Origin of the sequence: Sorangium sp. So ce124 (genome assembly GCF_051525235.1) — a bacterium.
In the GTDB taxonomy this organism is placed as follows: Bacteria; Myxococcota_A; Polyangia; order Polyangiales; family Polyangiaceae; genus Sorangium; species Sorangium atrum.
In genome coordinates this window covers 6,375,857-6,433,527 of sequence record NZ_CP150312.1, presented here as the reverse complement: position 1 = coordinate 6,433,527, position 57,671 = coordinate 6,375,857, and the positions used below count along the sequence as shown (strand labels likewise).

Genomic DNA, 57,671 nt, shown 5'->3' with positions numbered 1-57,671 from the left:
CGCGCTCGAAGAACCGATCCAGCTCGGCCGACAGCCCCGGGACGAGGCTCGACGCCGGACGGAAGGGCTCCGTGCAGATGCCCACGACCAGCCCGCCGAGCGTCTGCGCGGTGAACGGCAGCTCGCCGGTGAGCGCGCAGTAGGCGAGGACGCCCAGCGACCAGAGGTCGCTCCGGTGGTCCACGACGGCGCCGCGCATCTGCTCCGGGCTCATGTACGTCGGCGTGCCGATGAGGCCGCCGCCGCCGGTGAGGCGCAGATCGTCGCTCTTCGACCGCATGGTGACCACGCCGAAGTCGAGGAGCTTCACGACCTCGGCGGCCTCGGTCCGGGCGAGGAAGACGTTCCCGGGCTTCAGATCGCGGTGCACGATGCCCGCGGCGTGCGCGGCCGCGAGGCCCCGCGCCGCCTGCGTCACGATCGACGCGACCGCCGGGAGCGGGAGCCGCCTCACGCGATCGAGGTGGCGCTGGAGATCCTCGCCCTCGAGCAGCTCCATCGCGATGTAGGGCCGCTCCTCGTCGACCCCGTGGTCGACCCCGTAATCGTAGATGTGCACGACGTGCGGATTGCGGAGCTGCGCTATCGACTTGGCCTCGCGATCGAAACGGGCGCACGACTCCGGTGACTCCACGTGTTCGGCGCTCATCAGCTTGAGCGCGACACGGCGTTGAAGGCGCAAATCCTCCGACTCCCAGATCTGCCCCATGCCGCCACCGCCGATATGCCGTATCAGCATGTACTTCTCGGCGATGATGGGTTCTGCCATAGCGAGCCGCATGTTACAGCGGTGGAGTAGGGGAGTCAATGACAGCGTGCGCTGCTCCGCGCGCTCCGTCTACATCCGTTACATCTGTCGTCCGCGCGCTGCAGGATGGATGTAGGGGCCTCGCGGCGGCCTGACCAGGGCGCCTACGCGGCGCCGAGCTCCTGGCCGGGCACGTGCTTCGGGAGCGTCACGATGAACTCGGTAAACTCCCCTTCTTCCGTCTCGAAGGTCAGGGAGCCCCCGTTGCCCTCGACGACGATGTTATGACAGATCGAGAGCCCGAGCCCCGTGCCCTCGCCAGGCGGCTTGGTCGTGAAGAAGGGGTTCATGATCTTGTCCCGGATCCCCGCCGGGATGCCAGGGCCGTTGTCATGGACACGGAGCTCGACACGATCGCCGAGATCGCGTGTCGTGACCCGGAGTCGAGGGGAGGGCCCCTGTCCGCGCGCCGGGTCTCTCCGCCGCACGGCGTAGCAGGCGTTGTCGACGAGGTTGATCACGACGCGGCTGATCTCCTGCGGGACGAGGCTCATCTGGCCGATGGAAGGGGAGAGGTCGAGCTCGATCGCGATCTCGGCCGATGAGGCGCGCGCGCGGGCGCCGTGATAACCGATGTTGACGTAGGTCGTCACGAGCGTGTTGAAGTCGACCGCCTGGCGCTCTCCGCGCTCGCCCCGCGAGTGGTCGAGCATCGAGCGGATGATGCCTTCCATGCGCCGGCCGTGCTCGCCGATCTTCTTGACGTTGGTCGTCAGGTCGCCGAGCGCCTCGATGAGGTACTCTTCGCGGCCGTCGTCGAGCCCCCGGGCGAGGGTCGAGATGTCACCGCCGATGTCGTCGATGAGGCGGACCGAGAGCTCGGCGAAGTTGTTGACGAAGTTGAGCGGGTTCCGGAGCTCGTGGGCGATGCCGGCCGTGAGCGAGCCGAGCGAGGCGAGCCGGTCTTGCACGATCATGCGGTCCTGGGCCTCGCGCAGGCGCTTCAAGGTGGCCGCGAGCTCCTCGTTCTTTGCCTGCAGTTCCCGGGTGCGCGCCTGGACCCGCTGCTCCAGGGTGTTGTAGAGCGCGGCGTTCTCGAGCGAGATGACCGCCTGCGTCGAGAGCATCTGCAGGATGCGCATGCGAGCCGGCGTGAAGGCGCCTTTGACCAGGCTGTTCTCGAGGTAGACGATGCCGCGCCGGCCTCCCGGGCGGCCGAGCGGGAAGCAGAGCACCGAGCCGACCGCGTTCCCGGTGATGTGGGGGTCGCGCCCGAAGCGAGGGTTCGCGGCGGCGTCGTCGAGCACGACGCTCTCCTGCGTGCGCGCGACGTAATAGACGATCGAGGTGGGCAGCCCCCGGCGCCCCCGGGGCGCGAGATCGGCTATCGGGATCGACTGGAGGACCTTGGCGTCCTCATCGACGGACTTCTCGCCCTCGATCACCCACTGGCCGCCTTGCTCGAGGAGGAGGTACCCGACCTCGGCGCCGCTCGTCTCCAGCAGGATCTGCATCAGCCGGGAGAGGAGGCGGTCGAGCTCGATCTCGCGCGAGAGGTCCTGCGACGCGTTGAGGACGCTGATCAGGTCGAGGATGCTGAAGTCGAGCTCGCGGCCGGCCGTCTCCGAGAACTTCGACGTCGCGAGGATGCCGGAGGCGACGTGCGGCACGAGCCCCGGGTGCTGCTTCTCCAGCGCCTTGGCCTTGGCGACCGCGCCCCACCGCAGGTAGCCCTCGTGCGCGTCGCGCAGGTGCTGCCGCGCGAGCTTCTGGTCGCCCCGCGCGAGGTAGAAGCGCCCGGCGAGCTCGTGGGCGATGGCGGCCTCGTGCTGGTAGCCGCTCTTCCCCGCGAGCTCCACGCCGCGCTCGAAGGCGTCGCGGGCCACGTCGTCCTGGTCGAGCACGCGCGCGCGCTCGGCGCGGATGAGGAGCAGCTTGTGCTCGTAGGTGGCCGGGCAGTGCTCGCGCCACTTCTCGAGCTTGGCGATGTTGCGCTCCACGAGCGCGCCGATCCGCTCGCGCGCGGCCGCGTCCGCGTGGTCGTACACCGCGAGGTGCGCGAGCGACTCGACCAGCATCCACGGCGAGGCCGACGTCGACCGCTCGACGATGGCGGCGTAGGGCGCGGCGGCCTCCGCGATCGCCGCGGCCTGCTCGTGCTCGCCGAACACGTAGCAGAGGAGCGTCTTGCAGAAATGGTAGTTGAACATCGCCCCCATGTCGCCGGCCGCGCGCTGCTGCGGGACCCGCTCGGCCTCGACGTACGCGGGGCCGGCGAGCACGACCTGATCGGAGGTCTTGCCGCGCAGGTTGTGCACGGTCTGCTGGTAGATCTGCATCCAGCCGAGGACCATGGTTTGGTGGAGCTTCGCGATCCCGTGCGCGTACTGCTCCATGTCGGCGGCGAGCGTCCCGAGGTCGACGCCGGCGAGCAGCCGGGTCATGCAGACCGTCACCCCCGCGTTGGCGGCCTGGAATGGCGTGCCGGCCTCCAGCGCGAAGCGATAGGCGTCCGAGAACAGCGGCGAGAGCTCGTGGAGCGGCGTCTTCACGTGAATGACCATGAAGCCGCTGTAGAGATAGGTGTGCGCGCGCGACCCCTTGTCGCTCAACCGATCTGCGAGGCGCAGCGCCAGCCGGCCGAAGCGGTAGGCCCGATCGAGCTCGTCCCGGGAGAGGAGGAGGAAGCCGTAGTAGGCATACCCGAAGGGGGATTGCGGCGCGCCCCCGCAGCGCAGCGACATCTGGACGAGCCGGCAGACCGCGATCGAGAACAGCCTCGCCCCTGTGATCACGGCGATGTTGATCACGTGGCTCAGGAGGGCCATCCTCGCCCGGTCCGCCGGATCGCCGCACTCCGGCAGGTCGGCGAGCTCCTCGACCGGCCGGTCGCCGAGCGCCTCCGCCGTGAGCGCGAGCTCCCGCTCGACGTCCTCGGCAGCCGCGCTCTCCGGCATCTCGACGCCGAGCCGCCGGAGCGCCTCAAGGTATACCCGCATCGCATCGGCGAGCCGCTGCTGCGAATAGAGGGCGTGCCCCTCCAAGTCGAGCAGCTTCACCTCATCGAGCGCGCTGGTGGCCCTCGGCCGGACGACCTCGCACAGGGTCTGCGTCGCCTCGAAGTCGCCCTGGGAGAACGCGGCCTCGGCCGCGGCGAGGTGGATGTCGCGGGCGAGCTCGTAGTGCGCGCTCCAGTCCTCGGCGCCGAGGAGCGCGATGCCCGCCTGACCGTAGACCTGCGCCTGCTGCCCCGCGCCGGCTTGGAGCGCCCTCCGCGCCGCCTGTAGATTGAGACGGGCGAGATCGATGATCTCCTCGCGCTGCTCGATCGCCGCCCGCCCCTGGTTGAGCAGCCCCACGATGTCGAACAGCCGGCCGGCCGACTCCTCCGCGCTCGAGCGCCCGAGGAGCCTCCTGCCGACATCCCGGCGAAGGCGCGGCTCCTCCTTCTCGTCCAGCATCGAGACGACGGCCTGCTGGATGCGATCGTGCGCGAATCTACAGCGGAGGCCGGGCCCCGCCGCCGCCATCTGCACGGCGGAGCTGACCCGATCCATCGGGATCAAGAGCCCCTCTGTGGCCGCGCTCCACAGGTCGCCTCCGACCTCCTCCACCGGCCGATCCGCCGCGATCGCGAGCGTGCCGAGGTCGAACATGCCGCCGAGGCAGCCCGCCACCTTGAGCAGGTCCTGCGCAGCCGGCGAGAGCTTCCGCACCCGGGCCACCATCAGCTCGACGACGTTGTCGGTGATCCCGCGCTGCCGGATGCGGTCCAGGTCCCACCGGAAGCCGTCGGCGCTGCGCTCGATCAGCCCGTCGGCATACAGCGAGGTCAGGAATGCGCATACGAAGAACGGATTGCCCGCGGTGCGCGAGAGCAAGAGATCGGCGAGCGGAGCGGCTTCCTCGGGCGAGGTGCCGAGCGCGTCGCCGGCCATCTCTTTCATGTGCTCGAGCCCGAGCGGTGCGAGCGAGAGCCGCTCGACGCGCGCGCCGCGCGCCGCGATCTCCCGGACCGTCAGCGACAGGGGATGGACGTCGGTGACCTCGTTGTCCCTGTAGGAGCCGATCAAAAAGAGCGGCAGATCCTGCGCGGCGTTGAACAGCTCCCCCAGCAGCTTCAAGGCATCGAGGTTGGCCCACTGGAGGTCGTCGAAGAAGATGCAGAGCGGGTGCTCCGGCGTGGCGATGGCCGCGACCAGGTCGCGCACGGTCTGGTTGAAGCGCTGGCGCGCCTCGGTGGGCGGCAGCACCGGCACGTCGGGCTGCGGCCCGAGCACGAGCTCGAGGCTCGGGCACGCGTCGATGAGGACACGCGCTCTTGCTCCCAGCGCCTCGCGCACCCGCGCGCGGAACGCCGCGAGGCGCTCCTCGCTCTCGGTGAGGAGCTGCTCGACCAGCGCGTGGAGGGCCTGCGCCAGCGCGGCGTGCGGGGCGTCGTCGCGATACTGGTCGAACTTGCCCGCGATGAAGATGCCGCGCCGCGCGGTGAGCGGGCGATACACCTCGTGGATGAGCGCTGATTTTCCGACGCCGGAGTACCCGGACACGAGCATGAGCACCGCGCCCTGATCGACCCGCTCGAACGCCGCCATGAGAGCCTGGACCTCGGCGTCACGGCCGTACAGCTTCCGCGGCAGGTGGAACCGCTCGGAGCGGTCGTGTCGCCCCAGCGGGAACGGATCGACGGCGCCGTGCTGGCGGAGCTTCTCGAGGCAGCCCGCGAGGTCGGCGCGGATGCCGCGCGCGGACTGGTAGCGATCGTCGGCGCTCTTCGCCATCAGCTTGAGCACGATCTGCGCGAGGACCTCGGGGATCGTCGGGTTCGACGCCCGCGGCGAGGGCGGCTGCCGCGCGATGTGCGCGTGCACCAGCTCGAGCACGTCGTCCGCCGTGAAGGGGAGACGCCCGGTGAGCAGCTCGTAAAGGCTCACCCCGAGCGAGTAGTAGTCTGTCCGGTAGTCGACCGACCGGTTCATCCGGCCGGTCTGCTCCGGGGACATGTACGCCAGCGTGCCTTTGAGGCCGCCGGGGCTCGTGAACGAGGTCGACTCCTGCGGGAGCACCGAGGCGAGGCCGAAATCGATCACCTTCACCCGCCCGTCGGCCGGGTTCATCACGATGTTGGAGAGGTTGAGATCGCGGTGGACGACGCGGCGCTGGTGGATCGCCTCGAGGACACTCACCACGTCGATGGCCAGCGCGAGGGTCCGCTCGAGCGAGAGCGTCCCGGCGGCGTTCATGGCCTTGAGCGAGGTGCCGCCGAAGTCCTCGATCAAGAGAGCATATCGCCCGCCGTCCTCCTCGACGCCGTGGCTGCGCACGACGCCGTCCACGTCCTTGAGCTCGCTCAGGATCGCGTGCTCGTGGCGGAGCGACGCGATCTGCGCCTGCGACGGATGCTGCTCCTTCAGGGCCTTGAGCACCAGAGGGAGACCGTCCGAACGCCGCCTCGCACGGTAGGCGGTGGAGCGGGCACCCTCCCGGAGCCGCTCGATGATCTCACAGCCGCAGATGTCCATCGTCCTTCTCCGCCACGACAGGTTAGGTGACGCTCGTCCTGCTCAGATCCACGCGCGAGCGCCGCCGGGGAGGCGAGATCCGGCCCGCGGCTCCTGCGCCTCTCGGCCCGGCGGGTCGGGATCCTCATCGGGGTCGGGGCCCGGGTCGGCGATCCAGGCGCATCGGCTCCACGCACCGCCCGCGATCTCGGCCTGCGCTTCGGGCGAGCGCGATCGCACGAGCGCGGTGCGCTCCTCGTCCGTGAGCGCAGCGTCCTGCCCGCCGGTCGTGAACGCGGCGTGCTCGAAGGGGTCGACGCTCAGCTCGGTGAGCAGCTTGAAAAGACGATCCATGAGTCTTCCTCTCTCTCTCTCACTCTTTGGTGGGCTTGACGGGGTCTGTCGTGCTGCCGTTGGCCTGCGCGGACAGCGCGCGGACAGCGCTCCACGTGGGGTCGAAGGCGACGAGCCCGATGGCCTCGACGGACAGGCGCTCGTGCGATAGCGTCTCGACCGCCCTGACTTCGCTGGCGGGCTGGTCGAGCAGATCCAGCCCGAGGAGCATCACCTGGATCTCGGACCTGGCAAACTCGAGCAGCCTTCGAGTCTGCTGGATGACCGCCGGCGCGAGCGGGTCGCCCAGCCGCTTGAGTCCGACGGTGACGAGGTAGCGTGAAACGATATCCTCCGGATCCTTCTGAAGACCGGACGTCCCGACAGCGACCGACCCCGCGAAATCTCCTGCGCGATGCAGGAGCGTCGCGAGCGGGCGATCGAGCACGAGCCGCTGGTTGACGTCGAACAGGAGCGCCTCGAGCAAGGTTTGGCGCGCCTCGTCGAGATCCTCCGCCGTCCCCTGCTTCTCGCCGGCGACGAGGCCGAGGAGGATCGCCTTAAAGGCGTGCGCCCAGGCGTAACGCCGGTTGAGCTGGCACGCCTTATCAAAGCTCTCCCTCGCCCGCTCCGCGGCGCTCTCGCCGGGGCTCGCCGTGCGCCGCGCCGCGTGCGTGGCGTCCAGGCCGAGCTTCGGCGCGAGCTTCGGCATCATGTCGAGCCAGTATTTGAACGTGTACGCTGCGCCGCGGTGGGCGAAGGTCCAGGCGCTCCCCGGCGAGAGCGTGATCGCCGTATCGAAGAGCTCGATCGACCTGTCCACGAGGTTGTGCAGCTCTTCCCAGCTCTGCCCGGACATGTTGTAGATGGCGTGGGCCCTGAACGCCTCCGCCCAGTGCGCGACGGCCCAACCGTATTCTGGTTGCAGCTTCATCGCGGTCTCGAAATCCTCGCAGCAGCGCTTCCAGTCGTCGATGGCTGCGTAGGCGGCGCCCCGGTGAGCGTAGGCCCACGCGTACTTGCCGTCGATCGCGAGCGCGTCGGTGAAGCACTGGACCGCCGCGGTGGAGTTGCCGTTCGTGCGGTGAACCTCGCCTTGCTGGGCCAGGCTAATGAGCTTCGTGCGTTTCTTGTTGGTCATGAGCTCCCTCTTCATAGATCTGCCGCCGCGGCCCTGCTCCGCCCGTAAGGCAGCGACTCGGCCGCCGGGTTCAGGCTGCGCACCCAGCGCGCGGCATGGGCACGCGGAGCAGCCCATCTCGCCTGGCTCACCTCCGCGCGCGTGGGCCGAGCTCGCGCTCGGCCGGATCACCGCGCCGCGTGGTGCCGGTCGTTCTGGAAGGCGTGGGGGCTCCGGTCCCGGAGGTCGGCGGGGTCGGGATCCTCGTCCTCGTTCGGGTCGGGGCCGGGATCGAAGAGACCGGCGCATCGGGTCCACGCGCCGTCCGCGATCGCGGCCTGCACCTCGGGCGAACCCCGCTGCTCCAGCGCGGCCCGCTCCTCGTCGGTGAGCAGCTCATTCTGCTTGAAGGGGTCGATGCTCAGCTCCGTGAGCAGGTCGAAGAGATGATCCATGAATTCTCCTATGGTTCAGTCGTCCTTGGCTTGGAGCTCTCGAATTTCGAGCGGCGAGAGCGGCTTCATGTGGAGTTCGCTCCACGTGGGATCGAAGGCCACGAGCGCGATTGCCTCGACGGACAGGTTGTTTCGCTTGCTCACGATGGACCTGCCGTCTACCCGGCCTTCGAGCACGTCCAGGCCGTGGAGCATCGTGTCGATTTCGCTCTTGGTCGACTCGAGCACCTTCCGGGTGTGCTCGATGACCACCGGCGCCAGGGGGTCATTGAGGTGTTTTAGCCCGACGGCGACGAAGTAGCGCGAGAAGACATCCGACGGATCCTTCGCCACGCCGTTGAGCCCTGCGGCGACGGACTCACGGAAAGTCCCCGCGCAGCTCAGGAGCTTTGCGGCGGCGCGGTCGACTGGCAGCCGCTTGTCGACGTCGAGCGCGAGCGAGTTGAGCAGGCAGTCGCGCGCCTCGAGAAGCCCGGGCTTCATCTCGAGCTGCTCCCGCGCGAGGAGGGCCAGAACGCATGCCTTGAACGCGAAGACCCACGCGTACCGCGGATCGAGCTCGCACGCTTTGTCGAGGTCCTGCAGCGCTCGCGACGCGGCGTCGCTGCCCCTGGAGCGCTGCGCCTCCGGCGCCGGCGTGGGGCGGTTGTCCAGCTCCAGGGCCGGCACCAGCCTGGGCATCACCTCGAGCCAGTACTTGTACGTGTACGCCGCGCCCCGGTGGGCGAAGGTCCAGGCGCTCCCCGGCGACAGCTCGGCAGCTCGTTCGAGGAGCTCGATCCCGCGGTCGATGGCCGCGTGCTGCTCGCGCCAGTCCGGGGGCGTGTCGGCCCTGCCCAGCCTGTAGCTCGCATGCATCCGATGAGCTTCCCCCCAGCGCGCGTACGCCCATCCGTAATCGGGCTTCAGCTTCAACGCCGTCTCGAAATCGTCGCAGCAGGCCTTCCAGTTGTCGAGCGCAGCGTGGGCGGCGCCCCGGTGAGCGTAGGCCCACGCGTACCCGCTGTCGAGCTCGAGCGCCTCGGTGAAGAGCTGGATCGCCTCGGTGTACTGGCCCTCCTTGCGCCGCCCCTCGGCCTTCTGGGCGAGGCTCTTGATCTTCGTGCGTTCATTCGCTGTCATGAGGTCACCTCGTCAGTGCACAAGTGGTGGATCCACCCCGGCTCCGGCGTCGCCGTCCCAGCCGATGCGCTCCAGCGCCTCCGGGTCGACGGGCGCCCGCGCGACCGGCGGCACGTACAGCGTCGAGATGTCGTCCACGGCCGCCGCCGAGAGCGCCGAGAGCGCCACCCGGTCGAGGCGAGGCGAGGCCAGCGGGTGCGCGGCCGCCTCGTAGATCACCGCCTCATGGGCGGCCGGATAGGTCTGGCACAGGCGCTCGCCCAGGCTCTCGAGCCCGCGGCGGATGCGCGCGGCGTCCGACGGGTCGAAGACGCCCGCGCAGCCGACCCCGCCGATCTGGCACAGCACGAGCGGCGTCCGGGCGTCGATCTCCCGCCCCCGGATGAGGAAATCGGTCGCCTCGAAGAGCTGGAGCCCGTCCCGGCCAGGATCCAGCCCGAGATCGGCGAAGAGACAGTCGATGGATGAGATGCCGGGCAGCATCCGGGCCGGGAACCCCTCGTCGCGTGCCTGCCGGACCGCCTCGTGCGCCGCGCTCGCGAGCACGCCCGGGTGCCCGTAGAACACCGCGCACACCTTGAGCCCTTGGCGCAGCTCTCCCAGGATGCGCTTGACCATCTCCGCGTAGATCGACCGCCGCGGCGTCTTGCCCTGCCCGTAGGGCAGCGACTCGGCCGCCGGGTTCAGGCTGCGCACCCAGCGCGCGGCCCACGCGTCGGCCACCGCGAAGAGCACCCGATCCGCGCGCTGGATGGCGCGCTGGGCTGCGAGGGTCGTCTGGCCGCCCCACTGGATGCCGATTCCGACGACGACGAGAGATCCATTGGTTGACATGCGCTCTGCCCTGTGCCGGCGTCCACGCGTCGGCCGCAGGGGCGATCCATCGTCGTTTCCCCCGGACCCGATGGCTTGTTTCGTTCCTTAACGTGACGTCGAGCCGGGATCAATCGAACGTGCGCGGGCGCGCGCGGCCCGGCCCTGCGCGCGGCGCTGGCCTCGGGCGCGCTCGCGCCGAGCTTGCCCGCTCCGCGATCAGCATCGTCCATGCGGTACAGCCGCGACGGCGATCGGCGTCACGCAGGCGCATCACCGGGGCGGCCGGCGCACCCTATGCACCGGGGCGCGCCGGCTGCGCGCGGCCGCGCTGGGGCGGCCGTGCTCAGGAAGAATCAGTGCAGCATTGCGGCCGCATTTCGGCCAGAATTGACGTCGAGGGCGGGCAGGGCCTGCGCTTTGCAGAGCGCGTTCGACCCAGAGAGCCAGGAGGGTACGCAAGTGTCCGTAGCAGCCAGCCAAAACAGCCAGAGCTCGTTCCACTCGGAGCCGCCGCCGCCGGTGTCGATCCCCGGCCTGCGGGCGAAGATCGCGAACGAGAAGCTCAGGCAATGGATCGCCGAGGTCGTCGCGCTGTGCCAGCCGGACAACGTGCACGTGTGCGACGGCTCGAAGGAGGAGTACGACGCGCTGTGCGACCAGATGGTCAAGGCGGGTACGCTCATCCGTTTGAACCCGGAGAAGCGCCCGGACAGCTACCTCGCGCGCTCGGACCCGAGCGACGTCGCGCGGGTCGAAGACCGCACGTTCATCTGTAGCCGGCGAAAGCAGGACGCCGGCCCCACGAACAACTGGGCCGAGCCGCAGGAGATGAAGGCCACGCTGCGCCGGCTCTTCGCCGGGTCGATGCGGGGGCGCACGCTCTACGTCATCCCCTTCAGCATGGGCCCGATCGGCTCGCCCTACTCGCACATCGGCGTGGAGCTCAGCGACTCGCCGTACGTCGCCGCGAGCATGCGGATCATGACGCGCATGGGGCGCAAGGTGCTCGAGGCGCTCGGCGACGGCGATTTCGTCCCCTGTCTGCACTCGGTCGGCATGCCCCTCGCCCCGGGGCAGGCCGACGTGCCGTGGCCGTGCAACGCGGAGCACAAGTACATCGTCCACTTCCCGGGAGAGCGGCTGATCTGGTCCTACGGGAGCGGCTATGGCGGCAATGCGCTGCTCGGCAAGAAGTGCTTCGCGCTGCGCATCGCCTCGGTCCTCGGCCGGGAGCAGGGGTGGCTCGCGGAGCACATGCTGATCCTGGGGGTCGAGTCGCCGAAGGGCGAGAAGACGTATGTGGCCGCGGCCTTCCCGAGCGCGTGCGGCAAGACGAACTTCGCCATGCTCATCCCGCCGAAGGCGTTCGCGGGCTGGAAGGTCACGACGGTGGGCGACGACATCGCCTGGATGAAGCCGGGGAGGGACGGGCAGCTTTATGCGATCAACCCCGAGGCGGGCTATTTCGGCGTGGCCCCCGGGACGTCGGAGAAGTCGAACGCGAACGCGATGGCGACCATCCGGAAGGGGACGATCTTCACCAACGTGGGGCTCACGCCCGACGGCGACGTCTGGTGGGAAGGGATGACCGACGAGCCGCCGCCGGAGCTCATCGACTGGCAGGGGAAGCACTGGACCCCGGACTGCGGCCGCAAGGCGGCGCACCCGAACGCGCGCTTCACGACGCCTGCGTCGCAGTGTCCGTCGATCGATGCGCGCTGGGACGATCCGAACGGGGTGCCCATCAGCGCGATCGTCTTCGGCGGGCGGCGGGCGACGACGGTGCCGCTCGTCGTCCAGTCGTTCAACTGGAGCTTCGGCGTCTACACGGCCGCGACGATCGGCTCGGAGATGACGGCCGCGGCCGCCGGCACCATCGGCCAGGTGCGCCGCGACCCGATGGCGATGCTGCCCTTCTGCGGCTACCACATGGGCGATTACTTCAACCACTGGCTGCAGATGGGGCGCCAGATCGTCAATCCGCCCCGCATCTTCGCGGTGAACTGGTTCCGCAAGGACGACCAGGGCAACTTCCTCTGGCCGGGCTTCGGGGAGAACATGCGCGTCCTCAAGTGGATCGTCGACCGCGTGCACGGCCGCGGCTTCGCGGAGGAGAGCCCGCTCGGCTGGATGCCGCGCTACGAAGACATCGAGTGGCGGGGCATGGACCGCTTCTCGAAGGAGCAGTTCTACCAGCTGATGGCGGTCGACCGCGAGGCGTGGAAGGTCGAGTTCGGCTCGCACGGGGAGCTCTTCGAGCGGCTCTACGACCGGCTGCCCAAGGAGATCCTGCTGATGCGCGAGCTGCTCCTGTCGCAGCTCTGGCGCTCGCCCGAGCGGTGGGAGCTCGCGCCCGAGCGCTACCTCGAGGAGCACGAAGACCACGACGACATCGACGAGCCCGGCGCGTAGAGGCCTCCTCGGGTGAGCGCGCCCGCGCGGCAAGCACCCACCGAGAGGCGCGCCTCGGAATGAACGTGCCTCCCCCCGTGGTAGTCTATCGATAAGAGGGGGCGTTGGGTGGCACGACCGTCGGAGGCGGTGACCCGGAACGCGGCGCCCGGCGGGCGCCACGCGCTCACGCCGCCGGCGGGGTCGGGTCGTCTCGGCGAGGCGCGCGGGCTCGACCGCGCCCGGGTCGACGGCTGCCGCCATGTCCTGCTAGACCGCCAGGCTCCAGCGCTTCGTGGCGCATCTTCCGCAGGGGGCTCGCCATGGACGTGAGCGCTCCCTCTTACCTGGTCACCGAGACGCTTCACGAGGGCCGGCGGGTCAGCCTGCTGCGCGCGGTCCGGAGCGCGGATGGCCTGCCGGTGGTCTTGAAGGTCCTCGACCCGAGGCGCAGCCGCCCGCAGGACATCGAGCGGATGAAGCAGGAATACGCGATCGGCAAGCTGCTCGACCACGAGGCGGTCGTGGCGCCGCTCGCCCTCGAGACGCACGAGGGGCTGCCGGCGCTCGTCCTGGAGGACTTCGGCGGCGAGCCGCTCGATCACCTCATCGGCGCGCCCATGAACGCCGAGCGGTTCCTCGACGTCGCGGTCCGCATCGCGGCCTGCGTGGCGGCGATCCACGAGCGGGACGTCCTCCACAAGGATCTCAAGCCGCAGAACATCCTCGTCAACCCGGCCACCGGCCAGGTCAAGCTCGCCGACTTCGGCCTCGCGTCCCGCTTTTCGCGCGAGCAGGCGCCGGCGGGGCCTCCACGGCTCATCGAGGGGTCGTTGCCGTACCTGTCTCCCGAGCAGACAGGGCGAATGAACCGGGCGATCGACAGCCGCGCCGATCTCTACGCGATCGGCGTGACGTTCTATGAAATGCTCACCGGGCGCCTGCCGTTCGAGGCGCGGGACCCGCTCGAGTGGGTGCACTGCCACGTCGCCCGCGCCCCGCCGGCGCCCTCGGCGCTGGTGCCGGAGCTGCCCGAGGTGCTCTCGGCGCTCGTCCTGAAGCTCCTGGCCAAGACGCCCGAGGATCGCTACCAGACCGCCCGCGGCCTCAAGCACGACCTCGATCGGTGCGCGACGCAGCGCCGAGCGACCGGCAGGATCGAGCGGTTTCCCCTGGCCGAGCGCGATGCCTCCCGCCGGTTCCAGATCCCTCAGAAGCTCTACGGCCGCGAGGACGATGTGGCCGCGCTGCTCTGCGCGTTCGAGCGGGTGGTGGCCACGGGCTCCCCGGAGCTCGTCGTGGTCGTCGGCTATTCGGGCATCGGCAAGTCGACGATGGTCCACGAGCTCTACAGGCCGATCGTCCGTGAACGAGCCCTGTTTCTCTCGGGGAAGTTCGACCAGTACAAGCGCGACATCCCCTATTCCACGCTCGTCCAGGCGTTCCGGGAGCTCGTGCTCGAGATCCTCGCCGAGAGCGAGGACCGTATCGCGGCCTTCCGGCAGCGCCTGCTCGGCGCGCTCGGGAGCAACGCACAGCTCATCGTGGAGGTGATCCCCCAGATCGAGCTCGTCATCGGCCGGCAGCCTCCGGTCGCCGAGCTCCCGCCGGCCGAGGCGCAGAGCCGGTTCCGGGTCGTGTTCCGGAGCTTCATCGGGGTGTTCGCCCGGCAGGAGCACCCCCTCGCGCTCTTCCTCGACGATCTCCAGTGGGCCGATCTGGCGAGCCTCGGGCTCCTCCATGATCTGTTGACGCACCCCGAGACGCATCATCTCCTCGTCATCGGCGCGTACCGCGACAACGAGGTGAGCCCCTCGCACCCGCTCGTGCTGGCGCTCGACCAGGTGCGGAAGGAGGGCGCGCGCATCTCGGACATCGCGCTCGGCCCGCTCTCCCGCGAGCACCTCGCCGCGCTCGTCAGCGACGCGCTCCGCTGCAGTCGCGAGGACGCCGCGCCGCTCTCGGATCTCGTCCACGAGAAGACGGGCGGCAACCCCTTCTTCGCGATCCAGTTCCTCACCGCGCTGCACGAAGAGCGGCTGATCGCGTTCGACGAGGGCGCCGAGAGGTTTCGGTGGGACGTGGCGAGGATCCGCGGAAAGGGCCTCACCGACAACGTGGTCGACCTGATGGTCGGCAAGCTCGTGCGGCTCTCTCCGAGCACCCAGAGGGCGCTGCAGCTGCTCGCCTGTCTGGGGAACACCGCGGAGGTCGCCCTCCTCGCGATGGTCCGCGGCCGCGCGGAGCAGGACGCGCACGCGGACCTCTGGGAGGCCGTCTCCGCGGGGCTCGTCCAGCGCCTCCCCAGCTCTTACAAATTCATCCATGATCGGGTGCAGGAGGCGGCCTATTCGCTCATCCCCGACGGCGAGCGGGCGGAGGCGCACCTCGGGATCGGCAGGCTGCTCGCCGCGCGCACGGCGCCGGAGGAGCTCGAGGAGAAAATCTTCGAGATCGTCAATCAGCTCGACCGCGGCGCCCCGCTGATCACGTCACGGGAGGAGCGAGAGCGATGCGCCAGGCTCAACCTCGTTGCCGGCAAGCGCGCCATGGCGTCGGCGGCCTTCGCCTCGGCGCTCACCTACCTCGTCGCCGGCGCCGCGTTCCTGGAGAAAGACCCCTGGGAGCGGCAGTACGAGCTCGCCTTCGCGCTCGAGCTGCGCCGGGCAGAGTGCGAGTACCTGACCGGGGAGCTCGGGGCGGCGGAGGAGCGGCTCTCGATGCTCTCGCGCCGCGCAGGGAGCCTCGCCGACGCGGCGGCGGTCGCCTGTGTGCGCGCGGACCTCTACACGACGCTGGATCGGAGCGAGCTCGCCGTCGAGATCTGCCTCGAGGTCCTGCGGCGCGTCGGCGTCGACTGGTCGCCGCACCCGACAGAGGAGGAAGTCCGCAAGGAGTATGAGCGGATGTGGGGTCAGCTCGGGAGCAGGCCGATCGAGGCGCTCGTGGACTTGCCCCCGATGACCGATCCGGCGATTCGCGCGATCATGGACATCCTCAACTGGGGCCAGGCGCCGGCCTTGTTCACCGACCAGAGGCTGCACAGCCTCCTCGTCGGTCGCATGGTGAACCTGAGCCTCGAGCATGGGAACAGCGACGGATCGTGCTTCGGCTATGTGCAAGTCGGCGCGGTCCTCGGCTCGCGCTTCGGCGACTACCGCGCGGGGTACCGCTTCGGCAAGCTCGGCCTCGATCTGGTGGACAAGCACGGGCTCGACCGCTTCAAGGCCCGCGTCTACCTGGACTTCGGAGTCCTGGTCAATCCCTGGACGAGGCACGTGCGCACCTGCATCGAGCTCCTGCGGCGCGTCTTCGACATGGCGAGCGAGACCGGTGACCTCACCTTCGCAGCCTTTGCCCGCAACGCCTCCATCGTGATGCTGCTCGCCAAGGCGGAGCCGCTCGGGGACGTGCAGCACGAAGCCGAGAGCGCGCTCGCTTTCGTACGGAAGGCGAGGTTCGGTCTCATCATCGATTGCGTCATCGCGCAGCTGCAGCTCATCCGGTGCCTCCGCGGTTTGACGCCCAGCTTCTCCTCCTTCAACGACGCGACCTTCGACGAGGCCAGGTTCGAGCAGCACCTGGAGAGCGATCCGCGCCTCTCGGTCGCCGCCTGCTGGTACTGGATCTGCAAGCTCCAGGCGCACTTCCACGCCGGCGATTACGCTTCTGCCCTCGCCGTGGCGACGAAGGTGGAGCGGCTCCGCTGGGCGGTGCAGTCGTTCTTCTACGTGAGCGACTACCATTTCTATGGCGCGCTCGCGCGGGCGGCGTGCTGCGAGGTGGCGCCCGCGTCGCCCGCGTCGAACGACGAGCGGCGCCAGCACCTCGCGGCGCTCGCGGCCCACCGCGAGCAAATCGAGGTCTGGGCTGCGAGCTGCCCAGAGAACTTCGGCAGCCGCGCCGCGCTCGTCGGCGCCGAGATCGCGCGCCTCGAGGGCCGGGCTCTCGACGCCGAGCTCCTCTACGAAGCGGCGATCCGCGCTGCGCGCGAGAGCGGCTTCGTCCACGGCGAGGCGCTCGCGTACGAGGTCGCGTCGAGGTTCTACCGGGCGCGGGGGCTCGACGCATTCGCCGCGACGTACCTCCGCGAGGCCCACGCCTGCTACGCGCGCTGGGGGGCGGACGGCAAGGTCCAGCGGATCGAGCAGCGGAATCCTCGCCTCTGGGAGGCGAGGACGCTCGCCCAGGCCGCCACCTTCGCGGCGCGCTCCGAGGAGATCGACCTGCTCTCGGTGATCAAGGCGTCTCAGGCCATCTCGAGCGACATCGTCCTCGACAAGCTGCTGTGCACGCTGCTCGCGGTCGTCCTCGAGCAGGGCGGCGCGCAGAGAGCTTGCCTCGTCCTGGTTCAGGGCGAGCGCCTCTCGATAGAGGCCGAGGCTGCCCTCGAAGAGCGCGCGGCGGCGACGACCGTCCTCCCGCGTTCGACGGAGGAGGTGTCGCGGCGCGTCCCCGCGTCGCTCGTCCGCTACGTACACCGCACGAAGGAGCGCGTCATCCTGCACGACGCGGCGGCCGATGCGGGCAAGTTCTCCGGAGACGAGTACTTCGCGCGGCGCAGGACCCGATCGCTCCTCTGCGTGCCTATCCTGAGGCGGGCCGAGGTGGCGGGCATACTCTACCTCGAGAACGATCTCCTCGCCGGCGCGTTCACGCAGGACAGGCTCACCGCCCTCTCGCTGCTCGCCACACAGGCGGCGATCTCGCTGGAGAACGCGCGGCTGCTCTCCAGGGAGCAGTCCGCGCGGAACGCGGCCGAGGCGGCGGAGCGGCGCGCCGCCTTCCTGGCGGAGGCCGGGGACATCCTCTCCGGGTCGCTCGATGACAGAGATACGCTGTCGTGCATCGCGCGGCTGTCGGTCCGGACGTTCTGCGACTGGTGCATCATCGACCTCGTGGAAGGCGGGGTGATCCGCCGGCTCTCCTGGGCGCACCGAGATCCTGCCAAGGAGTCGTTGCTCGCGGAGCTACAGCGGCGGTATCCGCCTGGCTGGGATTCGCCTCACCCGGCGCTCAAGGCCCTGCGGGGCGGTGAGCCGCTCCTGTTCGCCGAGCTCTCCGACGAAGTCCTCCGGGAATACGCCGAGGACGACGGGCACGCGAGGCTCATCCGCGAGCTCGGGGCGGTGAGCTCGATCATCGTGCCGCTGGTGGCGCGGGGACAGAGGATCGGCGTGCTGAACATCGTCTCGTGCGTGCCGGAGCATCGCTACGGGGACGCCGATCTCGCGCTCGTGCAGGAGGTGGCGCGCCGGGCGGCGATCGCGATCGACAATGCGCGGCTCTACCGCGCTGCCCAGGACGCCATCTGCGTGCGGGACGAGTTCCTGACGGTGGCGACGCACGAGCTCAACACGCCGATGACGTCGCTCACGCTCACGCTCGAGGCCGTGGATCGGGCGCTCCAGCCGGGTCGCTCCTGGGATCCGCAGGCCATGCGCAGGCAGGTCGACCGCGCGCTGCGGCAGGTGGCGCGCCTGACCCGCCTGAACAGCGAGCTCCTCGACGTCTCGCGGATCAACGCGGCTCGGCTGTCGCTCGAGGTCGCGGAGGTCGACCTGGTGGCGGTCGTGCGCGAGGTGATCGCGCGGTTCAAGCTGGATCTGGCGCGCGCAGGGTGCTCGGTCTCGCTGCTGGGCGGCGGCCGGCGCATCGTGGGGCTCTGGGATCGCTCGCGGGTCGACCAGATCGTCTCGAACCTCCTCGCCAATGCGATCAAGTTCGGCGCGGGAAATCCCGTCGAGATCTCCGTCGGGGAGGAGGCCGAGACGGCGCGGCTCGCGATCAGGGATCATGGGATCGGGATCGACCCGGCGCGCCAGCAGCAGATATTCGAGCGGTTCGAGCGCGCGGTGTCCGACAGGCACTACGGCGGGCTGGGGCTCGGGCTGTACATCAGCCGCAGGATCGCGGAGGCGCACGGCGGCTCGATCCGCGTCGAGAGCGCGCTCGGCGCCGGGGCGACGTTCCTCGTCGAGCTGCCGCGGGCCGGACCGCCGCGCGGGGCCGAGCCGAGCGGCCCGCCAGGCTGAGCGGTGCGGGCATGCACGTGAGCCCGGGGATCCCTGCTCGCCGGCGCCTGCGAGGTGCGCCGCGGAACTGCCGGGCCTCAGCCGTGGTATCTATCGATAGGGGGGCCTCGGGTGGCACGACGACGGGAGACTGTGGCAGCGAATGCGGTGCCCGGCCTGCGCCGTCGGCTCGCGCCGGCCGTGCGGCCGCGCCGCCTCGGCGAGGCGCGCGGACTTGACCGTTCCGGCGCCGACAGCGCTCCTGTCCCACGTAGCCGCCGGGCGCCAGGGATCCATGGCGTTTCTTCCCCATGGCGGTGAGCCCGGCCTCCCCCTACGCGATCACCGAGATCCTCCACGAGGGCCAAAGGTCCCGCCTGCTTCGCGCGGTTCGGAGCGCCGATGGCCGCCCCGTTATCCTGAAGGTCCTCGACCCGAGGCGCAGCCGCCCGCAGGACGTCGAGCGCCTGAAGCACGAGTATGCGATCGGCAAGGCGCTGAGCCACGAGGCCCTCGTGGCGCCGCTCGCCCTCGAGACGTACGAGGGGCTGCCGGCGCTCGTCGTCGAGGATTTCGGCGGTGAGTCGCTCGACCGCTTGCTCGGCGCCCCCATGAAGGTCGAGCGGTTCCTCGAGCTCGCGGTTCGTATCGCAGGCGCCGTGGCGGAGCTCCACCAGCGGGACGTCATCCACAAGGATCTCAAGCCCCAGAACATCCTCGTCAACGCGGCTACCGGGCAGGTCAAGCTCACCGACTTCGGCCTCGCGTCCCGCCTCTCCCGCGAGCAGTCGCCGGCAGGGCCTCCCCGGCTCATCGAGGGCTCCTTGCCGTACCTGGCTCCGGAGCAGACGGGGCGGATGAACCGGGCGATCGACAGCCGCACCGATCTCTATGCGCTCGGCGTGACGTTCTACGAGATGCTCACCGGGCGCCTGCCGTTCGAGGCGCGGGACCCGCTCGAGTGGGTGCACTGTCACGTCGCCCGCGTCCCGCCGCCGCCCTCCGCGCTCGTCCCGGAGCTGCCCGAGGTCGTCTCGGCGCTCGTCCTGAAGCTCCTGGCGAAGATGGCGGAGGATCGCTATCAGACCGCGCGCGGCCTCAAGCATGACCTCGATCGGTGCCTTTCGGCGTGGCGAGCCACCGGCCGGATCGAGCCGTTCCCCCTGGTCGAGCACGACGTCTCCGATCGCTTCGAGATCCCGCAGAAGCTCTATGGCCGCGAGGAGGACGTGGCCGCGCTGCTGGGCGCGTTCGAGCGTGTGATGGGCACGGGCGCCCCCGAGCTCGTCCTGGTCTCAGGCTATCCGGGCATCGGCAAGTCGGCGCTGGTTCACGAGCTGTACAAGCCGATTGTCCGGGAGCGAGCGTCCTTTCTTTCGGGGAAGTTCGAGCAATACAAGGGCGACATCCCGTACTTCACGCTCGTCCAGGCCTTCAGGGAGCTCGTGCTGGAGATCCTCGCCGAGGACGAGGACCGGATCGCGGCCATCCGGCAGCGGCTGCTCGGCGCCCTCGGCATCAACGGACAGCTCATCGTGGAGGTCATCCCTCAGCTCGAGCTCGTCATCGGCCGGCAACCGCCGGTTCCTGAGCTCCCGCCGGCGGAGGCGCAGAACCGGTTCCGCATCGTATTCCTGCACTTCATCGGGGTGTTCGCCCGGACCGGGCACCCCCTCGCGCTCTTCCTCGACGATCTCCAGTGGACCGACGCTGCGAGCCTCGGGCTCCTTCATGATCTGGTGACGCACCCCGAAACGCGATATCTCCTCGTCATCGGCGCATACCGCGACAACGAGGTGACCCCCTCGCATCCGCTGGTGCGGGCGCTCGACCAGGCGCGGAAGGAGGGGGCGCGCATCACGGACATCGTGCTCGGCTCGCTCTCCCGGGACCACCTCGCCGCGCTCGTCAGCGACGCGCTCCGCTGCCGCCGCGAGGACGCCGCGCCGCTCTCGAACCTCGTTTACGAGAAGACGGCTGGCAACCCGTTCTTCGCGATCCAGTTCCTCTCCGCGCTGCACGAAGAGCGGCTGATCGAGTTCGACGAGCGCGCCGAGGCCTTCCGGTGGGACGTGGCGAAGATCCGCGAGAAGGGGTTCACCGACAACGTGGTCGACCTGATGGTCGGCAAGCTCGCGCGGCTCCTTCGGCGCACCCAGGGAGCGCTGACGCAGCTCGCCTGTCTGGGAGGCGTCGTGGAGGTCACTCTCCTGACGATCGTTCAGGGCGGCTCGGAGGAGGACGTGCACACGGATCTCTGGGATGCAGTTCATGAGGGGCTCGTCTTTCGCTTGAACGGCGCGTACAAGTTCCTCCACGACCGCGTCCAGGAGGCGGCCTATTCGCTCATCCCCGAAGGCGAGCGGGCGGCGGTGCATCTCGGGATCGGCCGGGCGCTCGCGTCGCATACGCCGCCCGAAAAGCTCGAGGAGAAGATCTTCGAAATCGTGAACCAGCTCAACCGCGGCGCCGGGCTCATCACGTCGCGGGGCGAGCGAGAGCGGGTCGCCGAGCTCAACCTCGTGGCGGGCAAGCGCGCCAAGGGGTCGACCGCCTACGCCTCGGCGCTGGCGTACGTCGCCGCCGGCGCGGCGCTCCTCGCCGAGGACAGCTGGTCGCTTCGGTACGAGCTCGCCTTCGCGCTCGAGCTCTATCGGGCCGAGTGCGAGTACCTGACCGGCGAGCTGTCGACAGCGGAGGAGCGGCTGGCCATGCTCTCGCGCCGTGCCCGGAACGTCGTCGACTTCGCCGCCGTCACGTGCGTGCGCATGGCCCTTTACACGACCCTGGATCAGAGCGACCGCAGCGTGGAGGCGTGCCTCGAGTACCTCCGGCGCGTCGGCGTCGCGTGGCCGCCGCACCCGTCGGACGCGGATATCCAGAAGGAATACGAGCGGATGTGGCGAAAGGTCGGGAGCCGCCCGCTCGAGGATCTCCTCGATTTGCCCACGATGACCGACCCGGACTGCCGCGCGACCATGGACGTCCTCTCGTCGTGCGATGTGCCGGCCTTGTTCTCCGACAAGAACCTGCTGAGCCTCCTGGTCGCTCGCATGGTGAACCTCAGCCTCGAGCATGGCAACTGCGACGCATCATGCCTCGCCTACGTCCGGCTCGGCTCGCTCCTCGGATCGCACTTCGGCGATTATCAGGCGGGGTTTCGCTTCGGCAAGCTCGGCCTCGATCTGATGGAGAAGCGCGCGATACTCCGCTTCAAGGCCCGCGTCTATTTTGTCTTCTGGTACACCATCAACCCCTGGACGAGGCACGTGCGCACCAGCCTCGATCCATTACGACGCGGCTTTCGCGCGGCGCAGGAGACCGGCGATCTCACGTATTCGTCGTATCTGTCCGCCGTACTGGTGACGCTCCTCCTCACGGAGGGAGATCCGCTCGGCGAGGCGCAGCGAGAGGCCGAGGCAGCGCTCGCGTTCACGCGGAAGGCGAAGTTCGGCCTCGTCGTCGACCTCATCACCGGACAGCTCAGGCTCATCCGGACGCTTCGGGGGCTCTCGCCGGTCCTTGGCTCCTTCAACGATGACGACTTCGACGAGGGCCGGTTCGAGCGGCGCCTCGAGCGCGATCCGCGCCTCTCGATCGCCGCGGGGTGGTACTGGCTCCACAAGCTGCAAGCGCGTTGCTACGCGGGTGATTACGTCTCTGCCCTCGAGGCCGGGGCGAAGGCGCAGCAGCTCCTCCGGACATCGCCGGTGTTCCTCGCGCTCACCGAATACCATTTCTATGGTGCGCTCGCGCGGGCGGCGCGCCACGACGCGGCATCTCCATCCGCCGATGAGCGGTCGCAGCACCTCACGGCGCTCGTCGCCCACCACCATCAGCTTGAGGTCTGGGCCTCGAGCTGCCCGGAGAACTTCCGCGATCGCGCGGCGCTGGTCGGCGCCGAGATCGCGCGCATCGGCGGCGAATGGGACAAAGCGGAGCATCTGTACGAGCAGGCCATCCGCGCCGCGCGCGAAAGCGGTTTTGCCCACGACGAGGCGCTCGCCCACGAGATCGCGTCGAGGTTCTACCGGACGCGAGGGTTCGACCTGATCGCCGACACGTACCTCCGCGAGGCCCGCGCCTGTTACGACCGCTGGGGGGCGGACGGCAAGGTCAAGCAGATCGACCAGCAGCATCCGCACCTCTGGGACAAGACGCCGCTCGCCCCGACCGCTTCCTTCGCGGTGCGGCCCGAGCAGCTCGACCTGCTCTCGGTGACCAAGGCCTCGCAGACCCTGTCGAGCGAGCTCGTCCTCGACAAGCTGCTCCGCACGCTGCTCGCGGTCGTCCTCGAGCAGGGCGGCGCGCAGAGGGTTTGCCTCCTCCTGTACAAGGACGGGCGCCTCTCCATCGAGGCGGAGGCCGCCCTCGAAGAGAGAGGGGCGGCGACGACCCTCCTCCCGCCGAAGGCGGAGGATTGCTCGCGGCGCGTCCCCATGTCGCTCGTCCGCTACGTTCAGCGGACGAAGGAGCGTGTCATCCTGAGCGACGCCGCCGCGGACGCGGGCAAGTTCTCCGGCGATGGCTACTTCGCTCGATACAGGCCCAAGTCGCTGCTCTGCGCGCCCATCCTGAGGCAAGGCGAGGTGGTGGGCCTGCTCTACCTCGAGAACAACCTCGTCGAGGGCGCGTTCACGCCGGAGCGGCTGACCGCCCTCTCGCTGCTCGCCACACAAGCAGCGATCTCCCTGGAGAACGCGCGGCTGCTCGCGAACGAGCAGGCCGCGCGGACCGCGGCCGAGGCGGCCGAGCGCCGCGCGGCCTTTCTGGCCGAGGCCGGGGACATCCTCTCCGCGTCGCTCGATTATGGCGAGACGTTGTCGCGTATCGCGCAGCTCTCGGTACGATCGCTTTGCGACTGGTGCGTCATCGATGTCGTGGAAGGTGGAAAGATCCGCCGAATCTCCTGGGCGCACCGAGATCCCACGCGGGCGTCGTTGATCCAGGAGCTGGAGCGGCGGTATCCTCCTGGCCGGGACTCGCCCCATCCCGCGGCCACCGTCCTGCGCAGCGGTGAGCCGCTCCTGCTCGCCGATCTCTCCGAGGCCACCCTCCGGGAGCATTGCGAGGACGGCGGGCACGCGAGGCTCCTCCGAGAGCTCGGGACCGCGAGTGCCATCACGGTGCCGCTCGTGGCGCGTGGACAGCCGATCGGGACGCTGAGCATCGTCTCGTCCGCGCGGGAGCGCCGCTACGGGGATGCCGATCTCGAGCTCGTGCAAGAAGTGGCGCGCCGGGCGGCGATCGCGATCGACAACGCGCGGCTCTACCGCGCCGCCCAGGAGGCCATCCGCGCGCGGGACGAGTTCCTCACCGTGGCGACGCACGAACTCAACACGCCGATGACGTCGCTCACGCTCTCGCTCGAGGCCATGGATCGGACCATCCGATCGGGTCGAACCTCGGATCCGCGGGCCATGGGCAGGCAGATCGACCGCGCTCTGCGGCAGGCGGCGCGCCTGACCCGCCTGAACAGCGAGCTCCTCGATGTGTCGCGGATCGACGCGGCTCGGCTGAGGCTCGATGTGGCGGAGGTCGATCTCGGGGAGGTCGCCCGCGACGTGCTCGCGCGGTTCAAGCTGGATCTGGCGCGCGCCGGGTGTGCGGTCTCGCTGCGGGAGGGCGGCCGGGTCGTGGGCCTCTGGGATGGTTCCCGCGTGGACCAGATCGTCTCGAACCTGCTCGCCAACGCGATCAAGTTCGGCGCGGGCAAACCCGTGGAGATCTCCGTCGGCGAGGAGGCGGGGACGGCACGGCTCTCGGTCAGGGATCACGGGATCGGGATCGACCCCGCGCGACAGGCGCAGATTTTCGAGCGGTTCGAGCGCGCGGTGTCCGACAGGCACTACGGCGGGCTGGGGCTCGGCCTGTACATCAGCCGCCGGATCGCGGAGGCGCACGGCGGCTCGATCCGAGTCGAGAGCGCGCTCGGCGCCGGGGCGACGTTCATCGTCGAGCTGCCGCGGACCGGACCGCCGCGCGGGGCAGCGCCGCGGGCCCTGGCGGGCTGAGCGACGCTGCCAGGCGCGCTCACGCCGGCTCGTCGCGCTCGGGGTCGATGTGCACGAGCACCTGCGCGTCGGGCTCGATGGCGAGGATGGCGTCGCGCGCGCGGTCGCCGGTCGCGTGCGCGCGCGCGAGGGGGAGGTCGCCCGAGAGCTCGATGTGCACCTCGACGAACAGCGTGCGCCCGGCGATCCGCGTGCGGAGCGCGTGGTGGCCGAGGAGCTCGCCGCGATCGCGCATGGCGTCGAGCGCGGCCGCGATGGCGCCGACGCGCTCCTCCGGGGCGCTCGTGTCGATGAGGTCGCGCACGCCGAGCCGGAGGAGGGTCCCCGCGGACATGAGGATGTAGACGGCGACCGCGACCGAGAGGACGCCGTCGATGCGGGAGAAGCCCGTCGCGTACGTGACGGCGACGCCGGCGAGGACCGCGAGGTTCGCGGCGATGTCGGTGCGGTAGTGGACGGCGTCGGCCTGGATGGCGCTCGAGCCGGTGCGCGCGGCGACGCGGCCGAGGTAGGCCACGAGCGCCGCGGTGACGAGCGCGGCGGCGGCCATCGCGCCGAGCGTGACGCCGGCGAGGCGGAGCGGCTCGGGCGACAGCAGCCGCCGGATGCCCTCGATGAGCAGGTAGACCCCCGAGCCGCCGATGAGCAGGCCCTGGCCGGCGGTCGCGAGCGTCTCGATCTTCGCGTGGCCGAACGGGTGCGAGCGGTCGGGCGCGGCGTGCGCCAGCTGGATGGCGAGGGCGTTCGCCGAGGAGGCGAAGAGATCCGTGAGCGAGTCGACGGCGCTCGCGGTCACGGCCATCGACTGTCCGAGCTGGCCGGCGATGAGCTTGCCGAGGGCGAGGCCGCCGGCGGTCAGCGCCGCGATGCGCCCGGCCCGCAGCGCGGCGCGGGCGCGGTCGGCAGGGTCGAGGGGGCGGTCGGCGGAGACAGGGGCGCCGGGGTCGACGACGGCGCGGCCGGCGGGCGCAACGCCGGGGTCGGGGCGGGCGGCGGGGTCGGGGCGGGCGGCGGGGTCGGGGCGGGCGGCGCGGGCAGGACGTGGTCCGCTCATGGCCGGGAGGCTACCTCGCGACGCCCTTGCCCGTCATGCCGCCTGGAGCAGGTCCTGCTCAACCTCCTGTCGGTCTCGACCTCGGGCTCTAGTTCGCCAACGCGGAGGCCTGATGCCTTGAACCGCAGGTCTCCGATCGACGACGGGACGGCCCTGGCCGAGATGGCGGAGCACAAGCTGCTGAACGAGCTCTTCGGCTGCCTCGCTCATGGGCTGTCTCACAAGGGCACCGGCGGCTCGCGCGCCCGGGACCCGAAGACGCTTGCGACGGAGAGGTCGCGCTCGATAGGTATATCCAGACGCTCCCTGCGGCGCTCCAGGGGACCTGGATGGCAGGGGGGCGGGGGAGCTCCGATGACGAAGACACTCAAGAGACCCATCGAGACCCGGACCGGCATCCGCGTCGTGCACGACGGCGACGTCGTGGAGGCCTTCAACGTTGTTGGCGAGCGCATCCACCGCATCGAGAAGCCTGGCCGCATCCCCGGGGTCTTCGTGGCGCGCTGGTATGGCACGCCGCTCGACGAGGAGATGAAGGAGATCATCGGCGGTCATTTCTACGATGTCTTCCTGGAGTGCGGGGGCCCCCTGTGCCTCATCGACATACGCGACTGCAAGTCGAGCTGGGACGGCATCAACGACTGGCAGCGAGACGAGATCATGCCGAAGGCCTACGCGGCCGGGCTGAAGCGGGTCGCGACGCTCCTGCCCAGGGAGGCCGCGCCGGGCGCGGAGCAGGTCGTCGAGAACCACGAGTTCGCCGCCAGCCGGTTCGCAGAGGACGATGCGCACATCGCCGCGTTCTTCTCCGAGGAAGAGGCGCTGGCCTGGCTGCGCAGGGCCCACCCGCCGGGGGCGGCGTGAGCGCGCAGCCCGCGAGCGAGGCACCGGCATGACCGAGCGCGACACGCCGGGGGAGGGCGCGGCGCTCGAGGCGTTGCGGGGCGTGCTCGACGCGATCCGCGACGGCGTCCTCGTCTACAGCGGAACGGGCGATGTCGCGTTCGCGAACGCGCGGATCCGAGAGCTGCTCGGAGACGGCCTCGCCGGGCCGGAGGCGCTGGCGATTCGCGGGGGGGCGCTGGCGAGCGGGCATCCGCTCGAGCCGCTCGGGCGGGCGTGGCCCGACGTGCTCGGCGGCGCGCGCAAGCGGTTCACCTGCCGCGCCGCGCGCGAGGACGGCCGCGCGGTCGACATCGAGGTGCTCGCGCGCAAGGTGAGAGCCGCGGGCGAGGAGCTGATCCTCGTCGAGCTGCGCGACGTGACGCGAGAGAAGCAGGCCGAGCGGGCGCTCCTCGAGAGCAAGCGGCAGGCGGAGAGCGCGGCCCTCATGCGCACCGAGGAGCTGCAGAGGAAGCTGCGCCTCGTCGAGGAGCAGGAGCGGGCGCTGCTCGAGCTCTCCACGCCGGTGATCCAGGTCTGGGAAGGCGTCCTCGTCCTGCCGCTCGTCGGCACCATCGACCGCCGGCGATCGTCGCTCATCCTGGAGAGCCTGCTCGACAGCGTCGTGGAGACCTCGTCGGACCGCGTGATCATCGACGTGACGGGCGTGTCGGTCACGGACGAGGTCGTCTCGGGCTACCTGCTCAAGGCCGTCCGGGCGGCGCGGCTGCTCGGCGCGGCGTGCTCGTTCGTGGGCATCTCGCCGGCCATGGCGCAGGCGCTCACGCGGCTCGGGCTCGACTGGTCGGGCGTGGAGACCTTCCGGGACCTGCGGGCGGGCCTGAAGGCCGCGATCGCCGTCCGGCAGCGTGCCCCGGCCGCAGCGAAGCCCGCCTGATCGCCGCGTCACGAGAGCATGGAGGCCCCCGCTCGTCGGGGCCCGCGACGTGCACCGCGGAACTGCCGGGCCTGACCCGTGGTACCTATCGATAAAGGGGGTGCTGGGGTGACACGATCGTGGGAGGCCGTGACAGAGAATGCGGTCCCCGGTGAGCGCCGCGCGCTCACGCCGGTCGTGTGGCTGCGTCGTCTCGGCAAGGCGCGCGGACTCGAGCGCTCGGGCGTCGGCGGCAGCCCCCAGGGGCCGCCAGGCCGCCGGGCGCCGGCGCCGCTCCACGGAGCGCCTCCCGCATGGGGATGAGCGCCGCCTCGCCATACACGATCATCGAGACCCTCCATGAGGGCCTGAGGACCAGCCTGCTCCGCGCGGTCCGGAGCTCCGATGGCCGCTCGGTGATCTTGAAGGTCATCGACGCGAGGCGCAGCCGCCCGCAGGACGTCGAGCGCCTGAAGAACGAGTACGCGATCGGGAAGATGCTGAATCACGAGGCCATCGTGACGCCGCTCGCCCTCGAGACGTATGAGGGGCTGCCAGCGCTCGTCCTGGAGGATTTCGGCGGCGAGTCGCTCGATCACTTCATCGGCGCGCCGATGCAGACCGAGCGGTTCCTCGACCTGGCGGTCCGTATCGTGGCCGGCGTCGCGGAGCTCCACGCGCGGGGCATCCTTCACAAGGATCTCAAGCCCCAGAACATCCTCGTGAACGCGGCCACCGGCCAGGTCAAGCTCACCGACTTCGGGCTCGCGTCCCGCCTCTCCCGCGAGCAGCCGCCGGCGGGGCCTCCGCGGCTCATCGAGGGCTCGTTGCCGTACCTGTCTCCGGAGCAGACAGGGCGCATGAACCGCGCGATCGACAGCCGCGCCGACCTCTATGCGCTCGGCGTGACCTTCTACGAGATGCTCACCGGTCGCCTGCCCTTCGAGGCGCGCGACCCACCCGAGTGGGTGCACTGCCATGTCGCCCGCGAGCCGAAGCCGCCCTCCGCGTTCGTCCCGGAGTTGCCCGAGATCCTCTCCGCGATCGTCCTGAAGCTCCTCGCCAAGATGGCGGAGGACCGCTACCAGACCGCGAGCAGCCTGCTGCATGACCTCGAGCGGTGCCAGGCGGAGCTCCGGGCCACCGGCAGGCTCGATCCGTTCCCCCTGGCCGAGCGCGACGTTTCCGGCTGCTTCCAGATCCCTCAGAAGCTCTATGGCCGCGAGGACGAGGTCGCCGCGCTGCTGTCCGCGTTCGAGCGCGTGGTCGGCACGGGAGCCCCGGAGATCGTCCTCGTGTCTGGTTATTCCGGGATCGGCAAGAGCGCGCTGGTGAGCGAGCTTCACAAGCCGATCGTCCGTGAGCGGGGATTCTTCATCTCGGGGAAGTTCGACCAGCACAAGCGCGATATCCCGTACGCGACGCTCGTCCAGGCCTTCCGGGAGCTGGTGCTCGAGCTCCTCGCCGAGAGCGAGGAGCGGCTCGCGGTCGTCCGGGAGCGGCTGCTCGCCGCCCTCGGGGTCAACGGACAGCTGATCGTGGACGTGATCCCGCAGGTCGAGCTCGTCATCGGGCGGCAGCCGCCGGTCGCCGCGCTGCCGCCGACCGAGGCGCAGAGCCGGTTCCGCGTCGTGTTCCGGCGCTTCATCGGGGTATTCACCCGGAAGGAGCACCCCCTCGCGCTCTTTCTCGACGATCTCCAGTGGGCCGATCCCGCGAGCCTCGGGCTCCTCGAGGATCTGATGACGCACACCGAGACGCGGTGTCTGCTCGTCATCGGTGCCTACCGCGACAACGAGGTGACCCGCTCCCACCCGCTGATGCTGGCGCTCGATCAGATGCGGAAGGGGGGCGCGAGCGTCCGGGAGATCGTGCTTGGCCCGCTCTCGCGCGAGCACCTCGCCGCGCTCGTCAGCGACACGCTGCACTGCCGCCGCGAGGACGCCGCGCCGCTCTCGGACCTCGTCCACGAGAGGACGGGCGGCAACCCCTTCTTCGCAATCCAGTTTCTCATGGCGCTCCACGAGGAGCGCCTGATCGAGTTCGACGTCTACGCAGAGGCCTGGCGGTGGGACGTCACGAAGATACGCGCCAAGGGCTTCACCGACAACGTGGTGGCCCTGATGGTCGGGAAGCTCATGCGGCTCCCGGCCAGCACCCAGGAAGGAGTGAAGCAGCTCGCCTGTCTGGGACACGCCGCGGAGATCTCGCTCCTGGCGATGGTCCATGGCCGCTCGGAGGGGGTGTTGCACGCGGTCCTCTGGGAGGCCGTCCGCGCAGGGCTCGTCGTCCGCACGGACGGCGCGTACAGCTTTCTCCACGACCGCGTCCAGGAGGCGGCCTATTCGCTCCTCCCCGAGGACGAGCGGGCGGCGATGCACCTCGGGATCGGCCGTCTGCTCTCATCGCGGACGCCGCCCGAGGAGATCGAGGAAAAGATCTTCGAGATCGTGAATCAGCTCAACCGCGGCGCAGCGCTGATCACGGCGCGGGAAGAGCGCGAGCGCGTGGCCGAGCTCAACCTCGTCGCGGGCGAGCGCGCCAGGAGAGCCACGGCCTACGCCTCGGCGCTGAGCTATCTCGCGGTCGCCGCCGAGCTCCTCAGGGGTGAGGGCTGGGACACGCGGTACGAGCTCGCCTTCGCGATCGAGCTCCACCTGGCCGAGTGCGAGACCGTCACCGGCGCCCCGGCGGCGGAGGAGCGGCTCTCCGCGCTCTGGCGCCGCGCGCGGGACCTCGTCGACGCGGCCGCCGTCGCGCGCGCTCGCGTCGAGCTCTTCACGACCCTCACCTGGAGCGACCGCGCCGTCGGCGCGTGCCTCGAATACCTCCGGCGCGTCGGCGTCGCGTGGTCGCCGCACCCGACGGACGAGGAGGTCCATCGGGAGTTCGAGCGGCTAGGGGAGCGGCTCGGGAGCCGCTCGATCGAGGAGCTCATCGATCTGCCCCCGATGACCGATGCGGTCTCGCGGGCGACCGTGGACGTCCTCACGTCGACCATCCCGCCGGCGCTCTTCACCGACGCCAATCTGCTCGCCCTCATCCTGGGTCGCGCCGTGAACCTCAGCATCGAGCACGGAAACAGCGACGCCTCGTCCTTCGCCTACGTCTACCTCAGCACGTGCCTCGGCCCGCGCTTCGGCGACTACCAGGCGGCGTACCGCTTCGGCAAGCTGGGCTTCGATCTGGTGGAGAAGCACGGATTGCTCCGCTTCAAGGCCCGCGTCTACGCGACCTTCGCGTTCATGGTCCTGCCCTGGACGAGGCACCTGCGCGCCAGCATCGAGCTCATGCGGCGCGCCCGCGACGTGGCGCAGGAGACAGGCGACCTCGCGTATGTGGCCTATACCGGAAGCTCCCTGGTCTCGCTCCTGCTCTCGGGCGGCGATCTGCTCGACGAAGCGCAGCGCGAAGCAGAGAGAGAGCTCGAGTTCGCGCGGAGGGCGAGGTTCCATCTCATCGTCGACATCTATACGGGAAACCGCCGGCTCATCAGGGCGCTCCGGGGCCTCTCGCCCGACTTCTCCACCTTCAACGACGCGGAGTTCGACGAGGGCCGGTTCGAGCGGCACCTCATGAGCGATCCCGCGCTGACGCTCGCCGCCTGCTGGTACTGGATCCGCAAGCTGCAAGGGCGCTTCTACGCGGAGGACCACGCCTCCGCCGTCGAGGCAGCCTCGCAAGCAGAGCGGCTCCTCGGGTCGTCGGCGTCGTTCTTCGAGGCGGCGGAGTACCATTTCTACGGAGCGCTCGCGCGGGCAGCCCACCACGACGCGGCGACCGCCGACGAGCGCTGCCGGCACTGGGATGCCATCATCGCCCACCACCAGCAGCTCCAGCGCTGGGCGACGAGCTGCCCCGAGAACTTCGGGAACCGCGCGGCGCTGGTCGCCGCCGAGATCGCGCGAATCGAGGACCGGCACCTCGACGCCGAGCGCCTCTACGAAGAGGCCATCCACCTGGCGCGCGCCAGCGGCTTCGTCCACAACGAGGCGGTCGCTTGCGAGGTCGCGTCTCGGTTCTACCGAGCACGGGGGCTCGACAGGTTCGCCGACACCTACCTTGGCGACGCGCGCACCTGCTACGCCCGCTGGGGCGCCGACGGCAAGGTGGCGCAGCTCGACAGGGAGAACCCGCGCCTCCGAGAGCCGAGGCCCACCCCGTTCACCGCCACCTTCGCGGCTCGGCCCGAGCAGCTCGACCTGCTCTCGGTGACCAAGGCCTCGCAAGCCATCTCGGGCGAGATCTTCCTCGACAGGCTCCTTCGCACGCTGCTCGAGGTCGTGCTCGAGCAGGGCGGCGCGCAGAGGGCCTGCATCGTCCTGAGTCAGGACGGAAGGCCCTCGATCGAAGCGGAGGCCGCGCTCGAGGAGGGAGGGGCGGTGATGAGCACCCTCGAGCCGGGGCCGGTGGATTCTTCACGGCGCCTCCCCTCGTCGGTGGTCGACTACGTGTGGCGGACGGAGGAGCGCGTCATCCTGCACGACGCGACCGCCGATGCGGGCAGGTTCTCCGGCGACGTCTACTTCGCGCGGAATCGGCCCAGATCGCTCCTCTGCATGCCCATCCTGAGGCGAGCCGAGGTGGTGGGCCTGCTCTTCCTCGAGAACAACCTCCTCGCCGGCGCGTTCACGCAGGAGAGGCTCACCGCCCTCTCGCTCCTCGCCTCGCAGGCGGCGATCTCCCTGGAGAACGCGCGGCTCCTCTCGAAGGAGCAGTCCGCCCGGACGGCGGCGGAGACGGCCGTGCGGCGCGCGGCGTTCCTGGCCGAGGCCGGGGAGATCCTCTCCGGGTCGCTCGATTACGGGGAGACGCTGTCGCGGCTCGCGCGGCTGTCGGTGCGATCGCTCTGCGACTGGTGCATCATCGATGTCGTCGACGGTGGAGAGGCCCGGCCCGCGGCCTCGGCTCACAGCGATCCTGCGAAGCAGCTTTTGCTCGCGGAGCTACGACGGCGATACCCTCCTGGCCGGGATTCGCCCCACCCGGCGGCCCGCGTCCTCGGGGACTTCGAGTCGCTCCTGCTCCCCGAGATCTCCGACGAAGTCCTCCGGAGATACGCCGAGGACGAGGGGCACGAAAGGCTCCTCCGCGAGCTCGGGACGCATAGCTCCATCACCGTGCCGCTCGTGACGCGGGGACAGCCGCTCGGGGTGCTGAACGTCGTCTCGTCCGTGCCGGGGCGCCGCTACGGGGAGGCAGATCTCGAGCTCGTGCAGGAAGTTGCGCGCCGGGCGGCGATGGCGATCGACAATTCGCGGCTCTACCGTGCCGCCCAGGAGGCCGTCCGGATGCGGGACGAGTTCCTGACGGTGGCGACGCACGAGCTCAACACGCCGATGACGTCGCTCACCCTCACGCTCGAGGCGATGGATAGGGCCATCCGGTCGGGTCGGATCTGGGATCCGCAGGCCATGGGCAGGCAGGTCGACCGCGCGCTGCGGCAGGGAGCGCGCCTGACCCGCCTGAACAGCGAGCTCCTCGATGTCTCGCAGATCGACGCGGCTCGGCTGAGGCTCAGCGTCGCCGAGGTCGACCTCAGGGAGGTCGCCCGCGACGTGCTCGCGCGGTTCAGGCTGGATCTGGAGCGCGCCGGGTGCTCGGCCTCGCTCCGGGACGGCGGCCGGATCGTGGGCCGCTGGGATCGCTCTCGCGTCGATCAGATCGTGACGAACCTGCTCGCCAATGCGATCAAGTTCGGCGCGGGCAAGCCCATCGAGGTCGTCCTCGGCGAGGAGGCCGGGAAGGCTTGGCTCTCGGTCAGGGATCACGGGATCGGCATCGATCCGGCGCGCCAGGAGTGGATCTTCGAGCGCTTCGAGCGCGCCGTGTCCAACCGGCACTACGGCGGGCTGGGGCTCGGCCTGTACATCAGCCGCAGGATCGCAGAGGCGCACGGCGGCTCGATCCGCGTCCAGAGCGCGCCCGGCGCCGGCGCCACGTTCATCGTCGAGCTGCCGCGCGCCGGGCCGCCGCGCGCGGTCGATCCGAGCGCCCTGCCGAGCTGAGCGCCGTGGGCAGGTGGCAGGTGGGCGCCGCGCGCCGCCTCGAGCCAGCGGCGCCGGGCTACGCGACGGCGCGGTCCAGGTGGGCGGGCGCCCCCGCCCGCGACGGGCGGAGCTCGACCTTCACCCACCCGGCGTCTCGCCGATCGAAGGCCTTGTAGGCGTCGATCGCCGATTCCAGGGGCGCTTTCTTGGTGAGGATCGCGGTGGGCTCCACCTGCCCCGTCTGCACGAGGTCCACGAGCTTCGGGATGTACTTCCTGTGATTGCAGTTGCCCATCTGGAGGGTGAGGTTCTTGTTCATGGCCTCTCCGATGGGGAAGGTGCGCGACGTCTGCGGATAGACGCCGATGACGGCGATGGTCCCCGCCTTGGCCACGCACCGGACGGCCCACTGCAGCACCTGCGACGGCCCGTCGCCGGCGCGGAAGGCGTCGCCCGTGGTCCGCGCGTTGGGGGCGATCTGCTTGACCTCGAGGTCGAACGCCTTGGCCTGCTGCTTCGCCTCCTTGTGGGCGGGGCCTTCGTGGGGGCGCTCGGCGTCGACGCCCACGGCGTCGATCGCCCGGTCCACGCCGATGCCGCCGGTGAGGCGCAGGATGGCCTCGATCGGGTCCTCGGCGGAGAAGTCGACGGTCTCGGCGCCCTGCTCGCGCGCCATCTCGAGGCGGTCGGGGACGCGATCGACCGCGATGATGCGCCCCGCGCCCATGAGCTTGGCGCTCGCGATCGTGAACAGGCCAACAGGGCCGCAGCCGAAGATCGCGACCGTGTCGCCGGGCTTGATCTCGGCGAGCTCGGCGCCGAAGTACGCCGTCGGGAAGATGTCGGAGAGCAGGATGGCCTGGTCGTCGCTGACCCCGTTCGGCAGCTTGACGAGGCCGACGCCGGCGAACGGGATGCGCGCGAGCTCGGCCTGCAGCCCGTCGAACGGGCCCGACGTGGCGGGGCCGCCGAAGAACGCCGTGCCCGCGTGCTTGCCGTTCGGGTTCGCGTTGTCGCACTGCGCGTAGTATGCGGCGCGACAGTACGAGCAATAGCCGCACGCGATCGTCGAGGGCACGACGACGCGATCGCCCTTCTTCAGGTTCCGCACGTCGGCGCCGAGCTCCTCGACGACGCCGACCGCCTCGTGGCCGAGGACCGTGCCCGGCACCATCCCTGGCATCGTGCCGCGGACGAAGTGGAGATCGGTCCCGCAGATGGCGCTCGCCGTGATGCGGACGATCGCGTCGGTCGGCTCCTTGATCTTCGGCTCCTTGACGTCGTCCATCCGGATGTCGCCGATGCCGTGAAACACTACCGCCTTCATGGGTTCTCGCTTTCTCCCTTCAGGGGGGCGGCGCGCCGGCCGGCCGAGAGGCGCAGGCCGCCGCGCTCTGCAGAGATGCGCCGAGGTTCTGGACGAGGAGTATCCGTGCCGATCCCGTGCCAGCCTGCGCGTGCAACCGCGGCGCGGAGCTCCAACAGGAGCTGCAGCAACCGAGGTGCCAGCGGGACATTGCCGGGAGATCCGGCTCCGGCGCGCTGCTCGCATCCGCGGCGCGCTGCTCCTCGAGCGGCGGGGCGAACGTGACAATCTGCCCCGTCCGGGGCCGCTCGCCGCGGCGAGCCCGGTTGTCCGGGCTCCCCGGCCTGGTTAGAGGGGCTCAGCCGTAGGCGGCCCGTCCGACAGGAGGTCAAGCGAGCCGCGCCGCTGGCCGCTCCCCGCGCCCGATACGGCCGCCGGGCCGACGCCGTGGCATCACCGCCCTTCGCGCCGCCGATCCGCGGCGTTCCCCCGCGCAGGCCCCGCGGCGTACCGCGCGAGCGCGCGCCGGACCGGGCCGCGCTCGGCGCCGCCGGCGCGCACCGGATCGGCCTCGCCGACAAGCACCGACAGCGCGCGCGCCTGCGTCGCCGCCGCGGCCGCGAGGGCGCGATCGCCGTTCCGCGCGGCGAGCGCCGAGAGCCGCCGCGCGATGCCGAGCGCCGCCGGCAGCGCGCCCGCCGCCACGTACGCGGCCGCGAGCTCCTGGAGCAGCTCGCCGTCGTCGCCGCGGAGCGCCGCCGCCGCTTCCAGGTCGGCGATCGCCTCCTCGCGCCGCCCCTCGCGCGACCGCAGCGCCGCCCTGGCGCGGTGGCCCTCGACGAAGCCGCTCACGTGGTCCAGCCCCACGGTATACGCGCGCTCCGCCTCGCGCGGATCGCCCGCCCGCTCGTACAGCGCGCCCAGCCCGAGGTACGCCGGGCCGTAGGTCGCGTCGAAGCGGACCGCCTCCAGGTACCGCTGCAGCGCCACGTCGGCGTCGCCGGCCGCGGCGCGGGCCTCGGCCTGGCGCGTCAGCTCGGCGGCCTGGGCCGTCGCCCAGCCGACCCCGTCCGCCCGGGCCGGCGCGGCCCCGTGGAGCAGCGCCGCGGCCAGCGAGGCGGCGGCGAGGGCGCGCGCTCGGCGGCGCGCGCCCCCCGCATCTACGCACCGCGCCGCGCACACCGGGCCGAGCGTACCGGCGCCCGTCCCTTCGAGCAAACGGACGGCTGCTCCGGAAGGCAGCCGCCCGGCGCGAGTTCGCGTAGGATGCGCGCTCATGGGTGAGGATCTGCGCTTCCCGGACGGGTTCCTGTTCGGCACTGCCGCCTCCGCCACACAGGTCGAGGGGCACTGCGCGCAGAGCGACTGGGCCGCGTTCGCGCGCGAGCCGGGGCGCGTCCGCGGCGGCGATACGCCGGACGACGCGTGCGACCAGCTGCACCGCTTCCGCGAGGACGTCGCGCTCCAGGCGCGGCTCTGTATGGGGGCGCACCGGCTCTCCATCGAGTGGGCCCGCGTCGAGCGGGAGCCGGGCGAGTTCGATCCCGCCACGTGGGACCACTACCGGGACGTGCTCGGCGCGCACCGGGAGGCCGGGATCACCCCGATGGTCACCGTCCACCACGTCACCCTGCCGCGCTGGGTCGCGCAGCGGGGCGGCCTGCTCTCGCAGGATCTGCCGGCGCTCCTCTCGCGCTTCGCCGAGCGCGCCGTCGAGGCGCTCGGCGACCTGTGCCAGCTCTGGATCACCATCAACGAGCCCAACATGCTCGCCCTGCAGGCCCACCTGCTCGGCGTCTGGCCGCCTGCGCGGAGCTCGCCCGTCGAGGCGGTGCGCGCCCACCAGAACCTCTTCCGCGCCCACGCCGCCATGTACCGCGCCATGCACGAGGCCGCGGGCCGGCGCGGGCATTCCATCTCGGTCGGCGTGGCGCACCACCTGCGCGTCATCGAGCCCGAGCGGTTCGGGCGGCTCGCCGACCGCATGTGGGCGGCCCTCTTCGAGCGGCTGTTCAACGACGCCTTCGCGCGCGCCGTCTGCGACAGCGGCCTGCACGACTTCTTCGGGGTGAACTACTACAGCCGCGACCTCGTCCGCTTCTCGCCGGCGCACGCGCGCGCGGGGTTCCTCCGGCGGCTCGTCCCCGAGGGGGCGGAGGTCAGCGATCTCGGCTGGGAGATCTACCCCGAGGGGCTCGGCCACGTGCTCGACGCCTGGTGGCCCCGCGCCCGGGTCCCGATCTACATCACGGAGAACGGCATCGCCGACGCCGACGACGACCAGCGCCCGCGGTTCCTCGTGCGGCACCTCGCGGAGGTCGCGCGGGCCATCGAGCGCGGCGTCGACGTGCGCGGGTACATGCACTGGTCGCTGCTCGACGGCTTCGAGTGGGCCGAGGGGTACGCCCCGCGCTTCGGGCTCGTCGAGGTCGACCGCGTGACCCAGGAGCGCAGCCCGCGGCCGAGCGCCGAGCTCTACGCCCGGATCGCGCGCGCGCGCCGCATCGACGCCGACGGCCCCGGCGGCGCGCGGAGCGAGCGCGGCGCCGCGCCCGCGTGATCGACGGCACCGGAAAGGCAGGAACGATGCGCATCGCGCTGCTCTACCCACCGCCCTGGAAGATCCCCGCGCCCGGGGAGGCGCTCGACGCGAGCGGCGACGGCCCGCCGGCCGAGTACCGCGAGGGCGATCTCGACCCGGACTTCCACCAGACCCCGTACGGGCTCTTCTCGCTGGGCGCGCAGGCCATCCGCGCGGGCCACCAGGTGAAGGTGCTGAACCTCTCGTCGTACCCGTTCTCGCAGGTCGAGCGGGTCGTGCGCGAGCTCGGCGCGGACGTGTTCGGCCTGTCGTGCTGGACCGCCAACCGGCGCGGCGTGGCGCTCACCGCCCGGTGCATCCGGCGGCTCCACCCCGGGGCGCACATCGTCGTCGGCGGGCCGCACGCGACCCCGCTCGCGGCCGAGATGCTGCGGCACCACCCCGAGATCGACACGGTGACGCTCGGCGAGAGCGAGCACTCGTTCCTCGAGCTCCTCGAGCGCCTCGAGGCCGGCCGGCCCGCGCTCGGCGTCGCCGGCACGGCTTACCGCGTCGACGGCCGGGTCGAGCTCGGCCCGCCCCGGCCCGCGATCGAGGAGCTCGACGCGCTCGCGTCGCCGCACGACCACTTCGCCACGCACATCGTGATGACCTCGCGCGGCTGCGCCTGGGCGTGCACGTTCTGCGGGGCCGAGGCGACCTGGGGCCGCGGCTTCCGGGGCCAGTCGGTGCCCTACGTGCTCGACTCCATCGAGGCCGCCGTGGCGAAGCTGCCGGTGAAGATGGTCCAGATCAAGGACGACACCTTCACGACGAACCGCAAGCGCGTTATCGAGATCTGCCGCGGCATCCGCGATCGGAAGATCTCTTTCCTGTGGAGCTGCGACACGCGCGTCGACGTGCTCGGCGAGGAGCTGCTCCGCGAGATGCGCCTCGCCGGCTGCCAGCGCCTGAGCCTCGGCGTCGAGTCGGGCTCGCCGTCCATCCTGAAGAACATCGACAAGAAGATCACGGTCAAGAAGATCATCGAGTCGACAGAGCTCGCGAAGAAGTACGGGATCCAGGTCCGCTACTACATGATGCTGGGCAACCGCGGCGAGACGGCGGAGACGTTCCGCGAGACGCTCGCGTTCCTGGAGGCGGCGAGGCCGCACCAGTACATCTTCTCGTGCCTGTCCATCTACCCCGGCACGCGTGACTTCGACGACGCCGAGGCGGCCGGCTGGCTGGAGCGCGACGTCTATTTCCGCGGTGACTTCCAGGAGCTCAAGACGCCGTTCGACGCCTCGGAGGAGGACACGGCGCTGATGAGCGCCTGGTTCGAGCAGAACAAGGGGCTGCGCGAGCTCTACCGCGAGGGGGTGGAGGAGCGCCTGGCGATCCTCGAGCGGCTCGGCGACCACCACGCGGCGCACCTGGAGCTCGGCGTCGCCTACCTCGACGCGGGGCGGCTCGACCTCGCGGAGCGGCACGCCGCGCGCGCGCTGGAGCTCGGCCATCCGCTGCCCGGGCTCGCGCTCAACGCGCTCGCGTGCGTCGCGGCGGGCCGGCGCGACTGGCAGGCGATGCAGGACCACTTCACGGCGGCGGCGAAGCGCGACCCGCAGCACGCCGTGCTCATCCGCAACGTGCAGGCGGCGCGCGCGTGGTTCGCGAAGGGCGGGCCCGGCAAGGGGCTCCCGCTCGATCTCGTCGCGCGCTGCGACTTCCAGCTCCTGGAGCGGACCGCGCAGCCGGCGCTCCCGGGGCCGCTCCCGGAGGACTTCGCGGCGTGGCCGCAGGCCGTGGCGCGGCCCGCGCCTGCGCGTCCGGCCGAGGCGGGCGGACGCGACGCAGCGGCGCAGCGAGGGCGGCTCCGGGTGCTGCCGTCGTAGCGCCGGGCGGCGCGGCGCCCCGGTTCCTCCGGCCCTCCCGGCGTGCTACCCGCCCTTCCATGTCGACGAGCACAGACCACGGCCGCCCCGGCGCCGGCCCGGAGCCGGCGGCGGATCCACCGCTCCAGGGCGCGAAGGCGCCGAGCCACGCCGAGCGCTGCCGCACGCTGGCGCAGCGGGCCCGCGCCGCCACGCTGTGCACGCTCGCGCGGGATCCCGCCGGCTATCCGTACGGCTCGCTGGTCGCCGTCACCGTGGACGCGCATGGGCGCCCCCTGCTGCTGCTCTCGGCGCTCGCGGAGCACACAGGCAACCTGAAGGTCCGCGCCGAGGCGTCGCTGCTCCTCGCCGAGCCCGCCGAGGGCCTGGCCGACCCGCTGGCGCTCGGCCGCGTGACCCTGATGGGCCCGTGCCGCCCGCTCGAAGGCGCGGAGGCGGCCGCCGCCCGGACGAGCTTCCTCGCGGCGCACCCGCGCGCGTCGTACTACGTCGATTTTACTGACTTTTCTTTCTACCGGCTCGACCCGGTGTCGATTCGCTACGTCGGCGGCTTCGGCCGCATGTCCTGGGTCGAGGCCGACGCATACGCGGCCGCCGAGCCGGATCCACTCGCCGCCGACGCCGCGGGCATCCTCGAGCACATGAACACCGATCACGCCGACGCGGTCCTCGCGTATGCGAAGGTCCTCGCCGGGATCAAGGACGCCACCGGCGCGACGATGACCTCGGTGGATCGTTACGGCTTCGAGCTGGATGTCATCACGCCAGCGGGGCCGAAGGCGACGCGCCTCCCGTTCGGCGCGCCGGTCTCGGCGACGGACGAGGTGCGGAAGGCGATGGTGTCGCTGGTGCGCGAGGCGCGCGGCCGCACCGCCTAGCGGCGCGCCGCGCGGGCGCGCCCTGTCGCGGCCAGCGCGGGGGAGGCCGCCGTCCGCCATGGCGGCGCCAGCCCCGAAGCGCGCCACGCCCCGCGGCACCCGGCTGATTTCGGCGACTCGCTCCCTGGTACGCGACCTGCCGAGGTCGCGCTCCATGGGAGATGCCGACATCACGTTGCGCCACATCGCCCGTAATCGAGAGCGTCGCCGTGGTCCTCTCGGGCCGCAGGCAGCGCCTGCCCGCGACAGGGACGCGCCGCACCGCCTGGCGCGAGCGGCAGTTCAGCGGCGCGCGCTTCCGCATCGACGCGGTCTACCAGCGCACGGTCGCCGAGCTCAGGGCGCGCGGCAGCGTGTTCTGGCTCGTGTTCGCCCCGCTTGCCCGGGACGCCACCGCCGCCGCGATGCGGGAGGTCGTCGCGGAGATCCACGCGCAGGTGGCGACCGGCGAGGAGCGGGTCGAGTTATATACAGCGCTCCTCGTCATGGCGGCCATCGACCCTTGGGGGCACAATCTGCGGAAGGAGATCGTCATGCTGATGGACGACAGGGAAACGGAGAAGGACCTGCTCTGGAGCGTACCGTGGATGAGAGAGGCGCTCGACGAGCGCGTGCGGGAGGCCGAGCAGCAGGCCATCGCCCAGCTGCTCGGCCGCCTCTTCGCGCGGCGGGTCGGGCGCCGGCCCACAGCCGAGGAGGAGCGCTCGATCGTCGAGCGCGCACAGGCCATCGGGCTGGGCGATTTCGACGATGCCCTGCTCGATCTCGACGGCGATGCGCTGGTGCGCTGGCTCGCCGAGCCGATCCGCCGCTGACCCGAGCGCGATCCTGACGGCGACACCTCGCCGGGGAGGCGCTCTGCAGCTCGTCACCCGTCGCGGCGCCGTGGGCCGCCCGACCTCCTCCCGACGCCACGGCGAGAGCGCCCCAGCGCGTGGTGGAGCCCGCTCTGGAGCGAGCTCAGCGTGACGATCTCCCGGAGGTCGATGCCGATGCTCACCATCGTCTGCGCCACCTCGGGGCCGACGCCGGTGAGGATGACCTCCGCGCCGAGCAGCTTCACCGCCTGGGCCGCCCTGATCAGCGAGTCCGCGATCTCGGCGTCCACCACCGGCACGCCGGTGACGTCGAGGATGACCGTGACCGCGCGTTGCGCCACCACCCCCTGGAGCAAGCGCTCCAGCAGCTGCTCGATGCGCACCCGGTCGAGCCGCCCGACGAGGGGCATCACCAGGATCCCCGCATCGAGCGGGATGAGCGGCGTCGAGAGCTCCCGGATGGTCGCCTCCTGCGCGTCGATCATCTGCGCTTGAAGCGCCGCGCGCTCCGCCTCGGCCCGCCGGAGCTCGGTCACGTCGTACCCCTCGGCGATCAGCAGGACGCTCTGGCCCAGCGTGTCGAGGATCGGCTTCATCTTGAGGTCGAGCGTCGCCACGCGCCCGCCGGGCCCGTGGATCTGGACCTCGCACGACGACGGCGCGCCCGCCGCTGCCCGGCGGACGCACTCCTTGATCCGCTCCCCTGCGCTCGCTCCGCCGACCCAGAACGGCGCCTGCCAGAGCGGCCCGCCGCGCGCTTCGCCCGGCCGCGCCCCGGTGAAATCGGCCATCGTCCGGTTGCACTCGATCAGGTCCCCGTGCGGCGTGAGCAGGCCGATGAACATCGAGGTCTCGTCGAAGATCGCCCGGAACTTCTGCTCGCTCTCGCGCAGCGCCTGCTCGCGCCTCAGCTGCTCCGTGAGGGGCCGCGAGAAGGCAGAGAAGAACTGCTCATCACCGCTCTGGACGAGGTGAGAGCTGACCTCGACGTCGATCATGTGGCCGTCCTTGTGGCGGTGCCTCGCGAGGAAGCGGAGCGACCCCTTGGCCTTGATCTCCTCGATGACCATGGTGACCTCGTGCGGCGGCCGCGGGTCGATCTCGCCGATGTTCATCGTCAGGAGCTCGCTCCGGTCGTAACCCACGATGCCGGCGAAGGATGGATTGCAGTCGAGGATCTCGCCGTTCAACCCGACGACGTGGAACCCCTCGACGGCCGCTTGCAGGATGAGCCGCGTCCGTTCCTCCCGGCGCCCCAGCTGCTCATGGAGCCTGTCGATCTCCTTTCGCAATCCGGCGTTCTCCACCCGGAGCCGCTCGATGCTGTCCTGATCCGTCGCCACGTTCGCTCTTCCTTCCATCCTTCCGGCCGCCCCCCTCCCACCCCGCCGAGGAGCCGCTCTCCGCTCCCGCGCGTCTCCAGCGAACCAGGAAGATAGCCGATCCCCGCGTCACGCCGCGCGTTCGTCGGCTGCTCGAGCGCGTCGGACGCGCTCGACCGGAGCGGGCGAGCTCGACGCACGGCCGCGCGTGTCGCGGCGTGCCGCGACGTGTCGCCGCGGCGTTGCGCCCACGACATCAGCGCGCGACGCGCCTGCGCGATACGAGCATGCGCCCTCGGCCTCAGGCCCCTCGGCCGGCGCCGGAGCGCGAACGTGCGATGACTCTCTTTGCCCCTGACGCTGCCCGTGACGCCCACGATGAGCCTGTCCCCGGGGCGCGAGCCCGCCCGGGCGCGGGCGCCGTCGCGCTGAGGTGGCTCGGGGTCGCCATCGCGGCGGCGGCGCTCTGGAGCACGCTGCGCGGCGCGGATCTCCCGAGCGTCGCGGCGCTCATCGCCTCGGTGGGGGCGCCGATGATGGCGCTCGCCCTGGTCCCCAACCTCGTCGCGCGGCTCTTCCAGGCCGAGGCGAGCCGGCGCGTCTTCGACACGTCCAACCCCGCGTCCGGGCGGCCGGCGCCGTTCTCCCGGTACCTCGCGCTCACGCTGTCGACCGAGGCGCTCAACATGAGCGTCCCCGCCGGCGCTGCCCTCTCCGAGTCGGTCACGTTCTATCTGCTGCACCGGTGGTGCGGGATCCCGGGGCCGCAGGCCGTCGCCGGCATCGCGGCGCGCAGGGCGCTGATCGTCCTCGCGAACGCCGCCTACGTGGCGATCGCCCTCGCGCTCGGCTTCGGCCACCTGGAGCGCGCCTCGCGCCCCCTGATCGGCGGGCCGGGGCTCCCGTGGCTCGTGGTCCTCTCGGGGCTCGGCCTGCTCGCCGTGGCGCTCGCGCTCGCGGGCGCGCTCCTCTCGGGCACGGTCGCGTCTCGGGTCTTCGCGTGGCTCAAGCGCCTGCCCGGCCAGCGCGTGAAGGCCTATATCGACGCGAGGGCCGCGGCCTTCTCCGCGGCCGACCGGCACGCGGCCGCGCTCGGGGAGCGCCGCCCCGCGCTCGCGGCGGCGGCGCTGCTGCTGCTCGGGATGTGGCTCGCCGAGGGCGCCGAGACGTACTTCTTCCTCCGGCTCCTCGGGGTCGACGTCTCGCTCCCCGAGGTCCTCTCGTTCGAGGTCGTCCTCGCGCTCCTCCGCGCCGCCGCCTTCATGGTGCCTGCCGGGCTCGGCGTGCAGGACGCCGGCTATGTCGCCTTCCTGACCGCGCTCGGCGTACCCGCCGCCGCCACGGTGGGCGCCGCCTTCGTCCTCATCAAGCGCGCCAAGGAGCTCGTGTGGATAGCGCTCGGCCTGCTCGTGTTCTTCGGCGGCCGGGCGGCGTTCCGCCCCGCGCCCGCCCCCGTGGCGGGGAGCGAGGCGACGAGAGGATGAGACGGCGTGGTGATGGGATGACGAGATCTTGAAATGACGAGGTGAGATGATGTCGAAAAGCAAGGCGCTGTTCATCTGTGGATCCATCAACCAGACGACGCAGATGCACCAGATCGCCCGGGAGCTCCCCGAGGTCGACGCGTACTTCACCCCGTATTACGGCGATCGCGACGCCGAGCTCCTGCGGAGGCTCGGCGCACTCGAGGGCACGATCGGCGGCAACAAGCTGCGCGGCCGCTGCCTCGACTACCTCGGTGAGCACGGCCTCCCGGTCGACGACGGGGGCCGGCGGGGCGATTACGACCTCGTACTCCACTGCTCCGATCTCGTGTGGCCGAGCAACATCACCGGGAAGAACGTGGTGCTCGTCCAGGAGGGGATGACCGATCCGGAGAGCCTCCTCTTCCCGCTCGTCAAGCGGGTGCCGCTCCTGCCGCGGTGGCTCGCGGGCACCTCGGCCACCGGCCTCAGCGACCGGTACACGCGCTTCTGCGTGGCGAGCCCGGGATACCGCGACCTCTTCGTCCGCCGCGGCGTCCGGCCCGAGAAGATCGTCGTCACCGGGATACCGAACTTCGACGACTGCGCGCGTTACCGAGACAACAACTTTCCCTTTCGGCACTACGTGCTCGTCTGCACATCGGACATCCGCGAGGTGTTCTGGTACGAGAACCGCGAGAAGTTCATCCGGAAGGCCCGCTCGATCGCCGCCGGGCGCCCGCTCCTGTTCAAGCTCCACCCGAACGAGAAGGTGTCCCGCGCGGTGGCGGAGATCTCGCGGTTCGCGCCCGAGGCGAGCGTCTTCACGGGCGGGTGCGCCGAGCACATGGTCGCCAACTGCGATGTGCTCATCTGCCAGTATTCCTCGCTGGCCCACGTCGGCCTCGCGCTCGGCAAGGAGGTCCACTCGTTCTTCGACATCGACGAGCTCCGCCGGCTCTTGCCCCTCCAGCACGGGCGCGCCGCCAGCAACATCGCCGACGTGTGCCGCGCCCTGCTCGCGGGCGAGGGGCGCGCCGCGCGGGGGCCCGCGGCCGACGCGCCGGCCGCCGCGCGGGGCCGCCGGCGCGGCCTCCCGGCGCGCGCGGCCGCCGCCGAGCCGGAGGAGGTGAGGGCGTGACGACGCTCGTCGTGATCCAGGCCCGCATGGGATCGAGCCGCCTGCCCGGCAAGGTGATGCTGCCGCTCGCGGGCCGGCCGCTCCTCCAGCGCATGGTCGCTCAGGTCGCCGCCGCGCGGTCGCCCTTCAAGCTCACCGTGGCGACCACGGTCGACCCGGCCGACGACCCGATCGCCGCGCTCTGCGCCGGGATCGGCGTGCGGTGCTTCCGCGGCCACCCGACCGATCTGCTCGACCGCCATTACCACGCTGCCGTGCTCGCCGGCGCCGATATCGTCGTGAAGATCCCGTCGGACTGCCCGCTCATCGATCCGGACGTCATCGATCGTGTCCTCGCGTTCTTCCGCAGCACAGAGGGCCGCTACGATTACGTGAGCAACCTCCACCCCGCGACGTACCCCGACGGGAACGACGTCGAGGTCATGACCATCGCGGCGCTCGAGCAGGCGTTCCGCGAGGCGCGGCGCCCCCTCGAGCGCGAGCACACGACGCCGTTCCTCTGGGACAACCCGGGCCGCTTCCGGCTCGGCAACGTCACCTGGGAGACCAGGCGCGACGCCTCCATGTCTCACCGGTTCACGGTCGACTATCGAGAAGATTACGATTTCGTGAAGGCCGTTTACGAAGCGCTCTCCACCCCTCAGAGTCCCGTCGTGAGGCTCGGCCCCATCCTCGAGCTGCTCGCCGCGCGCCCGGACATCATGGCCATCAACGCGAGGTACGCGGGCGTCAACTGGTACAGGCACCACCTGGGCGAGCTCAGGACCGTGTCCGCCAGGGAGACGAGGGTGCCTGGAGACACCGCATGAACGAACTCGGCCCGTCCTGCCGCGCGGAGCTCGCCGCGCTCGCGCTCCGCGTCCGGGAGCACATCGTCCGGATGTCGGCGGACGGCGGGTGCTTCATCGGCGCCTCGCTGTCGTGCGCCGACATCCTCGTCTACCTCTACGCGCGCGTGCTCAGGATAGCGCCGGCGACAGCCGCGGATCCGGGGCGCGACTACTTCTTCCTCTCGAAGGGGCACGACGTCCCCGCGCTCTACGGCACGCTCGCGGAGCTCGGCTTCATCCCCAGGGCGCGCCTCGAGAACCACCTCAAACCCTCGGATTGCATCTACTGGCACCCGAACCGCGCCGTCCCGGGGGTCGAGTTCCACTCCGGCTCGCTCGGACACCTGCTCTCGGTGGCGATCGGGGTCGCGCTCGACATCAAGCTCCGCGCCGAGAGCGGCCGCGTCTACGTGCTGCTCGGCGACGGGGAGCTCGACGAGGGCTCGATCTGGGAGGCGTGCCTCGTGGCGCACGCCCAGGGGCTCGACAACCTCGTGGCGATCGTCGACAGGAACGGGTTCCAGGCCAACATGGCCACGGAAGATCTCCTGCCGCTCGAGCCCCTCGACGAGAAATTCAGGGCGTTCGGCTGGTCGGCGTCGACCTGCGATGGACACGACTTCTCCTCGCTCGCGGCGGCGCTCCGCGGGCTCCCGCGCGAGCCCGAGCGGCCGACGGCGATCATCGCGCGGACCGTCCGCGGCAAGGGGCTCCCCAGCATCGAGGCGCGCGCGGATCGCTGGTTCGTCAGCTTCACGCGCGCCGAGGTCGAGGCGCTGCTCGAGGAGCTCCACGGGGGCGGCCCGGCCGCTGTGACGTCCGAAGCGCGGATCGTGAGGTGATGAAGGTGCGTTACGAAGAGGCGCTCCTCGCGCTCTGTCAGGGCGACCCCCGGCTCGTGGTGATGACCGCCGAGAACCGCGCGGCGATCCGCGGCCTGCCCGCCCGCCTCGGCGGCCGGTTCATCGACGTCGGCATCTGCGAGCAGACGATGATCGGCGCCGCCGCGGGCCTCGCCCTCCGCGGGCGCGTCCCGATCGTCCACGCGCTCGCCACGTTCCTCGTGATGCGCGCCTTCGAGTTCATCCGCACCGACGTCGGCATCCCGGGCCTGCCGGTGAAGCTCATCGGCGCGGTGCCGGGCTTCCTCTCGGAGGCGAACGGGCCGACGCACCAGGCGCTCGAGGACGTCGCGCTGATGCGCGGCGTGCCGGGGATGCAGGTGTTCTGCCCCGCCGACGAGGCGGAGCTCGTCGCCTGTCTCCCCCAGGTCATCGCGAGCCCCGCGCCCTGCTACGTGCGCTACACCGCGCTCCCGCCGCGGTCTCCGCACCCCGAGCCGCCCGCGATCGGCAGGGCGGAGGTCCTCTCGCAGGGGCGCGACGTCGCGATCCTCACGTATGGCTTGCTGGTCGGCGAGGCGCTCTCTGCAGCCGAGTCGCTCGCCGCGCGGGGGCTCTCGGCGCGCGTCGTGAACCTCCGCTGGCTCAAGCCGATCGACGAGGACGCCGTGCTCGACGCGCTCGCCGCGGCGCGCCTCACCATCATCCTGGAGGACCACTTCACGACCGGCGGGCTCGCCTCGATCGTCGCGGAGCTCTGCCTCGCGCGCGGCGTCGCCGCGCCCGTCCTGCCGATCTCGCTCGGGGATCGCTGGTTCACGCCCGCGCTGCTCGCCGACGTCCTCGAGGAGGAGGGCTTCACCGGCCGGCAGATCGCCGCCCGCGTGCTGGCCGAGCTCGACCGGCGATCGTCGCGCTCCGCGCCTCCCACCCGCTGAGCCGGAGAGAGAGATCTCATGAGCCCTCCCACGCAGAGCCGATCCGATTCGAGCGGTCCGAGCCCGGCGGACGCGCCTTGTCCGCGGGCCGCCCCGCGGGACGCCTCGTACCCCGACATCACCCGGTCGAACGCGCTGTTCGAGCGCGCCCGCGGGCTCATCCCGGCGGGGACGCAGACGCTCGCGAAGGGCCCTGGGCAGTGGGTGCGCGGCGTCGCGCCGAAGTACCTCGTGCGCGGCCGGGGCGCGCGCGTCTGGGACGCGGACGGCAACGAGTTCATCGATCTCGTGATGGGCGTCGGCCCGATCTCGCTCGGGTACGCGTACCCCGCGGTGGATCGCGCGATCGCGGAGCAGCTCGCCGAGGGGATCACCTTCTCGCTCATGCACCCGCTCGAGGTCGAGGTGGCGGAGCTCGTGCGGGAGGTCGTCCCAGGCGCCGAGATGGTCCGGTTCAGCAAGACCGGCGCCGACGTCACGAGCGCCGCCGTGCGGCTCGCCCGCGCCTTCACCGGCCGCCGCAAGGTGCTGTGCTGCGGGTACCACGGCTGGCACGACTGGTACATCGCTGTCACGGACCGGAGCGCGGGTATCCCGAGCGAGGCGAGGGATCTCACCTTCACGTTCCAGTACAACGACCTCTCGAGCGTCGAGGCGGCGCTCGACGGCGACACCGCGTGTGTGATCCTCGAGCCGACCGTGTTCGAGGCGCCGGCGCCCGGGTTCCTCGAGGGCCTCGCCGCGCTCTGCCGGGAGCGCGGCGCGCTGCTCGTCTTCGACGAGATGTGGACGGGCTTCCGGCTCGCGCTCGGCGGCGCGCAGGAGCGCTTCGGGGTGACGGCCGATCTCGCCTGCTTCTCCAAGGCGGTCGCGAACGGCATGCCGCTGTCGATCCTGACGGGGCGGCGCGACGTCATGCGCCTCTGCGAGAAGGACGTCTTCTTCTTCACCACGTTCGGCGGAGAGGCCCTGTCGCTCGCCGCCGCGAAGGCGACCATCGAGGAGATCCGCGACAGGGCCGTCCCCGCGCGGTTGGCCGAGCAGGGCAGGAAGCTGAAGGACGGTTACAACGGCTTCGCCCGCGCGCTCGACATGCCGTACACCGCGTGCTCCGGGCCCGAATGCCGCTCGATCGTGACGTTCTCGGGCCCCGAGCCGCTCCTGATGAAGTCGCTCGTGCAGCAGGAGATGCTCGCGCGGGGTGTGCTCTGGGGCGGCTTCCACACGATGTCCTTCTCGCACACCGACGAGGACGTGGCGCGCGTGCTCGGGGCTTATGGAGAGGTCCTTCCCATCCTCAGGGACGCCGTCCGCCGCGGCGACGTCGCTGCGCGCCTCAGGGGCGAGCCGGTCGAGCCGGTCTTCAGGAAGACCCACAACTTCCACGTCAAGCCGAGGCCCGCGGGCTGAGGAGATCCGATGAGCACCACCGTTGCTTTCTCCCTCGACGGCCGCGTGGCCGTCGTCACCGGCGCCCTCGGGCTGCTCGGGAGGCACCATTGCCGCGCGCTCCGGGACGCGGGCGCCCGGGTGATCGCCGCGGATCTCGACCACGCGGCCTGCGAGCGCTTCGCCGCGGAGGAGGGGCTCGCGGCGGGGCAGGGCGTCGACATCACGCGCCGGGCCGCGGTCGAGCGCCTCGCCGACGCGGCGCTCGCGCGGTTCGATCGCATCGACGTGCTCGTGAACAACGCCGCGGTGAACGACAAGTTCGAGAGCCCCGCGGCCTCGGCCGAGCTGTCCCGGTTCGAGAACTACCCGCTCGAGCTCTGGCAGCGCGCGCTCGACGTCAACGTGACGGGCACGTTCCTGTGCTGCCAGGTGATCGGCGCGCACATGGCCCGGCGGCGGCGGGGGAGCATCATCAACATCGCTTCCACCTATGGCGTCGTGGCGCCGGACCAGTCGATCTACCGGCGCCCCGACGGGACGCAGGCGTTCCACAAATCGCCCGCTTACCCTGCGACCAAGGGGGCCGTGCTCTCGCTCACGCGCTTCGCGGCGGCGTACTGGGGCGCTGACGGGGTGCGGGTCAACGCGATCTCGCCCGGCGGCGTGGAGGCCGGGCAAGAGGGGTATTTCATCGAGAGCTACGCGCGCAAGACGCCGCTCGGCCGGATGGCGAAGCCGGAGGAGATCACGGGGGCGCTCGTGTACCTCGCGAGCGACGCCTCGAGCTACGTGACGGGCGCGAACCTGCTCGTCGACGGCGGCTTCACGGCGTGGTGAGGCGGGCGCTCCGATGATCGAGCTCCCCGAGGCCGAGCTGCGCCTGCGGGCGCGCCGGATCCGGCTCGTCCTGACGGACTGCGATGGAGTCCTGACGGACACCGGCGTGTATTACTCGGAGCGCGGCGAGGAGCTGAAGCGCTTCTCCCTGCGCGACGGGATGGGCGTGGAGCGCCTCACGCGCGCCGGCGTCGCGTCGGCGATCGTGACGGGCGAGACGTCGCCGAGCGTGCGGCGGCGGGCGGACAAGCTGGGGATGCGGGTGTTCCTCGGCGTCCGCGACAAGGAGGCTCACCTCCCGGCGGTGCTGCGGGAGGCCGGCGTCGCGCGCGGCGAGGTCGCGTACATCGGCGACGACGTGAACGACCTCGGGATCATGCGGGCGGTTGCCGAGGAGGGCCTCACCGCCGCGCCCGCCGACGCCGTGGCCGCTGTCTTCTGCGCGGTACACCGCCGGTGCGAGGCCCGCGGGGGCCACGGGGCGTTCCGCGATTTCGCCGACTGGATACTCGAGCTCGCGTCGTGAGCCGCGCCTCGCCGCCCTCCGGGGCGGCCGGGAGCGGCGCGCGCCCCGCGCGGGCAACGGAGATGGAGGTTTGCTCATGTGGTCATCACCTGCTGTCGTCAAGATCGGCAATCGGCTCGTGGGCGACGGCGAGCCCGTGTTCGTCATCGCGGAGATCGGCATCAACCACAACGGCTCTCTCGAGATCGCGAAGAAGCTCATCGACGGCGCGTGCCTCGCGGGGTGCGACGCCGTGAAGTTCCAGAAGCGCACGCCGGAGAAGTGCGTGCCGCGGGACCAGTGGCACATCGAGCGTGACACGCCCTGGGGCCGGATGACGTACATCGATTACCGGCACCGGGTCGAGTTCGGCGAGCGCGAGTACGCCGAGATCGATCGTTACTGCAAGGAGCGGGGCATCCTCTGGTTCGCCTCGTGCTGGGACGAGGAGTCGGTCGAGGTGATGGAGCGGTTCGACCCGCCCTGTTACAAGGCGGCCTCCGCGGCGCTGACGGATCACGCCCTCTTGCGCGCGATGAAGGCGACGGGGCGCCCGCTCATCGTGTCGACCGGCATGTCGACGATGGAGGAGATCGAGGCCGGGGTCTCGACGGTCGGGCAGGGCAAGCTGCTCATCGCGCACGCCACGTCGGCGTACCCCTGCGCGCCGGAGCAGCTCAACCTGAGGATGATCGCGACGCTCAAGGCGAGGTACCCGCGCTGCCCGATCGGCTATTCCGGCCACGAGACGGGGCTCGCGCCGTCGGGCGCGGCGGTGGCGCTCGGCGCCACGTTCGTCGAGCGGCACATCACGCTCGATCGGGCGATGTGGGGCACCGACCAGGCGGCGTCGGTCGAGATCGTCGGGCTGATCAAGCTGGTCGCGAACCTCCGCGACATCGAGCGCTCGCTCGGCGACGGGATCAAGCGGGTCTACGAGAACGAGCTCGCGCAGCGGAAGAAGCTCGCCCGGGTGCGCCCGTCCGACGGCGCCGCGGCGAGCGGGGCACGCGCCGACTGAGGCGGAGTGAAGCGGGCCGAGGGGCGATGTTGCTCGACGTGCTTGGTGACTGGAGGGTCCTCTCGCCGCTGCTCATCGCGGGCGCGGCGGGGGCGCTCATCGGCCTGGAGCGGCTGTTCCCGCACACTCCGGGACAGCGCCTCTTCCGCAAGGGCTTCTTCGACGACTTCTTCCTTTACACGCTGGCGCAGAGCTACGCCCTCGGCCTCGTCATCGACGCGATCATCCGCGCGATCGACGGGGCCGTCGGGTCCGGGCGCCTGCGGCTCGTCTCGGGCTGGCCGGTGTGGGCCCAGCTCCTGTTCTTCTTCTTCGTCCACGACTTCTACATCTACTGGTTCCACCGGCTGCAGCACTGGTCGCCGGTCCTCTGGCGGACGCACGAGGCGCACCACTCGGTGGAGGACGTCGACTGGCTCGCGGGGTCGCGGTCGCACCCGATCGAGATCCTGATCAACCAGACGGTCGAGTTCGCGCCGATCGTGCTGCTCGGCGCCGCGCCCGAGGTCGCGCTGATGAAGGCGACGCTCGACGCGGTGTGGGGGATGTACATCCACGCGAACATCGATGTCCGGACAGGCCCGCTCCAGTACGTGATCAACGGGCCGGAGATGCACCGGTGGCACCACTCGGGCGTCTTCACCGGGTACGGCTTCAACTTCGGGACGAAGCTTGCGGTGTGGGACTGGCTCTTCGGCACGGCGTACCGGCCGGCGGGCGAGAAGCCGCCCTGCTACGGGCTCGTGGGCGTCGACTTTCCGGAGGGGTACCTTCGGCAGATCGTGGCAGCGTTCCGGCGGCCGGGGGGCGCGGCCCGCGACGGCACGGACGACGCTCCCGAGGCGTGCTCGACGTCGGGCGAGGGGGCTCCGGAGACGTCGACGAAGGGCTCGCCTGCCGCCGTGTGACGAACCACGCCCGAGAGGGAGCCTCGCTCCCTGCACATGATGACCACCGTCCATGAGCCGTTGCGACGCCGCAAGACCACCACATGTGGCGCGCAGCGAGGCAATTTGCCACACATCTAACGCCCGCCCGCCGGCTGAATTCCGGGGATTTTGGCCCAGGTGAAGGCGCTCGCCAGCGGCCCCAGCCTGGGCACGCTTGCTGCCGTCGAGGTCGGTCATGTCGACCGAGGGCGAGGTGCGCGATGCCACAAAGACAAGAACCCGCACAGTCCGGCCAGAAGTGGCGCCTTACGTAGTAGGAATCGGCGCTTCGGCGGGGGGGCTCGAGGCGCTCGAGCACTTCTTCGAGAACATCCCGAAGGAGAGCGGGATGGCCTTCGTCGTGGTCCAGCACCTGTCGCCGGACTTCAAGAGCCTGATGGACGAGATCCTCGGGCGCCGCACCGAGCTGCCCATTCACCTCGTCGAGAACGGCATGCTGGTCGAGCCCGACCACGTCTATCTGATCCCGCCGAAGAAGGAGATGATCATCTCCGGCGACCGCCTCCTCCTGAGCGAGAGGGATCGCGACCAGGAGCTCGCGCTGCCCATCGACGTGTTCTTTCGATCCCTCGCGCAGGACTGCGGCCCGCGGGCGATCGCCGTGGTCCTCTCCGGGGGTGGCAGCGACGGCTCACGGGGGATCCGCGCGGTCCACGAGGCGGGCGGGCTGGTCGTCGTGCAGGACGTCGACAGCGCGCAGTTCGACGGGATGCCGAAGACCGCGCGAGACGCCGGTGTGGCCGACTGCGTCCTGCCTCCCCAGGACATGCCGCGCGTGCTCCTCGATCACGTGAGGTCCAAGGGGCGTAGCCCGGAGCGAGACGCGGTCAGGGTCGATCAGGGGATGAGCGCGGTTTACAGGATGCTCGAGGAGCAGTTCGGCATCGACTTCACGCACTACAAACCGAGCACGGTCACCCGGCGCATCGAGCGGCGGATCCAGCTCGCGCATACGGACGACATTGAACAGTACGTCAAGCGCTTGAAGAGCAAGTCGAGCGAGCTCGACGTGCTCTACCGTGATCTCCTCATCGGCGTGACGCGCTTCTTCCGGAACGAGGAAGCGTTCGGCATCCTCGAGCGCTCGGTGCTCCCCGAGCTCCTGCGCGCGGGGCCGCGCGACGCCCCATTCCGCGTCTGGGTCGCCGGCTGCGCGACGGGCGAAGAGGTCTATTCGCTCGCCATCCTCCTCCACGAGCTCACCTCCCGGACCGGCCACCGCCCGTTCAAGGTCTTCGCGACCGACGTGCACCATGGATCGCTCGAGATCGCGACGCGCGGGCTCTACGAGGAAGAGGCGGTGGTGAACGTCTCCCCCGAGCGCCTCGAGCGGCATTTCATCCGGCGCGGACGCAGCTACCAGGTTGTCCCGGATCTCCGCCAGGCGGTGGTCTTCGCGCACCACAACGTGATCAAGGACGCGCCGTTCACGCGCGTCGACTTCATCAGCTGCCGCAACGTGCTCATCTACCTTCAGCCGGCGGTGCAGCAGAAGGTCCTGAGCCTCTTTCACTTCGCGCTCAACCGCGGGGGCGTGGTCTTCCTCGGGCCCAGCGAGACGCCGGGGCACCTCGCGCACGACTTCGAGATCGTCGACAAGCAATGGCGGATCTACCGGAAGTACAGCGACCGGCGGATGCAGGTCGAGCCCCGCTTTCAGCCGGCATCGACGAAGGCCCGGAGCGCCCCGCGCTCGGGGATCACCGCGCCCGTCGCGCGCAACCCGGCGTCGTACCTGCTCGGGACCTACGACGCGCTGCTCGACGAGTTCATGCCTCCGAGCCTCCTCGTCAATGACACAGGGGAGCTCGTCCACGCGTTCGGCGGCGCGAGCCGGTTCCTGAAGGTCAAGGATGGCAGACAGGGGCTCGACGCCTTCGAGATGCTGGACGGCGACCTCAAGCTGGTGCTGACGGGGGCCTCCGGCGCGTCATCAACGAGCGCACGGCGATCGTGTTCAAGGGGGTGCAGGCGGAGGGCGGCGTCTACAAGATCACGATGCGCCGGGTCGAGAGCCGACGAGGCTCCTTGCCCCACGTCCTCATCACGTTCGACGCGATCGACGCGATCGACGCGAACGACGGGGCGCCGCGCCGGGCGGCGATGCCGGTGAAGGAGATCGACCTGGACGACGTATCGCGCGAGCAGCTCGGCGCGCTCGAGGCGGAGCTCGGTTACACGAAGCAGACCTTGCAGGCGACGACCGAGCAGCTCGAGGCGAGCAACGAGGAGCTGCAGGCGGCGAACGAAGAGCTCCTCGCTTCCAACGAGGAGCTGCAGAGCACGAACGAGGAGCTCCAGAGCGTCAACGAGGAGCTCTATTCGGTGAACGCGGAGTACCAGCGGAAGATCGCCGATCTCACCGAGCTCGGAAACGACATGGAGAACCTCCTGTCGAGCACGGACATCGGCACCATCTTCCTCGACAGGGAGCTCAAGATCAGGAAATTCACGCCGCAGATCGCGGAGAGCTTCAACCTGCTCTTGCAGGACGTCGGCAGACCGATCGAGACGTTCACGTATGCGGTCGACCACCCGGAGCTCACCGCGGATCTCAAGCGCGTGCTCGCGACGGGGGAGCGCGTGGAGCGCGAGCTGCGCGACCGGCATGGTCGCTCGTTCTTTCTTCGCATCCTCCCCTACCGTGCCAAGGGCACCATCGCGGGGGTCGTGCTCACGCTCATCGACGTGAGCGGCCTGAAGGCGGCGGAGGACGCGCTCTTCCACGAGCGCTATCTCCTGAACAGCCTGCTCCGCAGCGTGCCCGACGCGATCTACTTCAAGGACGCGCGCGGCCGGTTCATTCGCACGAACAACGCCATGGCGGAGCGCCTCGGCCTCTCCGATCCAGGCGAAGCGGCGGGCAAGACCGGCTTCGAGCTGCCCGGGTACGAGGCGGCGCTCGCCGTTCACAAGCAGGACGAGGTGGTGCTGCGGACCGGCGAGGCGCAGCATTACAAGCTGGAGAAGCGCGTGCGGCAGGATGGCGTCGTGGAGTGGGACCTCGTCACGCGGCTCCCGCTCATCGACGCGGCGCGCCACATCGTGGGTATCATCGGGATCTTCAGGAGCGTCACCGCGCAAAAGCGATCGGAGGAGCAGATCAAGGACGCCGTGCGCAGGCGCGACGAGTTCCTCGCCATGCTGTCGCACGAGCTCCGCAACCCTCTTGGCGCGATCGTCCACGCCACGGCGCTGCTCAAGGAAGACTGCTCCGCGCCTTCCGGCGCGTCCGGGATCGACGAGAAGGTCGTCCAGATCCTCGAGCGTCAGTCCGCGCAGATGGCGCGCCTGCTCGACGATCTGCTGGAGGCGAGCCGCGTCACGCAGAACAAGATCGAGCTTCGAAAGCGCGTGCTCGACCTCGGCTCGGTGGTGAAGGACGCCGCCGACGCGGTCAAGAACCTCATGGACACGCGCGGCGTCGATTTCGCGGTCATCGTCGATCCCGAGCCGATCTGGGTCGAGGGCGACCCTGCGCGGCTCCAGCAGGTTCACGTGAACCTGCTCAACAACGCTGCGAAGTACACCTCGCGGGGGGGTCATGTCACGCTGGAGGCCAAGCGCGTGGACGGACACGCGGTGGTCCGCGTGAAGGACGACGGCGTCGGGATCCCGAAGGAGATGCTCGACACGGTGTTCGAGCTCTTCGTGCAATCGAGCCGCACCCTGGACCGCTCGGCGGGGGGGCTCGGCGTGGGGCTCACCCTCGTCCGAGGCCTCGTCGAAAAGCACGGCGGCACCGTGAGCGCGCGGAGCGAGGGAGAGGGCAAAGGGTGCGAGTTCGAGGTGCGGCTGCCGATCTCCGAGCCGCCATCCGAGCAGGAGGCGGCGCGCGGCTCGCTCCTCGGGAAGCTCCCCAGGAGATCGCGGGTCGTCGTCGTGGAGGACAACGACGACGGTCGCGAGGCGCTCTGCGCGCTCCTGACGCGCGCCGGGTTCGAGTGCCATTCGGCGAATCACGGGATCTCGGGGATCGAGCTCATGGACGAGGTGCTCCCGCACGTCGCCATCGTGGACATCGGGCTGCCGGGGATCGACGGCCTCGAGTTCGCGCGCCGCGTTCGAGAGAAGCCCCAGCACAAGAACGTCTATCTGATCGCGCTCACCGGCTACGGGCAGCAGGGCGACCGCGAGAGGGCGCGTGGAGCCGGGTTTGACGAGCACATCGTGAAGCCCGTCGATCTCGGCACGCTCAAGCGGCTGCTCGCCGAAGGCGAGCCGGTGACGGGCGAGAGCGGCGCCTGAAGCGCTCGACCCGGGCCCATGTCGCGGCGCCCGGGCTGCGCCGCGGGGTAGGGCCGGGCGCCGCCCTGGAGACGGTCATTCGAAGGCGATCGACCAGCCGTTCGAGCCGCAGCACTCGAAGGAGATCTGCCCGTCGTCACCGCCGCCGCCGACCATGCGGAGCGTGGCCTGGCTGGACACGACGCCGCTCACCGCGAAGCTCGTATCGCAAGCGGCGGTGACCTCGAGGGGAGTCGGCCCGTCGAAGGTCACGACGAAGTCGGCGGTCTCGCCGTCGTTGCAGCCGACCGAGATACCCACGCTCGCGATCGCGTGCTCACCGCCGAGATCACAGGGATACTCGTCGCCCACAAGGATGGCGCCCGCGCCGGGGCAGAGCACCTCGCGAGGTCCGCACGGGGCGCAGGCGCCGCCGCAATCGACGCCGCCCTCGCCCTCGTCCTCCACGCCGTTGAAGCAGGGGTCGTCGCCGAAGTCGCCGAGCCCGTAGACGCAGAGCTGGTTGGAGAACGACGGGAGGAAGACCCTGCCGTCGGCGATGGTGGGCGGCGAGAACTTGGCGAAATCGCCGCAGTCGTCGCGCGCGGCGATCTGCTGCGAGGTCCAGAGGACGCGCGAGAGATCCGAGGCGTCGAACGCCTCCAGGATCCCCGGGCGCACGGCCTGGTTCGCGTCGCCGCGGAGCGGGTGCGTCGCCCACAGGATTCCGGTGCCGGGGGCGCCGCCGCTCGCCGAGAGCGAGAGGATCCCGCCGGGCATGCCCGGCGGCGCCGGCCGCTGGCTCTGGCCGGCCGGCTGGAACTGCGCGCCGTCCCAGCGGAAGCCGCGGAGGTAGTTGTTCTCGCCCCACACGTAGATCATCGAGCCGCCCGGCAGATCCCAGACGATGGGGGAGCCGTGGACGTGGTCCTGCGTCACCGGGAACGTCTGCACTATCTGCGTGTCGCCCTCCGGGTTGAACCCGCCCAGGTCGTGGCGATCGAGCACGTACACGTAACCGCCCTTGCCCGCGCCGACGAGCAGGTTCGAGCGGGGCAGGAGGAGCGCGCCGGACGAGCCGAGATCGAGGTCGAGCTCGTTGAGGTGCTCGACGTTGTACGGCGTGAAGTGATCGAGCACCTCGAGCTCGGGAGACAGCCGGACGACGCTGCTGCCGAAGTTCTCGGCGCCGTCGAAGGTGCCATTGCCGGTCAGGAGGTAAACGCTGCCGTCGGCGTCGACGCTCACCCCCTGTCCAGCCATCCAGATGCCGCCCGCCCAGCCGCCGGGCGTGTCGTTCCAGACAGCGCGCTGCTTCAGCGTCGCCGCGTCGTGGGCGAGGACCCAGCCGTGGTAAGGCCCGGTGTCGCAGTAGCCGGCGAAGGCGATGTATATCATGCCGTTCGCGAGCGTGAGCGCCGGCCTCTGGTTCTCGATCGCCGGGTCGAACACGAGGGTGCCGTCCACG

At 70.7% G+C, this 57,671-nt stretch carries 33 protein-coding genes and 1 pseudogene (2 of these 34 running past the window's edge); 22 read left to right on the top strand and 12 right to left on the bottom strand.

Translation table 11 applies throughout. The annotated features are described in order from the left end of the window. From WMF19_RS24005 to WMF19_RS23975, 7 genes are all read right to left on the bottom strand, one after another. Positions 1-769: the start of a protein kinase domain-containing protein gene (locus tag WMF19_RS24005; protein ID WP_437901254.1), read on the bottom strand. It extends 1,211 nt beyond the left edge of the window; the window shows 769 of its 1,980 coding nt (coding positions 1-769); it begins with the start codon at positions 767-769; its stop codon lies off the left edge, out of view. Between the two features lie 143 nt (positions 770-912). Next, positions 913-6,270, bottom strand: a complete 5,358-nt coding sequence (locus tag WMF19_RS24000) for a trifunctional serine/threonine-protein kinase/ATP-binding protein/sensor histidine kinase (RefSeq protein ID WP_437901252.1) — start codon at positions 6,268-6,270, stop codon at positions 913-915. Positions 6,271-6,312: 42 nt separating this feature from the next. Continuing rightward, positions 6,313-6,603, bottom strand: a complete 291-nt coding sequence (locus WMF19_RS23995; protein ID WP_437901250.1) for a hypothetical protein — start codon at positions 6,601-6,603, stop codon at positions 6,313-6,315. Positions 6,604-6,622: 19 nt separating this feature from the next. Beyond that, a complete protein-coding gene (locus tag WMF19_RS23990; RefSeq protein ID WP_437901248.1) occupies positions 6,623-7,723 on the bottom strand; it encodes a tetratricopeptide repeat protein in 1,101 nt (366 codons plus the stop codon). A 167-nt stretch (positions 7,724-7,890) separates the two neighbouring features. Next, positions 7,891-8,157 (bottom strand): hypothetical protein, encoded by a 267-nt coding sequence (locus tag WMF19_RS23985; protein ID WP_437330861.1) that lies wholly within the window; start codon positions 8,155-8,157, stop codon positions 7,891-7,893. 15 nt (positions 8,158-8,172) lie between these two features. Continuing rightward, the gene (locus WMF19_RS23980; protein ID WP_437901246.1) at positions 8,173-9,279 is read right to left on the bottom strand and encodes a tetratricopeptide repeat protein; all 1,107 of its coding nucleotides are present in this window, start codon (positions 9,277-9,279) and stop codon (positions 8,173-8,175) included. A 12-nt stretch (positions 9,280-9,291) separates the two neighbouring features. Next, complete coding sequence (locus WMF19_RS23975) at positions 9,292-10,113, bottom strand: SAM-dependent methyltransferase (RefSeq protein ID WP_437901244.1); 822 nt, start codon at positions 10,111-10,113, stop codon at positions 9,292-9,294. 501 nt (positions 10,114-10,614) lie between these two features. On the opposite strand from WMF19_RS23975, the gene WMF19_RS23970 reads away from it, so the two are divergent. From WMF19_RS23970 to WMF19_RS23960, 3 genes are all read left to right on the top strand, one after another. After that, positions 10,615-12,507: a phosphoenolpyruvate carboxykinase (GTP) gene (locus WMF19_RS23970; RefSeq protein WP_437901666.1), complete on the top strand. Its 1,893-nt coding sequence runs from the start codon at positions 10,615-10,617 to the stop codon at positions 12,505-12,507. Between the two features lie 302 nt (positions 12,508-12,809). Further along, positions 12,810-18,521, top strand: a complete 5,712-nt coding sequence (locus tag WMF19_RS23965) for a sensor histidine kinase (RefSeq protein ID WP_437901242.1) — start codon at positions 12,810-12,812, stop codon at positions 18,519-18,521. 290 nt (positions 18,522-18,811) lie between these two features. Continuing rightward, positions 18,812-24,514, top strand: a complete 5,703-nt coding sequence (locus tag WMF19_RS23960) for an AAA family ATPase (RefSeq protein WP_437901240.1) — start codon at positions 18,812-18,814, stop codon at positions 24,512-24,514. Positions 24,515-24,533: 19 nt separating this feature from the next. On the opposite strand, the gene WMF19_RS23955 is transcribed toward WMF19_RS23960, so the two are convergent. After that, entirely contained in the window at positions 24,534-25,568 is a 1,035-nt protein-coding gene (locus tag WMF19_RS23955) for a cation diffusion facilitator family transporter (protein ID WP_437901238.1), read from the bottom strand. Positions 25,569-25,922: 354 nt separating this feature from the next. Here WMF19_RS23955 and WMF19_RS23950 point away from each other — a divergent pair, with 354 nt between their 5' ends. From WMF19_RS23950 to WMF19_RS23940, 3 genes are all read left to right on the top strand, one after another. After that, positions 25,923-26,432, top strand: a complete 510-nt coding sequence (locus tag WMF19_RS23950; protein ID WP_437901237.1) for a hypothetical protein — start codon at positions 25,923-25,925, stop codon at positions 26,430-26,432. 28 nt (positions 26,433-26,460) lie between these two features. Next, on the top strand, positions 26,461-27,348 hold the full coding sequence (locus tag WMF19_RS23945) for an STAS domain-containing protein (protein WP_437901235.1): 888 nt from the start codon (positions 26,461-26,463) through the stop codon (positions 27,346-27,348). A gap of 293 nt (positions 27,349-27,641) precedes the next feature. Further along, positions 27,642-33,335, top strand: coding sequence for a sensor histidine kinase (locus WMF19_RS23940; RefSeq protein ID WP_437901233.1), 5,694 nt, complete (start codon positions 27,642-27,644; stop codon positions 33,333-33,335). Positions 33,336-33,393: 58 nt separating this feature from the next. Here the strand turns inward: WMF19_RS23940 and WMF19_RS23935 are convergent, their stop codons facing one another. Then, positions 33,394-34,644, bottom strand: a complete 1,251-nt coding sequence (locus WMF19_RS23935) for a zinc-dependent alcohol dehydrogenase (protein ID WP_437901231.1) — start codon at positions 34,642-34,644, stop codon at positions 33,394-33,396. A 432-nt stretch (positions 34,645-35,076) separates the two neighbouring features. After that, positions 35,077-35,841, bottom strand: a complete 765-nt coding sequence (locus WMF19_RS23930) for a tetratricopeptide repeat protein (RefSeq protein WP_437901229.1) — start codon at positions 35,839-35,841, stop codon at positions 35,077-35,079. Between the two features lie 58 nt (positions 35,842-35,899). Between WMF19_RS23930 and WMF19_RS23925 the strand changes: the two genes are divergently transcribed. The 4 genes and pseudogenes from WMF19_RS23925 to WMF19_RS23910 all read left to right on the top strand — a co-directional run. Next, positions 35,900-37,183 carry a glycoside hydrolase family 1 protein gene (locus WMF19_RS23925; RefSeq protein ID WP_437901227.1) on the top strand — a complete coding sequence of 428 codons (1,284 nt, stop codon included), beginning with the start codon at positions 35,900-35,902 and terminating at the stop codon, positions 37,181-37,183. 26 nt (positions 37,184-37,209) lie between these two features. Further along, entirely contained in the window at positions 37,210-39,039 is a 1,830-nt protein-coding gene (locus WMF19_RS23920) for a radical SAM protein (RefSeq protein WP_437901225.1), read from the top strand. A gap of 59 nt (positions 39,040-39,098) precedes the next feature. Next, positions 39,099-39,917, top strand: coding sequence for a HugZ family protein (locus WMF19_RS23915; RefSeq protein ID WP_437901223.1), 819 nt, complete (start codon positions 39,099-39,101; stop codon positions 39,915-39,917). A gap of 179 nt (positions 39,918-40,096) precedes the next feature. After that, positions 40,097-40,732: pseudogene (locus WMF19_RS23910) on the top strand (hypothetical protein); the annotation flags it as partial. A 53-nt stretch (positions 40,733-40,785) separates the two neighbouring features. Here the strand turns inward: WMF19_RS23910 and WMF19_RS23905 are convergent. After that, on the bottom strand, positions 40,786-42,078 hold the full coding sequence (locus WMF19_RS23905) for a PAS domain S-box protein (protein ID WP_437330849.1): 1,293 nt from the start codon (positions 42,076-42,078) through the stop codon (positions 40,786-40,788). A gap of 317 nt (positions 42,079-42,395) precedes the next feature. On the opposite strand from WMF19_RS23905, the gene WMF19_RS23900 reads away from it, so the two are divergent. From WMF19_RS23900 to WMF19_RS23845, 12 genes are all read left to right on the top strand, one after another. Further along, the gene (locus tag WMF19_RS23900) at positions 42,396-43,541 is read left to right on the top strand and encodes a lysylphosphatidylglycerol synthase transmembrane domain-containing protein (RefSeq protein WP_437901221.1); all 1,146 of its coding nucleotides are present in this window, start codon (positions 42,396-42,398) and stop codon (positions 43,539-43,541) included. 46 nt (positions 43,542-43,587) lie between these two features. Next, positions 43,588-44,661 (top strand): hypothetical protein, encoded by a 1,074-nt coding sequence (locus WMF19_RS23895; protein WP_437901219.1) that lies wholly within the window; start codon positions 43,588-43,590, stop codon positions 44,659-44,661. Further along, the gene (locus WMF19_RS23890) at positions 44,658-45,470 is read left to right on the top strand and encodes a cytidylyltransferase domain-containing protein (protein WP_437901217.1); all 813 of its coding nucleotides are present in this window, start codon (positions 44,658-44,660) and stop codon (positions 45,468-45,470) included. The genes WMF19_RS23895 and WMF19_RS23890 overlap by 4 nt, the downstream gene beginning before the upstream one ends. After that, complete coding sequence (locus WMF19_RS23885) at positions 45,467-46,333, top strand: transketolase (protein WP_437901215.1); 867 nt, start codon at positions 45,467-45,469, stop codon at positions 46,331-46,333. Before WMF19_RS23890 ends, WMF19_RS23885 begins: the two co-directional genes overlap by 4 nt. Continuing rightward, complete coding sequence (locus WMF19_RS23880; RefSeq protein ID WP_437901214.1) at positions 46,333-47,271, top strand: transketolase family protein; 939 nt, start codon at positions 46,333-46,335, stop codon at positions 47,269-47,271. Before WMF19_RS23885 ends, WMF19_RS23880 begins: the two co-directional genes overlap by 1 nt. A gap of 18 nt (positions 47,272-47,289) precedes the next feature. Next, positions 47,290-48,681 (top strand): aminotransferase class III-fold pyridoxal phosphate-dependent enzyme, encoded by a 1,392-nt coding sequence (locus tag WMF19_RS23875; protein ID WP_437901212.1) that lies wholly within the window; start codon positions 47,290-47,292, stop codon positions 48,679-48,681. A 9-nt stretch (positions 48,682-48,690) separates the two neighbouring features. Continuing rightward, positions 48,691-49,500, top strand: coding sequence for an SDR family oxidoreductase (locus WMF19_RS23870; RefSeq protein ID WP_437901210.1), 810 nt, complete (start codon positions 48,691-48,693; stop codon positions 49,498-49,500). 13 nt (positions 49,501-49,513) lie between these two features. Beyond that, positions 49,514-50,026 (top strand): KdsC family phosphatase, encoded by a 513-nt coding sequence (locus WMF19_RS23865; protein ID WP_437901209.1) that lies wholly within the window; start codon positions 49,514-49,516, stop codon positions 50,024-50,026. Positions 50,027-50,102: 76 nt separating this feature from the next. Continuing rightward, positions 50,103-51,026 (top strand): N-acetylneuraminate synthase family protein, encoded by a 924-nt coding sequence (locus WMF19_RS23860; protein ID WP_437901207.1) that lies wholly within the window; start codon positions 50,103-50,105, stop codon positions 51,024-51,026. Positions 51,027-51,052: 26 nt separating this feature from the next. Further along, the gene (locus WMF19_RS23855) at positions 51,053-51,934 is read left to right on the top strand and encodes a sterol desaturase family protein (protein WP_437901205.1); all 882 of its coding nucleotides are present in this window, start codon (positions 51,053-51,055) and stop codon (positions 51,932-51,934) included. Positions 51,935-52,214: 280 nt separating this feature from the next. Continuing rightward, entirely contained in the window at positions 52,215-54,089 is a 1,875-nt protein-coding gene (locus WMF19_RS23850) for a chemotaxis protein CheB (RefSeq protein WP_437901203.1), read from the top strand. Next, positions 53,975-56,224, top strand: a complete 2,250-nt coding sequence (locus WMF19_RS23845; protein ID WP_437901665.1) for an ATP-binding protein — start codon at positions 53,975-53,977, stop codon at positions 56,222-56,224. Before WMF19_RS23850 ends, WMF19_RS23845 begins: the two co-directional genes overlap by 115 nt. 75 nt (positions 56,225-56,299) lie before the next feature. On the opposite strand, the gene WMF19_RS23840 is transcribed toward WMF19_RS23845, so the two are convergent. Next, positions 56,300-57,671 carry the 3' portion of a hypothetical protein gene (locus WMF19_RS23840; protein ID WP_437901201.1) on the bottom strand. 851 nt of this gene lie beyond the right edge of the window, so the window shows 1,372 of its 2,223 coding nt (coding positions 852-2,223); the start codon falls outside the window, past its right edge — the gene reads right to left on this strand; its stop codon occupies positions 56,300-56,302.

Excerpts from the sequence above, each read along its gene's own strand:
- WMF19_RS23950 (WP_437901237.1), top strand. The coding sequence starts at position 25,923 with ATGACGAAGACACTCAAGAGACCCATCGAGACCCGGACCGGCATCCGC.
- WMF19_RS23845 (WP_437901665.1), top strand. The coding sequence starts at position 53,975 with ATGCGCCGGGTCGAGAGCCGACGAGGCTCCTTGCCCCACGTCCTCATC.
- WMF19_RS23985 (WP_437330861.1), bottom strand. The coding sequence starts at position 8,157 with ATGGATCATCTCTTCGACCTGCTCACGGAGCTGAGCATCGACCCCTTC.
- WMF19_RS23965 (WP_437901242.1), top strand. The coding sequence starts at position 12,810 with ATGGACGTGAGCGCTCCCTCTTACCTGGTCACCGAGACGCTTCACGAG.
- WMF19_RS23980 (WP_437901246.1), bottom strand. The coding sequence starts at position 9,279 with ATGACAGCGAATGAACGCACGAAGATCAAGAGCCTCGCCCAGAAGGCC.
- WMF19_RS23945 (WP_437901235.1), top strand. The coding sequence starts at position 26,461 with ATGACCGAGCGCGACACGCCGGGGGAGGGCGCGGCGCTCGAGGCGTTG.
- WMF19_RS23900 (WP_437901221.1), top strand. The coding sequence starts at position 42,396 with ATGACTCTCTTTGCCCCTGACGCTGCCCGTGACGCCCACGATGAGCCT.
- WMF19_RS23880 (WP_437901214.1), top strand. The coding sequence starts at position 46,333 with ATGAAGGTGCGTTACGAAGAGGCGCTCCTCGCGCTCTGTCAGGGCGAC.
- WMF19_RS23865 (WP_437901209.1), top strand. The coding sequence starts at position 49,514 with ATGATCGAGCTCCCCGAGGCCGAGCTGCGCCTGCGGGCGCGCCGGATC.
- WMF19_RS23885 (WP_437901215.1), top strand. The coding sequence starts at position 45,467 with ATGAACGAACTCGGCCCGTCCTGCCGCGCGGAGCTCGCCGCGCTCGCG.
- WMF19_RS23955 (WP_437901238.1), bottom strand. The coding sequence starts at position 25,568 with ATGAGCGGACCACGTCCTGCCCGCGCCGCCCGCCCCGACCCCGCCGCC.
- WMF19_RS23975 (WP_437901244.1), bottom strand. The coding sequence starts at position 10,113 with ATGTCAACCAATGGATCTCTCGTCGTCGTCGGAATCGGCATCCAGTGG.
- WMF19_RS23915 (WP_437901223.1), top strand. The coding sequence starts at position 39,099 with ATGTCGACGAGCACAGACCACGGCCGCCCCGGCGCCGGCCCGGAGCCG.
- WMF19_RS23990 (WP_437901248.1), bottom strand. The coding sequence starts at position 7,723 with ATGACCAACAAGAAACGCACGAAGCTCATTAGCCTGGCCCAGCAAGGC.
- WMF19_RS23870 (WP_437901210.1), top strand. The coding sequence starts at position 48,691 with ATGAGCACCACCGTTGCTTTCTCCCTCGACGGCCGCGTGGCCGTCGTC.
- WMF19_RS23860 (WP_437901207.1), top strand. The coding sequence starts at position 50,103 with ATGTGGTCATCACCTGCTGTCGTCAAGATCGGCAATCGGCTCGTGGGC.
- WMF19_RS23920 (WP_437901225.1), top strand. The coding sequence starts at position 37,210 with ATGCGCATCGCGCTGCTCTACCCACCGCCCTGGAAGATCCCCGCGCCC.
- WMF19_RS23995 (WP_437901250.1), bottom strand. The coding sequence starts at position 6,603 with ATGGATCGTCTTTTCAAGCTGCTCACCGAGCTGAGCGTCGACCCCTTC.
- WMF19_RS23895 (WP_437901219.1), top strand. The coding sequence starts at position 43,588 with ATGATGTCGAAAAGCAAGGCGCTGTTCATCTGTGGATCCATCAACCAG.
- WMF19_RS23855 (WP_437901205.1), top strand. The coding sequence starts at position 51,053 with ATGTTGCTCGACGTGCTTGGTGACTGGAGGGTCCTCTCGCCGCTGCTC.
- WMF19_RS23960 (WP_437901240.1), top strand. The coding sequence starts at position 18,812 with ATGGCGGTGAGCCCGGCCTCCCCCTACGCGATCACCGAGATCCTCCAC.
- WMF19_RS23935 (WP_437901231.1), bottom strand. The coding sequence starts at position 34,644 with ATGAAGGCGGTAGTGTTTCACGGCATCGGCGACATCCGGATGGACGAC.
- WMF19_RS23940 (WP_437901233.1), top strand. The coding sequence starts at position 27,642 with ATGGGGATGAGCGCCGCCTCGCCATACACGATCATCGAGACCCTCCAT.
- WMF19_RS23875 (WP_437901212.1), top strand. The coding sequence starts at position 47,290 with ATGAGCCCTCCCACGCAGAGCCGATCCGATTCGAGCGGTCCGAGCCCG.
- WMF19_RS24000 (WP_437901252.1), bottom strand. The coding sequence starts at position 6,270 with ATGGACATCTGCGGCTGTGAGATCATCGAGCGGCTCCGGGAGGGTGCC.
- WMF19_RS23925 (WP_437901227.1), top strand. The coding sequence starts at position 35,900 with ATGGGTGAGGATCTGCGCTTCCCGGACGGGTTCCTGTTCGGCACTGCC.